General features: G+C 49.9%; 55 protein-coding genes and 1 tRNA gene (2 of these 56 cut by a window edge). 36 read left to right on the top strand and 20 right to left on the bottom strand.

The genetic code is table 11. The annotated features are described in order from the left end of the window. Window positions 1-82, top strand: partial view of an HAD family hydrolase gene (locus H6F93_RS12985; protein ID WP_190681291.1) — the final stretch only. 710 nt of this gene lie to the left of the window's left edge; 82 of the gene's 792 nt are visible here — the last part of the coding sequence; the start codon falls outside the window, past its left edge; it ends in the stop codon at window positions 80-82. A 362-nt stretch (window positions 83-444) separates the two neighbouring features. Continuing rightward, the gene (locus H6F93_RS12990) at window positions 445-834 is read left to right on the top strand and encodes a response regulator (RefSeq protein WP_347277287.1); all 390 of its coding nucleotides are present in this window, start codon (window positions 445-447) and stop codon (window positions 832-834) included. Here H6F93_RS12990 and H6F93_RS12995 read toward each other — a convergent pair. Next, window positions 791-1,228, bottom strand: a complete 438-nt coding sequence (locus H6F93_RS12995) for a Na-translocating system protein MpsC family protein (RefSeq protein ID WP_190644273.1) — start codon at window positions 1,226-1,228, stop codon at window positions 791-793. The genes H6F93_RS12990 and H6F93_RS12995 overlap by 44 nt on opposite strands. Window positions 1,229-1,693: 465 nt before the next feature. On the opposite strand from H6F93_RS12995, the gene H6F93_RS13000 reads away from it, so the two are divergent. Further along, on the top strand, window positions 1,694-2,545 hold the full coding sequence (locus H6F93_RS13000) for a hypothetical protein (protein WP_190681294.1): 852 nt from the start codon (window positions 1,694-1,696) through the stop codon (window positions 2,543-2,545). A gap of 655 nt (window positions 2,546-3,200) precedes the next feature. Continuing rightward, on the top strand, window positions 3,201-5,258 hold the full coding sequence (locus H6F93_RS13005) for a PAS domain S-box protein (protein ID WP_190681296.1): 2,058 nt from the start codon (window positions 3,201-3,203) through the stop codon (window positions 5,256-5,258). Window positions 5,259-5,297: 39 nt separating this feature from the next. On the opposite strand, the gene H6F93_RS13010 is transcribed toward H6F93_RS13005, so the two are convergent. From H6F93_RS13010 to H6F93_RS13020, 3 genes are all read right to left on the bottom strand, one after another. Next, complete coding sequence (locus H6F93_RS13010) at window positions 5,298-8,798, bottom strand: GAF domain-containing protein (protein WP_190681298.1); 3,501 nt, start codon at window positions 8,796-8,798, stop codon at window positions 5,298-5,300. A gap of 150 nt (window positions 8,799-8,948) precedes the next feature. Beyond that, window positions 8,949-9,317: a hypothetical protein gene (locus tag H6F93_RS13015; protein WP_190681300.1), complete on the bottom strand. Its 369-nt coding sequence runs from the start codon at window positions 9,315-9,317 to the stop codon at window positions 8,949-8,951. Between the two features lie 693 nt (window positions 9,318-10,010). Further along, window positions 10,011-10,166, bottom strand: a complete 156-nt coding sequence (locus tag H6F93_RS13020) for a hypothetical protein (RefSeq protein WP_190644268.1) — start codon at window positions 10,164-10,166, stop codon at window positions 10,011-10,013. On the opposite strand from H6F93_RS13020, the gene H6F93_RS13025 reads away from it, so the two are divergent. After that, window positions 10,165-12,252: a PAS domain S-box protein gene (locus H6F93_RS13025; RefSeq protein WP_190681303.1), complete on the top strand. Its 2,088-nt coding sequence runs from the start codon at window positions 10,165-10,167 to the stop codon at window positions 12,250-12,252. The genes H6F93_RS13020 and H6F93_RS13025 overlap by 2 nt on opposite strands. Window positions 12,253-12,272: 20 nt before the next feature. On the opposite strand, the gene H6F93_RS13030 is transcribed toward H6F93_RS13025, so the two are convergent. The 4 genes from H6F93_RS13030 to H6F93_RS13045 form a co-directional block, all read right to left on the bottom strand. After that, window positions 12,273-12,989, bottom strand: coding sequence for a pentapeptide repeat-containing protein (locus H6F93_RS13030; protein WP_190681305.1), 717 nt, complete (start codon window positions 12,987-12,989; stop codon window positions 12,273-12,275). 264 nt (window positions 12,990-13,253) lie between these two features. Then, window positions 13,254-14,258: a PRC-barrel domain-containing protein gene (locus tag H6F93_RS13035; protein WP_190681307.1), complete on the bottom strand. Its 1,005-nt coding sequence runs from the start codon at window positions 14,256-14,258 to the stop codon at window positions 13,254-13,256. 92 nt (window positions 14,259-14,350) lie between these two features. Continuing rightward, on the bottom strand, window positions 14,351-18,124 hold the full coding sequence (smc, locus tag H6F93_RS13040; RefSeq protein WP_190681309.1) for a chromosome segregation protein SMC: 3,774 nt from the start codon (window positions 18,122-18,124) through the stop codon (window positions 14,351-14,353). A 254-nt stretch (window positions 18,125-18,378) separates the two neighbouring features. After that, on the bottom strand, window positions 18,379-19,077 hold the full coding sequence (locus H6F93_RS13045) for a hypothetical protein (RefSeq protein ID WP_190644263.1): 699 nt from the start codon (window positions 19,075-19,077) through the stop codon (window positions 18,379-18,381). Window positions 19,078-19,253: 176 nt separating this feature from the next. Here H6F93_RS13045 and H6F93_RS13050 point away from each other — a divergent pair, with 176 nt between their 5' ends. The 4 genes from H6F93_RS13050 to H6F93_RS13060 all read left to right on the top strand — a co-directional run bounded on the left by H6F93_RS13050 (window position 19,254) and on the right by H6F93_RS13060 (window position 23,306). Further along, window positions 19,254-22,049, top strand: coding sequence for an NACHT domain-containing protein (locus H6F93_RS13050; protein WP_190681311.1), 2,796 nt, complete (start codon window positions 19,254-19,256; stop codon window positions 22,047-22,049). Window positions 22,050-22,185: 136 nt separating this feature from the next. Next, window positions 22,186-22,608 carry a hypothetical protein gene (locus H6F93_RS13055; RefSeq protein ID WP_190681313.1) on the top strand — a complete coding sequence of 141 codons (423 nt, stop codon included), beginning with the start codon at window positions 22,186-22,188 and terminating at the stop codon, window positions 22,606-22,608. A gap of 236 nt (window positions 22,609-22,844) precedes the next feature. Then, window positions 22,845-22,949: a DUF6883 domain-containing protein gene (locus tag H6F93_RS35785; RefSeq protein ID WP_524537942.1), complete on the top strand. Its 105-nt coding sequence runs from the start codon at window positions 22,845-22,847 to the stop codon at window positions 22,947-22,949. A 111-nt stretch (window positions 22,950-23,060) separates the two neighbouring features. After that, entirely contained in the window at window positions 23,061-23,306 is a 246-nt protein-coding gene (locus tag H6F93_RS13060; protein ID WP_190681315.1) for a DUF4926 domain-containing protein, read from the top strand. 45 nt (window positions 23,307-23,351) lie between these two features. On the opposite strand, the gene ispD is transcribed toward H6F93_RS13060, so the two are convergent. Further along, the gene (gene ispD, locus H6F93_RS13065; protein ID WP_190681317.1) at window positions 23,352-24,044 is read right to left on the bottom strand and encodes a 2-C-methyl-D-erythritol 4-phosphate cytidylyltransferase; all 693 of its coding nucleotides are present in this window, start codon (window positions 24,042-24,044) and stop codon (window positions 23,352-23,354) included. 115 nt (window positions 24,045-24,159) lie between these two features. Here ispD and H6F93_RS13070 point away from each other — a divergent pair, with 115 nt between their 5' ends. Further along, window positions 24,160-25,125, top strand: coding sequence for a glycosyltransferase family 9 protein (locus H6F93_RS13070; protein WP_190681319.1), 966 nt, complete (start codon window positions 24,160-24,162; stop codon window positions 25,123-25,125). 21 nt (window positions 25,126-25,146) lie between these two features. Further along, window positions 25,147-25,770, top strand: coding sequence for a D-glycero-alpha-D-manno-heptose-1,7-bisphosphate 7-phosphatase (locus tag H6F93_RS13075; RefSeq protein WP_190681320.1), 624 nt, complete (start codon window positions 25,147-25,149; stop codon window positions 25,768-25,770). Here H6F93_RS13075 and H6F93_RS13080 read toward each other — a convergent pair. Then, a complete protein-coding gene (locus H6F93_RS13080; protein WP_190644256.1) occupies window positions 25,756-26,232 on the bottom strand; it encodes a CRR6 family NdhI maturation factor in 477 nt (158 codons plus the stop codon). The genes H6F93_RS13075 and H6F93_RS13080 overlap by 15 nt on opposite strands. 331 nt (window positions 26,233-26,563) lie before the next feature. Between H6F93_RS13080 and H6F93_RS13085 the strand changes: the two genes are divergently transcribed. Then, window positions 26,564-27,043 (top strand): Fur family transcriptional regulator, encoded by a 480-nt coding sequence (locus H6F93_RS13085; protein WP_242042540.1) that lies wholly within the window; start codon window positions 26,564-26,566, stop codon window positions 27,041-27,043. 295 nt (window positions 27,044-27,338) lie between these two features. On the opposite strand, the gene H6F93_RS13090 is transcribed toward H6F93_RS13085, so the two are convergent. Continuing rightward, window positions 27,339-27,794: a protein tyrosine phosphatase family protein gene (locus H6F93_RS13090; protein WP_190681322.1), complete on the bottom strand. Its 456-nt coding sequence runs from the start codon at window positions 27,792-27,794 to the stop codon at window positions 27,339-27,341. Between the two features lie 497 nt (window positions 27,795-28,291). Between H6F93_RS13090 and H6F93_RS13095 the strand changes: the two genes are divergently transcribed. The 12 genes from H6F93_RS13095 (at window position 28,292) to H6F93_RS13150 (ending at window position 37,931) form a co-directional block, all read left to right on the top strand. Then, window positions 28,292-29,338 (top strand): sulfonate ABC transporter substrate-binding protein, encoded by a 1,047-nt coding sequence (locus H6F93_RS13095; protein WP_242043432.1) that lies wholly within the window; start codon window positions 28,292-28,294, stop codon window positions 29,336-29,338. A 75-nt stretch (window positions 29,339-29,413) separates the two neighbouring features. After that, window positions 29,414-30,463: a sulfonate ABC transporter substrate-binding protein gene (locus tag H6F93_RS13100; protein ID WP_199313685.1), complete on the top strand. Its 1,050-nt coding sequence runs from the start codon at window positions 29,414-29,416 to the stop codon at window positions 30,461-30,463. Between the two features lie 16 nt (window positions 30,464-30,479). Continuing rightward, on the top strand, window positions 30,480-31,619 hold the full coding sequence (gene ssuD, locus H6F93_RS13105) for an FMNH2-dependent alkanesulfonate monooxygenase (RefSeq protein WP_190681324.1): 1,140 nt from the start codon (window positions 30,480-30,482) through the stop codon (window positions 31,617-31,619). A gap of 27 nt (window positions 31,620-31,646) precedes the next feature. Then, entirely contained in the window at window positions 31,647-32,201 is a 555-nt protein-coding gene (ssuE, locus tag H6F93_RS13110) for an NADPH-dependent FMN reductase (protein WP_190644254.1), read from the top strand. Window positions 32,202-32,331: 130 nt separating this feature from the next. After that, window positions 32,332-33,135, top strand: a complete 804-nt coding sequence (gene ssuC, locus H6F93_RS13115) for an aliphatic sulfonate ABC transporter permease SsuC (protein ID WP_190644253.1) — start codon at window positions 32,332-32,334, stop codon at window positions 33,133-33,135. A gap of 34 nt (window positions 33,136-33,169) precedes the next feature. Then, window positions 33,170-33,952, top strand: a complete 783-nt coding sequence (locus tag H6F93_RS13120; RefSeq protein WP_190644252.1) for an ATP-binding cassette domain-containing protein — start codon at window positions 33,170-33,172, stop codon at window positions 33,950-33,952. A gap of 160 nt (window positions 33,953-34,112) precedes the next feature. Next, on the top strand, window positions 34,113-35,174 hold the full coding sequence (locus H6F93_RS13125) for a taurine ABC transporter substrate-binding protein (protein ID WP_190681326.1): 1,062 nt from the start codon (window positions 34,113-34,115) through the stop codon (window positions 35,172-35,174). 49 nt (window positions 35,175-35,223) lie between these two features. Further along, on the top strand, window positions 35,224-35,415 hold the full coding sequence (locus H6F93_RS13130) for a hypothetical protein (protein ID WP_190644250.1): 192 nt from the start codon (window positions 35,224-35,226) through the stop codon (window positions 35,413-35,415). Window positions 35,416-35,492: 77 nt separating this feature from the next. After that, window positions 35,493-36,122, top strand: coding sequence for a DUF1326 domain-containing protein (locus tag H6F93_RS13135; RefSeq protein WP_190644249.1), 630 nt, complete (start codon window positions 35,493-35,495; stop codon window positions 36,120-36,122). Between the two features lie 2 nt (window positions 36,123-36,124). After that, window positions 36,125-36,922 carry a DUF2182 domain-containing protein gene (locus H6F93_RS13140; protein WP_199313686.1) on the top strand — a complete coding sequence of 266 codons (798 nt, stop codon included), beginning with the start codon at window positions 36,125-36,127 and terminating at the stop codon, window positions 36,920-36,922. 19 nt (window positions 36,923-36,941) lie between these two features. Then, window positions 36,942-37,478 (top strand): YidH family protein, encoded by a 537-nt coding sequence (locus tag H6F93_RS13145; RefSeq protein ID WP_242043433.1) that lies wholly within the window; start codon window positions 36,942-36,944, stop codon window positions 37,476-37,478. 24 nt (window positions 37,479-37,502) lie between these two features. Then, window positions 37,503-37,931, top strand: coding sequence for an RrF2 family transcriptional regulator (locus H6F93_RS13150; RefSeq protein WP_190644248.1), 429 nt, complete (start codon window positions 37,503-37,505; stop codon window positions 37,929-37,931). 67 nt (window positions 37,932-37,998) lie between these two features. Here H6F93_RS13150 and H6F93_RS13155 read toward each other — a convergent pair whose 3' ends face one another. Then, entirely contained in the window at window positions 37,999-38,589 is a 591-nt protein-coding gene (locus tag H6F93_RS13155; protein ID WP_190644247.1) for a Crp/Fnr family transcriptional regulator, read from the bottom strand. A gap of 286 nt (window positions 38,590-38,875) precedes the next feature. After that, a tRNA-His gene (locus H6F93_RS13160) sits at window positions 38,876-38,948 on the bottom strand. A 148-nt stretch (window positions 38,949-39,096) separates the two neighbouring features. Here H6F93_RS13160 and H6F93_RS13165 point away from each other — a divergent pair. From H6F93_RS13165 to H6F93_RS13185, 6 genes are all read left to right on the top strand, one after another. After that, complete coding sequence (locus H6F93_RS13165; protein ID WP_190681328.1) at window positions 39,097-39,477, top strand: DUF4359 domain-containing protein; 381 nt, start codon at window positions 39,097-39,099, stop codon at window positions 39,475-39,477. A gap of 342 nt (window positions 39,478-39,819) precedes the next feature. Next, window positions 39,820-41,037, top strand: coding sequence for a peptidoglycan-binding domain-containing protein (locus H6F93_RS13170; protein WP_242043434.1), 1,218 nt, complete (start codon window positions 39,820-39,822; stop codon window positions 41,035-41,037). A gap of 49 nt (window positions 41,038-41,086) precedes the next feature. After that, a complete protein-coding gene (locus tag H6F93_RS34050) occupies window positions 41,087-41,239 on the top strand; it encodes a hypothetical protein (RefSeq protein ID WP_242043435.1) in 153 nt (50 codons plus the stop codon). After that, window positions 41,214-41,885 carry a class I SAM-dependent methyltransferase gene (locus H6F93_RS13175; RefSeq protein ID WP_524537943.1) on the top strand — a complete coding sequence of 224 codons (672 nt, stop codon included), beginning with the start codon at window positions 41,214-41,216 and terminating at the stop codon, window positions 41,883-41,885. The genes H6F93_RS34050 and H6F93_RS13175 overlap by 26 nt, the downstream gene beginning before the upstream one ends. A 156-nt stretch (window positions 41,886-42,041) precedes the next feature. After that, a complete protein-coding gene (locus tag H6F93_RS13180) occupies window positions 42,042-43,709 on the top strand; it encodes a serine hydrolase (protein ID WP_242043436.1) in 1,668 nt (555 codons plus the stop codon). 287 nt (window positions 43,710-43,996) lie between these two features. Further along, on the top strand, window positions 43,997-44,476 hold the full coding sequence (locus tag H6F93_RS13185; RefSeq protein WP_190681332.1) for a GNAT family N-acetyltransferase: 480 nt from the start codon (window positions 43,997-43,999) through the stop codon (window positions 44,474-44,476). A 101-nt stretch (window positions 44,477-44,577) separates the two neighbouring features. On the opposite strand, the gene folE is transcribed toward H6F93_RS13185, so the two are convergent. The 7 genes from folE to H6F93_RS13220 form a co-directional block, all read right to left on the bottom strand. Then, window positions 44,578-45,303: a GTP cyclohydrolase I FolE gene (gene folE / locus H6F93_RS13190; protein ID WP_190646323.1), complete on the bottom strand. Its 726-nt coding sequence runs from the start codon at window positions 45,301-45,303 to the stop codon at window positions 44,578-44,580. Between the two features lie 62 nt (window positions 45,304-45,365). Then, entirely contained in the window at window positions 45,366-46,091 is a 726-nt protein-coding gene (locus H6F93_RS13195) for an SDR family oxidoreductase (RefSeq protein WP_190681334.1), read from the bottom strand. 414 nt (window positions 46,092-46,505) lie between these two features. Beyond that, window positions 46,506-47,489, bottom strand: coding sequence for an acetyl-CoA carboxylase carboxyl transferase subunit alpha (gene accA, locus H6F93_RS13200; protein ID WP_190681336.1), 984 nt, complete (start codon window positions 47,487-47,489; stop codon window positions 46,506-46,508). 212 nt (window positions 47,490-47,701) lie between these two features. Further along, window positions 47,702-48,721: a long-chain acyl-[acyl-carrier-protein] reductase gene (locus H6F93_RS13205; RefSeq protein ID WP_190646320.1), complete on the bottom strand. Its 1,020-nt coding sequence runs from the start codon at window positions 48,719-48,721 to the stop codon at window positions 47,702-47,704. 202 nt (window positions 48,722-48,923) lie between these two features. Continuing rightward, window positions 48,924-50,657: a dipeptide ABC transporter ATP-binding protein gene (locus H6F93_RS13210; RefSeq protein ID WP_190681338.1), complete on the bottom strand. Its 1,734-nt coding sequence runs from the start codon at window positions 50,655-50,657 to the stop codon at window positions 48,924-48,926. A 101-nt stretch (window positions 50,658-50,758) separates the two neighbouring features. Next, a complete protein-coding gene (locus H6F93_RS13215) occupies window positions 50,759-51,958 on the bottom strand; it encodes a Coenzyme F420 hydrogenase/dehydrogenase, beta subunit C-terminal domain (RefSeq protein WP_190681339.1) in 1,200 nt (399 codons plus the stop codon). Between the two features lie 198 nt (window positions 51,959-52,156). Then, window positions 52,157-52,432 (bottom strand): Uma2 family endonuclease, encoded by a 276-nt coding sequence (locus tag H6F93_RS13220; protein WP_190681608.1) that lies wholly within the window; start codon window positions 52,430-52,432, stop codon window positions 52,157-52,159. A gap of 217 nt (window positions 52,433-52,649) precedes the next feature. On the opposite strand from H6F93_RS13220, the gene H6F93_RS13225 reads away from it, so the two are divergent. The 6 genes from H6F93_RS13225 to H6F93_RS13250 all read left to right on the top strand — a co-directional run. Beyond that, complete coding sequence (locus tag H6F93_RS13225) at window positions 52,650-53,030, top strand: hypothetical protein (protein ID WP_199313687.1); 381 nt, start codon at window positions 52,650-52,652, stop codon at window positions 53,028-53,030. 90 nt (window positions 53,031-53,120) lie between these two features. Beyond that, on the top strand, window positions 53,121-53,552 hold the full coding sequence (locus tag H6F93_RS13230) for a C6orf136 family protein (RefSeq protein ID WP_190681341.1): 432 nt from the start codon (window positions 53,121-53,123) through the stop codon (window positions 53,550-53,552). Window positions 53,553-53,787: 235 nt separating this feature from the next. Next, window positions 53,788-55,104 carry a cytosine permease gene (gene codB / locus H6F93_RS13235; protein ID WP_190681343.1) on the top strand — a complete coding sequence of 439 codons (1,317 nt, stop codon included), beginning with the start codon at window positions 53,788-53,790 and terminating at the stop codon, window positions 55,102-55,104. A gap of 68 nt (window positions 55,105-55,172) precedes the next feature. Continuing rightward, entirely contained in the window at window positions 55,173-55,820 is a 648-nt protein-coding gene (locus H6F93_RS13240; protein WP_190646314.1) for a DUF3386 domain-containing protein, read from the top strand. A gap of 60 nt (window positions 55,821-55,880) precedes the next feature. After that, complete coding sequence (locus tag H6F93_RS13245) at window positions 55,881-56,123, top strand: NifU family protein (RefSeq protein WP_190646313.1); 243 nt, start codon at window positions 55,881-55,883, stop codon at window positions 56,121-56,123. A gap of 155 nt (window positions 56,124-56,278) precedes the next feature. Then, window positions 56,279-57,671 carry the 5' portion of a glycoside hydrolase family 57 protein gene (locus H6F93_RS13250; protein WP_190681345.1) on the top strand. 842 nt of this gene lie beyond the right edge of the window, so the window shows 1,393 of its 2,235 coding nt (coding positions 1-1,393); it begins with the start codon at window positions 56,279-56,281; the stop codon falls past the right edge of the window.

Raw genomic sequence — 57,671 nt, forward strand, 5'->3', positions numbered from 1 at the left:
ACGGGCGATCGCCCATAAAGACACGCAAATCTCAGTTTTGTCCTTAAAAACGCTAGAAGAGGAATTTTTGGTCACTATGTAAGCAACTTTCGCGACTTACACATGCAGACGCTTTGCAGAGCTTTGCTTCTTGAGCTAGATTATCCCTCAAGCGAAGCAAGCCTCTCAACTCAGAATTTGATCAGAGTCTATGCATTTCTTGTTTTCCATCAAAAATCTTAAATTAGTATTAAAATGCTTCACATAGTGTTGTGTTTCTAGTGGTGAATTGATTTACAGTCTCAATCCATCTTCACAAACACACGAGCCATGTCTTCATGAAGGTGCCAGATAGCCGCCTACGTGAGTGCCTCGTCAGATCCTCTCTAGAGCATTCCCTGATCAGTCACTTTTCTGCTGAAGAGTATGGACTTAGAATTACCTTTTGCCTCCGGACCTAACTGTGTGGCTAACCGGCCGCTAATCTTGGCTGTTGATGACAATGAAGACAACTTGCTGATGCTGCTTCATGCTCTCGATCTGTTTGGGTTCTCTAGCATTAGTACGTTAAAGGGGCAAGCCGCTTTGCCGCTGGCTCAGGCTTATCAGCCAGACTTAATCCTGATGGATATTGTCTTGCCAGACCTCAGTGGGTTAGAGATTATTCGCCAGCTCAAACAGACCGTTGAGACAGCTCACATTCCGATAATTGCAGTTACGGCTCTCGCGAGAGCAGAGGATCGCGAGAGCATTCTACAAACAGGCTGTGAAGACTATATCTACAAGCCTTACAACCTTGACGAACTGGAGGTTATGCTTCAGCAACATCTAAGTCGTATGCGGTCTGTTTCTTAAGCTTCGTCTTAGCAGAAGGCTCTCGAACTTGAGGCTCTGCTTCTAGGATTGCGATCATCCCCGTTCGCCCGGTTTCCAACTTGGCATCACTTAGCAAATCAGCCACACTAACCCCTAGCACCTCTTCAATCAGCTCGGTTAGCTGTGGCTGAAGCGCCTTATCCAGATCAAAGTGAACCTGCTCGGCTAAAGCTTCTCGACCTGTACTAGACAAAAGTTGCTCAGCCTGAGTAATTGCCTCTTCCAGTACAATCATCAGCTTTTCACCCAAAATGTTGCAGGTGACTTTGTTGGGACGGTGCCCAAGTTGAGTTCGATACAGCGCTTGAATTCGCTGAGAAAGGGTTCTCTCAAGCTGACCACGAGTCGGATCAGGACTTTGCGAAGACTGCATAGACTAAAAATTTTAAGGAGGTGAAAGGATATGAGGGGGTGAAAATTATCTACCTGTAAGTTTAAGAATCTTCAACGTAGCTAATTTTTATTAATATACTGCAAAAGGTCATGACCTCAAACATAGACCTCTTAAAATCACTTTTGAGAGAAGTTTTGAGCGATTCACTGCTTCAGACAATGCTTTCGCAAACTCATGCTATTCACGAAGTCCTATTCACGAATTAGATCAGACTGTTATAGTAAGGCTGCTACCCTGAAATAGATTTCTAGCCGTTATCCTGATTCTTGACTCCTCTGGGTGTATTAGTAGTTGACTTCATAAAGAATTGATTTCCGGAATGAATTGATTTCTGGAGTGAATTGACTTCTGAAAGTTTAGACCGACAACAGTTTGTGATGTTTGCTCCATGCTGAATGTCTCTCTAGCATAAGAACGCCGCCTTTTATCTGTTGAATTCAGACTATGCGTGTTTCAACAACTGCGTTTTATACCCTGGCTGCCCTGATCGCTGGAGATTTGACTCAGCAAGCGATCGCTAAGCCCGTTTCTACTGCGACTCCAGAGCGTCCTGAGGCGAGCGACATTGAAAGTGCCGCAGAGCTGTCGTTGCCAAGCTCAATTAATGCAGTCACTCCACCCGAGCAGCTGCAAGCGATCGCCTTCGCCGAAGCTGTCCTCACCCAATATTCAGAGGAATACACCCGCGAACTAACGGGAGTCAGCATAGAAGATGCGGCTGTAGCAGTTTCAGCAGACAGTAGCCCTACAGAAGCTGAGTTTGCTGCAATTGAAGTGCTTGCAACAATGCCAGCTCCAGAAATTATGGGGGTTGAGCATAGTGCACATTACAGTGCATATTACCTGGACAACTCAGCAGAAAGTTTTGAGGTAGACCCACAAGCCGATTCTCTAGCAGATTTGCTGGTAGAAGATAAAGCATCTTCTACAGAAGAGTTAGCGTTTGATCTGGCTAGCTTCAGCACCTATCAAGAGGCAGCCGTTGCGCCACCTGAAGCAATCACCACGCCAGAGCGAATGGCAGAGTTCGTCCCGAAAGCGATCGAAGCGATCGCCACTCCGGAATTCTTCATGCCAGAACGCTCTGAACAGCCATTCAACGATATCGAGGCTCCGGTCAACGTCCTGCTTCCCAGCACACTCTCTTCTGAGAGTACTCAAACCTATGCTCTTAACGACTTAGAGGAAGATGAAGACCTCTGGATTCAAGCAATGATTGAGGCTGAGTTCGCTGAGCAAGCACCCTCTGTAGACTGGGTTGCGGTAGATCCAGCGTTCGAGGTCATGCAAGCGTAGCGATCGCAGACACTCCTACAGCCATTTACTTAGGGTTGGGCTAGTTCTTCAACCCCTTTGCTCCTTCCTAACCTTCGTTAAAAAGACGGCAGCCCGCCGTCTAGTTCCCCTTTTTAAGAGGGGATTTTTTATATCTACAAAAAACAAATGCATCAAAGAGTAAAATTAATTTTTAGTAGAAGCAAATTCGTATAGTCCACTTAAGTTGCGATTCTATATAGAACGACTTACATAAAGCTCAAAAAAGTTAGGGAATCGCGAAATTCTGCAAATAAGCCAGCTATTTTGCGATCTTAAGGATAAGCTTGTAAAAACATTCAGCTGATATTTCTCAAATGGCACAGCAGTTAGGGTTTCTTTAAGTAGTTTTCCAAAACCACATAATCCAATTCCGTAACAATACGGTTGAGCCAAATCCTTAAGCGCTGATAGAAATACGTAATATGCCGTTGCGCGGTTTCCTGCCACAGGCGCTAACATCATAGTTTCGCCATGTCGAGGTTGCTCCGCGTGACTAGGAGTGCATCGCAGGACAATCCCATTACCCAGTTTATTCAAGCTAGCTTTTAATAAAACAGCTTTGCAGAATAGGGCAATTTTTTGGGTACGAGCATCAGCATTTTCACGAGTCGTTGAGTAATCCTCGATACATTATATGGCTAGTAAAACGATCACCTTTCGGTTACCAGCAGAAGTAATCGAGGTTATTGAAAGTCAAGCTAGGGCAACCGGCAGAAACCGCACTGCCATTGTGATTGAAGCTCTAGCTCAAACTTACGGACTTCAACCTCCTTCCCCAGCACCCGTCACCACTGAGATTCTTCAGCAGCAATTAGATGACTTGCAAGAGCAGGTAACAACTCTGTCACATCAGCTGGCAGAAGCAAACCAAAAATCTCTTACAAATAGCAATACTGCTGACCTGGTACAAGTGCTTGAGCAGGCAATTCGCTCTTTCCAAACCTTTAGCATTCAACCTTCTGAGGAGTTAGCACCTGGAAGCTGGTCGTCTCAAACTGCAGTTGAAACGTTACCCGATGACCCAAGTTGGCAAAAGCAAATTGTTGATGAGCAGTTGCAGCTTATCGCTCAACTTAAGCAACAGGCAAAAGCGCTTGACCAAATTCTTGCCGCTTCTCCCGGTTTAACCTGCGTCCAAGACCGGATGGGGCGCTGCACCTATATCAATCCGGCGGGAGCCAGGATGCTTGGGTATGAGCAGAGCTATTTTCTGGGCAAAACGTTTCACGATCTAGGTTTGTCTGCTGAGATGATGGAGCTGCTGGTCAAGAAAGCCGAAGCAATCTTTACCGGGGGTCGTCCCTTAAGTGGTGAGTTTGCAACAGTTGTCCCATCGGGTTCTAAAAACTATGAATACGCGCTAAACCCAATTCATGGAGTAAACGGCACCATTGATGCGGTGATTTGTACCGCCTGGGAAATTACCGAGCGGAAGAAAGCCGAAATCGCCTTGCGGGAGTCTGAAGAGAAGTATCGCAACTTGTTTGAGTTGGCGAATGATTCTATCTTCATCATTGACGTGTCTACGGGTAGCATTCTCAATGCAAATCGCAATGCGGCTCGTCGGTTGGGCTACACTCGGCGGGAACTGTTGCAACTCACTCTGACAGAGATTGAAACACCAGAGGCGACTACGAGCCGGGAAGCTAAGATTGTGCCTGAGCTTCAGCGGACAGGCAACGTTATTTTTGAGCACATCCTGCGGCACAAGAACGGTTCAGAACTTCCGGTTGAGATTAGCTGCCGATTAATTGAGTATGGCGATCGCCTCGTTTTCCAGAGTTTTGCGAGAGACATTACCGAGCGCAAACAGCTAGAGACAGCCCTAGAAGAGCGCGTCAAGCAGCGCACTGCGGAGTTGTCTCAGGTTAACGAGCTATTACAGCAGGAAATTGAAGAACATAAACAGACTGCTGCCGCCCGCGACGAGGGTGAGCAGCAGTTTAGCAATCTGGTCGAAACCATGAGCGATGGGTTTCTGATTGCTGACCATCACAACATCTATACCTACGCCAACGATCGCATCTGCCAAATGTTGGGCTATGAGCGAGACGAAATTGTAGGTCACGAGAGCTTTAGCCTGATTTGCGAGGCAGACCATGAGATGTTGCGCGAGCAAATTGCTAGACGAATAAACGGCGAACGCAGCACGTATGAAATTGCTTTTCGCCATAAAGCAGGGCATTCCGTTCACACGATTTTTTCGGCAACACCGATGCTCAGTGCTCAGGGGCAACACCAGGGCAGTTTTGGCGTTGTCACGGATATTACAGAGCGAAAACAGGCAGAAGAGCAACTGCGAATCAGCGAAGAAGGGCTGCGGATGCTGATTCAAAATTTGCAGATTGGTGTGCTGATCCTCGGCAGCCAAACCGAAATCTTGTTCTGCAATCCGGCAGCCCTGCAACTTCTAGGACTCACCCAAGAGCAGCTTTTAGGTAAAACCTTTTTAGATCCTGATTGGCAAGTTGTCTCAGAAGATGGTTCACCCTTGCCGAAGGAGGCTTTGCCTGTATCGCAGGCGATCGCCACTCGCCAACCGGTCCATGATGTGATTGTTGGTGTCTACCGCCCTACCCACGATGACTGGATACAGCTCCTGGTAAATGCCGATCCACAGTTTGAAATAGACGGTTCGATCAGACAAGTCTTTTGCACCATTAGTGACGTTAATGATCGGGAGGAGGCTTAGAGATTGAAGGGCACAGCCTGCTGACTTCGATTTCCCCCATTACAGGGGCAACGTAATTTCCTCATCGACATCTTCTTTAGAGCTAACCTTGAACGTTTCTACAGAAATCTGCAACTCTTTGGCTATGCTTACAGTTCGTTGCAGTGCCTCGGAGACCTGACGGGAGCGATCGGAAGTTTGTTTTGACTCTTGCGCGACTTCCCGGATCAGTCCTGTGATTAGCAAAGAGGTTTGAGTTTGGGATACGGTTGCCTCTGAAATGGTTTTCACCAACTGGTTAATTTGATGAGAGACTTCTACGATCTCACTCAGGCTCACTCTGGCATCTTCGACTAAGCGAGTTCCTTCAACGACTTGCGAAGTGCTTTGTTCCATAGCTTCAACCACCTGATTGGTTTCTGCTTGGATTGCAGCGACGATTTCTTCAATGTCTCCCGTGGCCTTTGCTGATTGGGTCGCGAGTTCTCCCACCTCCTCTGCAACGATCGCAAATCCGCTTCCGTCTTCCCCGGCTCGTGCAGCCTCAATCCCGGCGTTGATCGCAAGTAGGTTAGTTTGCAGAGCGATTTTCTCAATCAAGGACACCACTTTAGAGATTTGTTGCGAGGCTTCACCTAAACGCTTGATTTTTTTGGCTGTTGAGCCAATTGTGTCTCTTAAGCTGAGAATATTTTGCACTGTCAAATCCATCGCAGTTCCTCCTGCCTCGGCAGTTGCAGAAGCTTTGTCAGACACCTCAGCAGCCTGACGGGCGCTTTCAGCCACCGCTCGAATGGAGTGGGTCATTTGCTCAACTGAGTTTAAGGTATAGGACATTTCTTCAGCCTGCTGAAGCGCTGAATCTGCAAGCTGGCGAATCGATCCTTCGCTTTCGGCGATCGCCTCACTTACTTGAACGGCAGACTGTTTTACCTGCGTCACGATTTGCCGCAAACTTTCCACAACTGAGTTAAAAAAGTCAGCGACAGTGCCAATTTCACCCGTGGTTACCTCTGCCCGAATCGTCAAATCGCCCCTTGCTGCTGCCTCCACCTGATCGAGGAGGTGAAGCAAGTTATCCTGAAGTTCTTCTCGCTGCTGACGCTGTTCTCTGGCCAGGTTCTCTGCCTGCTGACGTGCCAGATCCAATTCTTCTAAAAAATTGACGCGATCGAGCGCAAGTCCTACCTGAGTAGCGACCTGCTTAAAAAAGACAATGTCTGACTCTTGCCAAGTGCGGGGAGCAGAACACTGATGCGTCACCAGCAAACCGTGCAGCCGATTATAAGCCAGGATCGGCGCGACCAAATTAGCCTTGACTTCAAAAGGTTTTAACTGTCCCAAATAACAGTCGCTCAAGCCTGCTTCATAAATGTTGTTAGTAGCTTTGACACGACCCGCAAGATATTTGCCAATGTATTTGTCGGCAAAGCAAGGATCAGCGATGTTCGCGCCCAGTGCTTGGGGAAAGCCTCTGTTGACGGATTCTGCAACGACGTGTCCTTGCCAATCCTTGTCAAAGAGATAAACGATCGCCCGCTCAGTTTTCAGGCTCTCTCGCACCCCTGCAATAGCAGTGTTGTAAATCTCCTCAACATCAGCAGCCATGCCGATTGCAGAGGCAATTTCGCTGAGTTTTTGGGCGCGGTAGAGCGCCATATCTTTTTGAGCTAAATAGTTCATCCGATCGAGGGCAATCCCGATCTGACTTGCAACCTGCTTGAAGAAGGTAATTTCTGGCTCTTGCCACGCTCGCGCCGTAGAACATTGATGAGTGACGAGTAACCCGTGCAGCTTGTCATAGGCCAAGATTGGAGCAACCAGATTTGCTTTGACGGCAAAAGGCTCTAGCTGTCCTAAATAGCAGTCACTCAATCCGGCTTCGTAAATATTGTTGGTTGCCTGGACCTGCCCTGCCAGGTACTTATCAAGGTATTTCTCAGCAAAGCAAGGGTCGGCAATGTTAACACCCAAGGCTTTAGGAAAGCCTGCCCCGACGACTTCAGCAACGATGGTTCCTTGCCAATTTTCATCAAATAAGTAGACGACAGCCCGATCGGTTTTTAGGGCTTCCCGTATGCCAGCGATCGCACATTGATAGACTTCACCAATGCTCACAGCATTGGCGATCGCGCCTGTAATTTCGCTAAGCTGCTGGTTTCGCAAGATAGCGCCATCTTTTTGAATGAGCAGAAAAACTCGATCAATCGCCAGCCCAAGTTGGAGAGCTAGCTGTTGTAAAAAGTCAATTTCTGGCTGCTGCCAAATGTGAGGAGCGGCGCAGTGATGGGCGACCAGCAACCCGTAAAGTTCGCCGTCGCGAAGGATAGGCGTAACCAGGTTGGCTTTGACCTTAAGTTGCTCCATCAGCCTGAGATGATCGGGGTGAAAGCCTGCTTCATAAACATTGTTAGTCGCGACAACCCGTCCTTTTCGGTAAGCCTCGATTAGCTCCTGTCCAATGCAAGCATCTTCAATTTTGCCTCCCATAACGCGAGGATAATTTGCATCGACCGCCTCGGCTGAAATGTAGCCGCTCCAGTTGGGTAAAAAACGATAGATGACCACCCGATCCGCTTTTAGGATCTGTTGCGCCCCCTGTACGGCTGTCTTAAACAACGTCTCCAAGTCTTGCAGCGTGCGCGTTTCAGAGGCAGCAACAGTGCTAAAAAATTGGGCTTGTTGAATAAAAAACTGGGCTTGTTCAATTTCACTCGCCTGACGACGAATTTGCTCCGTCGTGGCAATTTCTGAAGTCGTTATCTGCTCTGCCAGTCGGTTGAAGGTGTGGGCAAGCTGTCCTACTTCGTCTTTTCCAGAGGCATCTGCCCGAATTGTGCGATCGCCCTCCAAAAATTGATGGGTGGATTGCTGTAGCTGCTTCAGGGATACCGCAGTCGTTTTTCTCCGTGCAACCACCAGCCCCAACCCAACCCCCAAGGCAGCAGTGGCGATCGCCAATAGCCCCAACCCCCACAACATCGTGGTATTGGAGGAGGTGCCCGGCGTTTCCCGAACAACTACAGCAGATGCTTCCGCTTCAGATCCCGGCAAAGCCTGAATGGCGATCGCCTGCAAATCTTGTCCAATTAGCGTAGAAAACTCTACCCCAAAATTTGAAACCTGCTCTTGTGAAACTTGATCAACCTGCTGCTGCATTTCAGGGTGAGACAATTGCCCCGTTTGTCGAGCTCTAGCCGCTGTGACTACACTCGTGTCTTCAGCCTGGTCCTGGACATAAGCTTTTAACAAATTTGTTTGGACGCTGTATTCAGTCTCCGTCACAACTAGTTCGGCCCTAGCCTGACCCGCCCCTGCCGAAACCAGCAAAGCTGTTCCTACCCCTGCCAAACCAACTGTGGAAATTTCAGTCATCAGCATCCCAATTAACTGTTTATGGCTAACCGAAAGATCCTGAAATTTCTTAGGCAAAGCTTCAGGTTTACGTTGCTCTGATGCTAAGTCAAACTGAACTATAGACTCCGAAGGCTTTAGTTGAAATTGTGACTGACGTTGCGCTTGTGAATTAGCGGCTGGATCAGAGTGAGATTGAGTGGCCATAGCTCGGTTCCCGGAGGGTAGTAAATGAGTGTGAAAAGCCCGTGCAAAATAAAATCGCAACGTGAAAAGAGCGCAAAAGCTTGCGTAGGGAGAAATGAAAACGTTTAAGGAATTGCAAGACGAGTTAACGGCGTAAATCTACGCAAACTCTTATGACATAGACTCTTTTGAGTCCTCCAACGCTGATACTGAGTCTTCTGAACTCGATAACACACAACTGCAAGCAAATCTTGCTGCCTCCGAACCCGCTCCACTTAAGACAGCTACGCTAGCAACTCCTCCTACCGCTTTGGCAGCTTTAGCCATTTCTACTGTCACCTGGGAGACACAGGCATCAACATCTTTTTCAAACTCCGGGTTGGGTTCAGGATGGTCAGACTTCCAACTTTCTGCCAGGAAAAGAGCCATCTTTCTCAAAGCCCGTCTGAGATTAGGGCTTGTTAAGCAGGTAGATTGACTGCTGGAATTAAGCAGTTTCAGTCCCATAGGGGCTTCTCCAAAATTGCGAAATGAACTCATAGGGTTGAGATCCAACAACTTCGTATTTGAAATAGCGCACAGAAATAGCTCCTAAAACCGCACTGCTCTCTAGCCACATCAAGCAATGCTTTAGCTATCTGTATTAGTAAGCTGTATTAACAAGTACCAAGAGAAGAAGACTTCTTTTGCCTATCAGAAATCAGTCCCTACTTAGGAGACAAATCAATCTGTCCAGGCTCAATGCCCATACACACGACTTAGATGAAGAGTCTGGCGGTGTACCCTGTCTACTTAGACACTGGTACAAAGATGCAGCCTACGGTTTGCCTCAAGCAACCGCTATATTTCTGTTGGTAATGCACCTAATTTTTGAAGCGCAATTCAAGCAGTTTGAGTTTTCATTAAAGATCAACAAAACCCCCACTCTATCTTTACAAAGCGGCTAATTAAGCATGTTAAATCAAGCCAAACTTGATTAAATAAACCCTATTTCCAGGTAGATGACCGTTAGCAAGATAAAGGGCAGGAACTTAAGCGATACTGAACGCACAACCAACTGCAATACAGGCTGTTAAAGTAATTGCAACCGCTTAATTAGCTGCTCTATAACTTTGCAATACGTGTGTTGCACTCTATTAATAATCTTTTACCTGTAAGGTTTTTGCAATAGCATTAGACAAGCTTTATAAACCTTTCATGAACTGCTCCATTTTACTTAAAATAAAAATTATTCTAGATTCTCCGAAAGGATTGCTCAACTTGGGTTGGAAGTGAGATAATTGTGTTGAGGAAAGGTGTATCAGTGTGTGGCGACACAAGCATAGCAACATAACGACCCATCAAGTGTCTGGCAATACAAAGTTCAGCCAGATAGCGCAGTGTTACCATGACCTACACCTCAATTACAATTCAACTTCCAGAAGCACTGAGTCAAGCGATCGCCGCCCGTGCAAACGCCGATCAAATCGGTGAAAATTCGTTAATTCTAAATGTTCTCGCTGATGCTTTTGGGATTTCTCCCTCAATTTCTCCTGCTATTTCTGAGGCTATCCAGCCACAACGGACTCAGCTAGAGGAGCGAATTGCAGAGCTGATCGGTCAATTGACTGAGATGCAGACGAGCGATCGCTTGAGTCTAACAAACCTACGCCAAATTGCGGATCTTAAGCAGGTCGTTGATTCACTGCTAGAAACAGAGCGTTCAGTTCTTGCACCCTCCCCAGAGTCTCCTGAAGACAGCTCACCTAGCCAACGATTACAGCAACAATCCGCTGACCTGGCAACACTCATCACAGAACACAACAGTCAGCAGGCGATCGTCTTAAACCAAATTCTCTCTGGCATACCCGACCTGATCTTTGTGCAAGATCGACTAGGTCGCTACACCTACGTTAACCCCGCTGGGGCACGCGCCTTTGAGTGCGAGCGCAACTACTTAATTGGTAAAACCTGCGAAGATTTGCATCTTTCGGCTGACCTTACCACTCTCCTCAACAACCAGCATCGTCAAGTTTTCATCAGCGGTCAGCCGCTCAGCGGCGAAATCACAATTCCGACAACCACTGCATCTCGGGACTACGAATACATATTCAATCCAATTCGGGGGATGCAAGGCGACATCAGCACAGCCGTTTTTGTAGCCAGAGACATCACCGAGCGTAAACAGACAGAAATTGCACTGCGAGAATCAGAAGAAAAATACCGCAACTTATTCGAATCTGCTACTGACTCAATTTTTATCGTTGACGCTGTAACCCATGAACTTCTAGAGGTAAACTGGGTCGCGTCGATTCTGCTAGGTTATACCCGGCGAGAGCTATTTTCGATTCCCTTCAGTGAAATTAGCTTGCCCCTAGATACTGCGCGTCGGGCATCTCTCCTGCGAGACCTGGAAAATTTTGGCAGCATCGTATTTGAGCATGTCTACCGCTGTAAAGACGGCAGGGAAATTCCTGTTGAAGTTAGCAGCCGCGTGATTGAGTACGAAAACCGGCTCGCCATTCTGAATTTCGTTCGCGATATTACTGCCCGTAAACGAGCTGAAACCTACCTGCGTGAGAGTGAAGAAAAACTGCGAATTGCCCTTGAGGCAGCCCAACTAGGAATCTGGGATACCGAATTGACCACCGGCCGCATCACCTGGTCGCCCAACCTGGAAACAATGTTTGGTTTTGTGCCTGGAGAGTTTGATGGCAGCTATGAAACTTTCTTGAGTCACCTACATCCTAACGATCGAGACTATGTTCAACAGGCAGTGAGCACTGCAATCAAGCGCCAGGAAGATTATGACATCGAGTTTCGAGTCGTCTGGTCTAATGGCACTGTCCGCTGGATTGCTAGTAAAGGAAAAGCTTTTTATAACGAAGCAGGCAAACCCATTCGGATGGCTGGCATCAACCTCGACATTACCAATCGCAAGAGGGCAGAGGAGTTAATTCACAAGTCCCATCAAGAATTTGCTCAACAGTCAACCGAGCTAGACAGGATCGATCGCGAGATCCTCAATTCTAGTCAAGCCTTATCGGACGAACCAGATGAAAACTCTCCATTGTCATCCCTGAAAGCGATCTGGAAATCAGTCGAGATTCAGCGACGGCGTTATCGCGATCTTTTTAATGCTGTATTCGACATTTACCTGGTGGTTAACTCATCTGGAGTCATTCAGGAAGCAAGTCAAGCAGCTACTGTTTTATTTGCCAGTAAATTAGATGGGTTAGTGGGCACAACTTGTTATCGATTAGTTTTCGAGCAAGATCGCCCAGCGCTAAAAGCCCAGTTTGACGAGCTTAGACAGGTGAAGCAACCTGGAGTTTTGGAGTTAAAGTTCCAACCCCTAAAAGGCAACTCTTTCTCAGCTCGGATTACTATCTCAGCCGCTTATAGCAGTACAGAAGAGGTCATCAGCTTTTGCCTGCTAATTCAAGGGGCATCGATTCGGGAATTGAACGGCACGGAAAACGCGTCTATCAATTAAACCTTTTATACATTCCGGTTTCAGTAAATAATGGTGCCTTCGTAGTTAAAGCCTTCTGGCAGCGTCGCAAACTCTAGTTGAGCATTGGTCAGGTCAGCACCCTCTAAGTTGGCGTTAGACAAGTCGGCATAGCGCAAATCAGACCCACTCAAGTTGGTACCTGATAGATCAGCATCCCGCAATACCGCTCCGTATAGGCTGGCTTCACTTAAATCGGCTTGGCTAATCTGAGTGGCGCTGAGGTCAGCATCTCGCAGCTCTGCCCCATGAAGATTTACGCCGTTCAGGTTTGCTCTAGACATGCTGACGTGCATCATCTGAGCTTCAGTTAAATTGGCTCCACTTAGGTCTGCTCCCTGGAGGTCAGCACCATCTAGAGTGGCTCGTTCGAGGTTAGCCTGGTTTAGCAGAGTACCGGTCAGGATCGCGTTGGTTAGTTTGGTTTGGCTCAGGTTTGCATTAGAAAGGTCTGCTTCAGTTAAATTTACGCGGCTTAGATCATTACCACTCAGGTTGGCTCCGCTCAAATTACAGCGAATGCAGTCGCCTGTTTGCAGCGTTTTTTCAACCTCGCTTGATCGAGGTTCTGAGGCGGGGGGAGAACTCACAGTTGAGGTTTCAACCCCTACAGGCTGACTAGTGTCAGGTGGGGCAGTAAGAATTCTGGCAAACCGGATAGTGACGGGAGAAACTGCTGCCAACAGGGCTACACAGCCTAAAACGAGCTTGACGTTCATAGTCTTGCAGAGGTTGAAAGAAAAACACGCTCACAGGCAGTATTCTCCTCATTTCTACCGAGTCCGGACTCACCCCTTAAAGCTTGCGTAAATTGAGAGTTACACCAATTCCAAAAATTAGGGCGACAGATGGAAGGGCACCCCACTCTGCGGGATGCCCTTCCATCTGTCGCCTCTTTTAAGAGAAACGTTATTAGAAAGAATTACAGGGACGAAATGCATCTCGTCCCTGTAAGAGAATTTAATGTTACCTGACAGACTAACTTAATAGTCTGCTTCTTCTTCGTACTCTACGACTTTCCGCTTTTCAGGAATATTAATTTGCGGTGGACGGTAGGGTTTGGGATTTTCATCGTCTGCCCACGCATCTTCTAGAACTTCGTCGTATTGCTGCTCTAGACGTTTAGGTTCGCGGTAGGTAGGCTGCTCGATGTAAACTGCCTCGGTGTACTCTTCTTCTGTCTGTCCACCCCAGTTATCCTCTTCTACATCGTCGTCGTAGTAAGCAGGTTCAGGCTGACGCTGACGCAGCGGTTCACGCAATTGACGGGCAGCGGGCTGAGCTTCGCTCCAGTTGTCATCGTCCCAGGTTTCACGGGCAATCGGAGCTTCTAGCCGGACTGAAGGGGCAGCAGAGGTACGTGCTCCTGTTCCTAGCTGGTTGGAGGCGGAGGTTGGCATGACGTAGTAGTCTTCATCCTCGTCTCGATCCCAGGGCGGTTTGCCAATACCCAGACGCTCTAGGACACCCACCGTGAGCTGGTTCATTTTTTCTTCAGCACCCTCAAACACGATGAGGCGATCGGGACCACTACTGACGACCTCGTCAATCGACAGCTCGTAGGTGCTGATCACCTGATCGGGAATCATGGGAAGACCGATAGACGCAATGATCAGAGAGACAACTCTGCCGTCATAGGTGTTGAACTTGAAACCTCGAACTTTGCCTAGAAGCTCGCCCGTTTCAGTGATAACTTCGCTGTTAATCAGAGCACTGTAGGCTTCTGCGTTGAATGCATCTTCTAGAACGGTTTCATCATCAACCAGAATGACATCGCCAATTTGACGAATGCTGTCAAGGAGCATCATTTGCTGCGTACTGGACAGCACCCCAGACAGCATACTTTCTCTTAAGCCGAGGGCGACGACCTCTCGGCGATCGATATCCACCCAAAGCTGACTGATTACCCCCAAGCGCTTACCCGTGCTGCGGGTAATGACTTGAGTGCCTAAAAGGTCGGAACGTTGACAGAGTTGTTCAGATGTCATTTTCGAGTCCTGATCTCGAACCTTGCTGAGATATCAACAATAGTACAGGTACAAATGAAATATCCGTATGGGGGAAATCCGTATTAGTGAAATCAAACGGGCGCACCTTGCAGGTTTATCCCTAGAACCTGAGTATAAGCTCCTCTTGCCTGAGTTACGCCAATTGTACGCTCGGCAGACTCGATCATAGGGCGACGGAGACTCACTACAATAAACTGCGCTTGCTGTGCCTGATGCTTAATCATTCTAGCTAATCGCTCCACATTTGCCCCATCCAAAAACATATCTACCTCATCAAAGGCGTAGAAGGGGGAGGGACGATAGCGCTGAAGGGCAAAGATGAAACTGAGAGCAGTGAGCGATTTTTCACCCCCGGACATGGAAGCTAAACGACGAACTGGCTTACCTTTAGGGTGGGCAACCAGGTTCAACCCGCTGGCAAATGGGTCTTGGGGATCATCAAGCTGGAGGTAGCCGTCGCCGTCAGAGAGTTCGGCAAAAATTGCCTGAAAGTTTTGGTTAACTGCATCGAAGGCTTCTTTGAAGGCACGTTGGCGCAGCGTGGTGAAGTTTTCGATTCGCAGCAGTAATTCGGTTCTTTCTTCTTCTAAGGTGGACAATTTTTGGCTGAGTTCGTCGAGACGGGCTTGGGTGCGCTCGTGTTCTTCGAGGGCTAGCATGTTGACGGGTTCCATTGCCTGGAGGCGTTTTTGCAGCGATCGCAACCCCTGCTGCAATTCTTCCAAGCCCAACTCTTCAGGCACTTCTGGTAGGGGATCGGGCAATTCTGCCTGCTGTGTTTCTAGCTGACCCTGGAGCGTGACCAATTCCTCGCGTCGGGCTTGCTGGGTTTCCTGGAGCTTTCGCAGTTCCCATTCTCGCTGCTGCTGAAGGGTTTGGCGATCGCGCAGTTGACGTTCGACGCGATCGCGCTCTTGCTTTTCGGCAGAAAGAGTTTGCTCCAAGGCAGCCAGAGCAGCTTGGGTTTGGGCGATTTGCTCCGTCAGGGCAGACGATTGGGTGCTAAGGGCAGACTGCTGGTTAAGCTGGGTCGTTTGCTGAGTGCGATATTCCTGCACCCGCTGCTGGTATTGGCTAATTTTTTCTTGGAGGCGCTGACTCTGGGTTTCCAAATCCTGCAAGCGCTGTTCTGCTGTTCTCAGGGCAAGCTGTTGTTCGCTCAAGTGAGCTTCTTGGGTGCGAATAGTAGTTTGAATTTGCTGCCATTCGCTGTGAGTTTGAGATTGCTCCAGGTCAGATAGCACCTGACGCTGCTGCTCCAGGTCCGCTTCCTGGACGGGTAAGTCTTGCTCTAGCGTTTGCAGGCGAGTTTGAGCGGTGGCAAGCTCCTGCGTGTTTTGGCAAAGCTGGGTACGAATCTGGGCTTCCTGGGCGACCAGGCTATTGATTTGCGTCCGAAGCTGCTCGGACTGAAGCTGGAGTTCTCGCTGCTGCTGGCGACCCTCTGTGAGTGCCTGCGATCGCTCTTTCACTGCGGTCACTGCTTGGGTGATCGCGTTCTGACAGCGCTTAAGAATTTGCTCGATCACCTGAAGTCGTTCGTGCAGGGCGATCGCCTCTGCGGATTCGCCGGACTGAACGGTGCCAAAACGGAGAGAACCTTGACGGGTCGAGACACTGCCACCCGTCATTGCGCCACTAGTTTCCAGCAGTTCTCCTTCCAGGGTGACGATGCGATATTGCCCTAGATGTCGCCGTGCCTGACTCATGGAGGAAAACACAACCGTATTGCCAAACACATAGGCGAAAATGTCTCGATAGCGATTGTCGCAGTCGATTAGGTTGGCAGCATAGTCAATGAAGCCCTCTGGGCGATTCCAGGTAGGGATTGCAGAATTTTGTGAGCCGCGAATCTTGTTGAGCGGCAGAAAGGTTGCCCGTCCACCTCGCCGTTGCTTTAACAGTTGAATTCCAGCGGCGGCTACGCCGTCATCTTCAACCACCAGACAGCCTAATCGCCCACCTGCCGCAATTTCTAGCGCAAGCTGGTACTGGGGATCGACCCGTCCTAACTGAGCAACCAGACCACAGACACCGGGCAATCCCGCTTGCATCAGAATCTGGGTGGCATTGGTGCCTTGTGCCTCTTGAAGTGCCTGGGTTTGCGCTTCTAACTTGTCAAGCTGCCGCTGCTTGTCGCGCTGCTCTTGCATCAGGCGGCTCTGGGTGTCCTGCTGGGTTTGTAATTCCTCTTCAGCAGCAGTCATCAGCCTTTGCAGAGTTTCCAGGTGAATTTTGGCCAGATTTTGGGATTCTTTTGCCTGGGCGTACTGCTCTTGCTTTGTGGCAATTTCCTGAGCGATCGCCTCCAACCCCTCGGTCTGTTCTTGAATTTTTTGGCGAAGCTGCGTTACCCGTTCTTGCAGCATTGCTTGTTCAGTGCGCTGCGGCTCAATAGTTTTGAGCAGCGTGTCGATCTGGTGGCGCAGGGTGGTTTGCTCTTGCACCCAGGCTTCAGAGGCAGTAGCGATCGCACTAGCAGCTTCACGGCTCTTGTCTAATGCCTGTTGTGCTTGATCCTGCCCCTGGATTAGAGCAGCGATCGATCGCGTCTCCACCTCATGCTTTTCCTGAGAAAGCTTGTCCAGGGTTTGGACATGTTCCTGAATTTCTCGCTGGGTTCGAGCCAAATTTGTTGACAGGTCACGGCTGGCATTGACCAATTCCTGCTCCTGACGCTGAAGCTGGCGCAGTTCCGCCTCACGGCTTGCTTGAGTGGACTGGAGCGCAAGCTGTTCATCTTCGCCGAGTGCTTTAACACGAGCGTTGAGGGAGTCTAACTCTGCGGTGGATTGCTGAATTTCGGTTGCTAGAGTTGCAAGCTGGGTAGTCAGGTCGCTGGAAGTGCGATCGCCTGCCTCAATTTGCTCGGTCAACTGCTGCACCTGCCGCTGCTGACCTCGCCATGCCAGCACCGCTTCCCACTGGGTTTTGGTTTGGAGTTCGGCTTTGAGTCGCTGATATTTTTCGGCTTTGATCCGGTCTTGGGAGAGGCGATCGCGCTGGGCAATCAGTTCTTTCTCGACAATCCGAAACTTTTCCTCACGCTCCTTGACAGCATTTAGCTTTTCCTTTGCCTGACCGATCTTGCGATCAAACGATGCCACACCTGCCAGTTCGTCGATGATCTCCCGCCGTTCACGCGGATTCATCGAAATAATACTGGTTACGTCTCCCTGAAGCACGACGTTATAGCCTTCCGGGTAGATATGAAATTTGTGAAGCTGCTCGTGCAGTTCTGTCAGGGTACAGGGTTGACTGTTGATGAAATAGTTAGACGTATAGGTTCCCTGCTGCGTTACCCGCAGTTTTCGCGTCACGTTCCATTCGCTAAACAACGCCAAACCGGAAACAAGCTGCAAGGTTTCTGCGCCGTCCGAATGCCCATTTGGGGTGCCGTTGCCGTTTGCTCCGTTTCCATTCCCGACGGCATCTGCACCGTCAGCGCCGTTCACCGAACCGTTTTTGCGGGCTGAACCATTTTTGGCAGTACCATTCTTGCTGTTGGAGGCGTTCGTGCCATTGACCTGAGCGACTAGCCCCTGGAGATCCTCTTCGTCTAGACCTTCCAGATCTTCTGGCTCAATTGCAAAAGTCACCGTGACGCTGGCTTCTACCGTTGCCCGTCCGCGGCTGACCTGATTTTGGTTGACGAGATCGGGCAATCGCTCTGCCCGCATTCCTTTTGAACTGGATAGACCCAGGCAAAACAGCAGCGCATCTAGAATGTTGGACTTGCCCGACCCATTGGGACCCGAAATCACGGTAAACCCCGGCAGCAAAGGAACCTGCGTCGTGCCGCCAAAGGACTTGAAGTGGGAAAGTTCGACGCGCTTAATAAACACTCGCAGGCAGGGTTAGGAAGTTAAGTACAAATATACTTATCAATTTGAATTATGACCAGCATTCCCAATAGGAAAACACTATAGCAGCCCAAAATCATTCAAAATCATTTACGAGTTTGAAGAATAGCGCACATCTTCTGTAGTGGCGTAGCATTCGGGCAAAAATTCTCAATTTAATTCCAGGTTTATCTGCCGAATGCTACGCCCCTAGACGCATTTGGGCAACAGATTAAACTTTTCAAATATCGTGCTACTTACTGACCTAAATTAGTGAATTCAAAGGTCGAAATGATTTCTTGAAATGCCTGTTCGTACCCTTCGCCGCCCTCAGCATAAGAGATAACGACAATATCTTCACCATTAGGGCTGGAGAATACGATATTTTTGCTGCGATACAGCCCGTCAGAGTCAAAGGCGATCGCCTCCTGCCCTGCTACCGTCACTGCACTGTATTCCCCAATCATCACGAACCGATTGTGACCCTCTACCCAAGCTTGCAGTGATTGTTCGGGATGGTTGTAAACCGTAATGCTGACGTTGGGGGGATATTCTGTGCCGCCCTCATAGGCTCCTGCTTGAACGTCTGCATAGTCTGCATCTGACCAAATCTCTACCTGCCCACGAAAGTCATATTCCCCTTCAATCTCAGCGCTTTCCAAGGAGTTATCTACTGTGAAACCATCAGGGACATCGAAGCTAAAGCCAAGGCGATCGCTTTCATAAACGGTGGAATTGTTGGATTCAGTTTCAGTAGGTGACTCGCTGGATTGGGCGATCGCATCTGCTGGAGTCAGATTGTTTGCAGCTTCAACAGTGGATGAAGGAGGAGCCTGACAGGCGATCGCCACCACAGCCATCAAACATGTCAGGGTGCGCGTCAAACCAATCTTCATTCCCCGATTAGCTGAATCACCTTGAACTACTGCCTGCTGTTCACCTAATCCCACACTCATCTCGGACTCCTCGTAACCTTGCTCTCGACTATCGCTTTAAGTAGATTCCGAAGCGATCGCAATATTTCCGCAAACTTTGCTTCCTCCCTTTTTTGCCTTTCCATCTGTAGCCCTAATTTTTGGAGTTGATATCAAAATTTGGGTTAGCTTGATGCGGCAGCGAGATAAAAATAGCGATGGCGACTCGGATCTGGAAGTTTTTAACCACCGACATTAAGGACTTGTTTTCAACAGATACCGTCACGAGCGGCGTTGACGCTGCTAATGCTGTATTCGGTCTGGCAGAAGCACTACAGGATGCAGAAATTGAAAAGCTCGCACCGCAGATTGCTAGGGTTTCCTCACTTTTGGATGTGTTGAATTTGCCGCTGGCAAAGCTAGCAGAATCAACGCTGCCTTTTGTTTCCATTGCCACTGGGCTGCTGAAGTTTTACTTAGAAACCACTCAGACAGAACCATCCTTGGCTCAATCAGTAGGGCTAGTGAGTCAAGCAGCCTACCTGGAAAGCTTTAGAGCAATTTTGGTGGGATTGAGAAATCGAGAACAACTACTGAAGAAAATTGGTCAGGAGCCTGCATCGGAAGGGGTGCAGCGGCAAATTCGGCAGTTGGGTGAGCTAGAAATTGATGATAAAGAGGCGCGACGGGCAATCGCCTTTTTCCACGAATCTAAACTCGCGAAAGCCTTTAACGAAGCCCTCACAGCCCGCTTAACAGAACTGGGCATTAAACCTGAAGCCGCCATCCAAATTGCTGAACGGGTTGCACGCAACACAGATGAGTATATGCTGCCTGCCCTAATCAACGCTGGCGAATCTGTTAAGCAGTTGGTGGACTGGTACCGCTTGGGCGGTCGGGAAGTGTTTGAGAAATACTTCAGCATCGATAGCTATCTCAGCGAGAGAATTCAGCGACGACCGCTGGAGCGGGTGTTCGATGAGCAATTTAGCTTTCGAGATATCTATGTGCCGCTGAAAGCGCAGCTGATTCAAAAAAATGGGGAGCCTGATTCAAATCAGTCACCTGTTCAGATAGAACAGTGGGCAAGGCAACTATTAAATGACGTGGAGAAGGGCGATCGCGTCCTATTTATTCAGGGCGGACCGGGTCGCGGTAAGAGCGTTTTCTGCCGGATGTTTGCCGACTGGGTGCGACAGCATGAGCATCCCCGCTGGACGCCGATTCTGATTCGTTTGCGCGATGTCCGCACGTTGGAAAAAGACTTTGAAGAAACCCTGCGAAAAGCCATAGACCGCGACTTCGCCGAAAACGATCCCGGATGGCTCACCGATCGCAACATTCGCTTCCTGTTTCTGCTCGACGGCTTTGACGAACTGCTCATGGAAGGCAGAACCAGCGGCGGACTGGAAGAATTTTTGCGCCAGGTCGGTAGGTTCCAGGAAAGCTGCGCCCACAACTCTGAAAAAGGACACCGCATTCTGGTCACGGGACGTTCTCTTTCTCTCCAAAGCATTGAACGACTGATGCCACCCAACCTGGAGCGAGTCGAACTGCTGCCAATGGATGACGAACTCCAAGGACAGTGGCTCGCCCAATGGGGAGAACTGGTTGATGCAGACCCAACTCATCTCAAGGAAATCTTGCACGATCCGCGCCTGCCCGATCGCGTCCAGGAACTTACACGAGAACCGCTGCTACTCTATCTCCTGGCAGCGATGCACCGGGATGGAGAGTTGCGCTTAGAAATGTTTGAAGCTGCCAGCGAAGCCAGCGCCAAAGTGCTGATCTACCAAAAAACACTGGATTGGGTGCTAACGAAACAACGCCCCGAACTGCTCAACCGCGACCTGACTGAACTCGAAACCGAAGGACTGCACCGCATCCTAGCAGAAGCTGGACTCTGTGTAGTGCAGTCAGGCGGTGAGTCGGCGGCGATCGCCATGATCGAAGAACGCCTCAAAAGCGACGACAATGCCAAAAGCTTGTTGGAAGCTGCTCAAAACCGTCTACAGGACAGCCCTTTGCGAAATGCCCTATCCGCCTTCTACATGGAATCAGGCAGAAAAGGCTCTGGCTTTGTTGAGTTTACCCACAAAAGCTTCAGCGAATTTCTCTGTGCAGAACGACTCAAAGAAGCGATCGAGGACTGGTCAAAGGGGGGCGATCGCCGTCGCGAATTCTACGTCCCTACCGAACAAATGGACTGGGAAATCTACGATCTCCTCGGCTACGGCGGGCTCACCCCGGAAATCGTAGAATACCTGATGGTATTGCTGATCAAGAATTCTGAATTTGATCCAATTTGCTTATTCAATCGCTTAGAAAACTTTTACCTTCGCTGGTATAACGGCGAGTTCATTGATGCGCCGCCAGAAAATTTGCCTCAAAGAAAAATGCGACTTATAAGACAGCTACTGAGATATCAAAGCCCTACTTTGGAAAATTTAGGGCAGCGACAAATAGATACCTACGTAGGACTAAATGTCATTATTTTACTTTCTGAGCTACATCGATACGCTCAAACTGATACTCAGTTAAAAGAGAAAATCAGTTTTTATCTTTGCGGACAAAGCGGCACTAATGATTCTGATCGCTTTCGTCTACTTCGAATCATAAGCTGGAGTTACTGCATTCACGTTTGGACGTTCAAGGAAATTGCTGGGAAATTCCTCAAAGGTATTGATTTAAGTCAAGTAGCGCTTAGGGGCGCATACTTAATCCATACAAACTTTGAGGAGGCAAACTTAGAAGAAATAGATTTAAGAGGTGCCGATTTAAGATATGCGAACTTTTACAAGGCAAATCTTAGAAGAGCTGATCTCAGTGGAACGAACCTCAGTCAAGCAATTCTAATTGATGCCGATTTAAGCGGAGCTTGTCTTGCAGGAGCAAATCTTAGTCAGGTCATAGTGACTAATAAGACTGTTCAAGAGAACTGGAAAAATGTTCGAGGTTTAGAAACAGTGATTAATCTACCAGAGAATTTAAAGCAGCAGTTGAGATCGGAATAGATTGAGATGGTTGATTCAGTAAAATGCTGGCCGCGAGGACACCCAAGAGCATAGTACTTTTGCTTACAAGCAAACTTTAGTGGTCGTACATACGGATTAAAGAAAAAGGTACGCATTATTACAGAGGATAGCAATTGTGGAGAGCATCGCTTTTTTGGGTATTACAGGCATCGCTATTCTGATAGTTTTGTTTACTTTGGTGGTCTTGACTTGGTTTGGACACCAGTTTGGTTATAAAGTTCTTGATCTATTTAGCCGAGTAAAGAATGAGCGTGGAATTCTCGCAGAGAAGGGATATATACCCTCCCGTACAAAGATTGTTAACAAAAGGGTTGTTCATAATCATGAGGGTTTCGGTTCAACTAGTTACGATATTCCAGATGAAATTCAACTGCCTGAAAAGTGCATTCTGCACATCAAGTTAAATGAGGAAATTATCGTTGCTCCAGTCAGCAAGAAGTTGTATCGCACTCTTGAGCAGGGCGATAGTGTTACTGTCTGGTACTCGCAAGGGCGATTTTCTAAAAAGATTTACTTTAAGAAAGTAAGGCGTTTGTAGGAAGTGGAGATCGGATGAGTTAATTGTGTTGAATAGAGGAGAAGTATTGCGATCGCTCACTTCTTCGGACTTCACAATTGTTTTGCAATTAATTTATCTAGGGGAGTAAAATGAAATTGAATATGCGGTTCCAACAGCGAAGATAGGAAGAAATGCGTGGCTTACTTGATTGACATTTGATACTTTTAGAAATTGTAAGTTTAAGCTTATACTTCTACTAATTAAAATTTGACACAGTGAGATTGCCAAATCTTGAACGTGCAGTCATTGAGCCAGAAAAATTGACTGGATATTTGCTAAATACTAACCATCGGCGGGGTAGTGCAAGGCTCGCCTTTTAATCCAGTTCGGCTACAGCATTGATAATTGGAAGCAGTTAGAAACAGACATACGAAACTATCATCTGAACTTTCCACGTTTGATCACACTAATTCCAGAATGAAGAAGGCGATATGGACTTTGAACTGTATACGGATGTAGTGCTTTTGCAGGATATCCCTGAAGAAAATTTGCGAGCAGGTGATATTGGCGTAGCTGTTGACCGCCATGATATTGAAGGGATTGAACCAGGTTATAGCCTTGAGTTCTTTGACATGCTAGGCGAAACTATAGCAGTTGTGACTTTAGCAGGAAGTTTGCTTCGCGTTCCGACTCATGCAGATCGACCGACTGTGCGTTCTGAAGCAATATCGGCATAGCTAATGGTAACGGTGAAAGAGCGATCGCCCCATTCCTAAGTAACCTTATCTCTGGCTGCTCAATCGCTGACGTAGGATGAATTCAGCGATCGCCAAATCCGCTGGGGTTGTAATTTTCAGATTGGTTTCTTCGCCCTCTACGATTTGAACAGACAAACCAAAATGCTCGAATAGAGCTGCATCGTCGGTTACCTCTATGCTCTGTCGTTGCCCTTCAGCGTGACAGTGGAGCAATTGTTCAACGCTAAAGCCTTGGGGCGTTTGGGCTGCCCAGAGTTTGCTGCGGTCTAGGGTGCCAGCGATCGCCTTGGTTTCATCGACAACCTTGATGGTGTCTTTCACGGGCACTGCCGCAACCAGTCCTGGATAGGTCAACACGGCTTCAGAGCAGCGATCTAGCAGTTCGGGAGTTGCTAGACAGCGTGCCCCATCATGAATCAGCACATGTTCTGCAACCGCAGGTAGTGCCCGTAAACCGCGATAAACGGACTCTTGTCGAGTTGCTCCGCCTTGAATAAAGCGGACTGACTTCGTCAAAGCTAAATCTGTCACAATTTCTTTGAAGTCCTGCCAGTCCTGGGGCTGTCCAACAATGCCGATCCAATGAATGCTGGGTGCGGCTTTGGCTGTCAGGAGCGTCCAGGCAAGCAGAGGTTTATCCAGGAGTGGCATGAGCAATTTGTTGCGGTTGCTCCCCATCCGCCGACCGACTCCTGCTGCTGGAATTAATAGATACACGATGTCCCTCTATCTAAATCACGAGACTAACTTTCTCACAGTGTGTTCTAATTAGGCATTTCACCGAGTCTATGTTCCCTTAAAATAGGGGTGCGAATATGCGTAACAAAATATTATGCGAATAGTGGCTCTTGTCCCTGGTGGGATTGGTGATCAAATTCTGTTCTTTCCAACGCTGGATGACCTGAAGCGAACCTATCCTGATGCTCAAATCGATGTGGTCGTAGAACCAAGGGCAAAAAGTGCCTACCGGGTGTGCAAGTCGGCGGATGAAATCATCCTATTCGACTTCAAAGACCGCAACAGTCCGGCGGATTGGGCAAACTTGCTGGGCGTAATTCGCGATCGCTACTACGACATTGCGCTCTCCTTGGGGCAGCGATGGGGCGTTGGTTTCCTCCTTTGGTTGACTGGCACCGCTATGCGAGTTGGCTACAAAGGCAATGCAGGGGGGCAAATTTTTCTCACAAATACGGTTCCCCTCAAGTCTGAGCAGTACGCTGCTCACATGTATCATGACCTGCTGCAAGGTCTGGGAATCAATACTCCTTGCCCTGAGGTGTCGATTAGCATTCCCAAGCGGGATCTAGGGTGGGCTGAAGCCGAGCAAAAGCGATTGGGAATTCCGGGTAGCGGCTACGTGCTGATTCATGGCGGTTCTAGTGAACTGGCACAGGCTAAAGGCATTGACAAAATTTATCCGGTCGAGAAATGGAAGCAAATTGTTCAGGATTTTCAGCAGCGACAGCCTGACCTACCGCTTGTAGTAGTGCAGGGACCAGAAGATCAGGAATTTGTTGCAGCATTAACCAAAGCCTGCCCCAATCTAAAAGTCACCACACCTGGAGATGTGGGCAAACTCGCTGCCATCATCGCTGGAGCAAATCTGCTGCTGTGTACAGACAGTGCCCCTATGCACCTGGCGGTGGCACTTAAGGTTTACACTCTGGCCCTATTTGGCCCAACTGATCCCGCTAAGTTACTGCCCGCAAGCGACAAGTTCGTGGGAATCAAGTCCCCAACGGGAAATATTGCTGATATTGATCCTCAAACTGTGCTGAAGCAGGTTTGGGGAGGGTAGCCGCAAATCAGGGAAAGGGGTATGGGTAGAACTGCCGTATTTCTCGACCGGGACGGGGTGCTGAATCTGGAAGCAGGCTACATCCGTCGCGTTGAGGATCTGCATCTAGTTCCCGGAGCGGCTCAGGCAGTGCGGCTGCTCAATGACCGAGGACTATTTTGCTGTCTGGTGTCTAACCAGTCTGGACCAGCACGAGGCTACTATCCTGATAGCCATGTCCAGGCGTTACACCAGCGGCTTTGCAATTTACTGAGAGTTGAAGCAGGCGCAAGACTGAATGCGCTTTACTATTGCCCCTACCTTAGCCCACCAGAAGGCGGAATCAATCCTGAATTTGCCCGCTGGTCAACCTGGCGCAAACCCAACACCGGTATGTTAGTTGCTGCCGCTTGGGAGCACGACCTAGATCTGAGTACCAGCTTTATGGTGGGGGACAAGGCAACTGATATAGATTTGGCGCACAATGCAGGCTGTACTGGAATCTTGGTGCAAACAGGGTATGGCGATCGCGTCCTCAACAACACCTATCAACACGCCACCAAACCCGACTACATCGCCCAAGACCTCCTCGTCGCCGTCACCTGGATTCTACAGTCCTCTTCTAACCCTCAGCCCCCAATCCCCTGCCCCTCAGAATCGGATTAAATCAAAAAGATCATCCTCCAACTCATACCCCAACATCTTGATCATGAACTTGATCTTGGTGCGGCTGTTGATTCCTTGCTCTTGCATCCAGTGGGTCAACACAAAAATCTTGTGCATGACAAAAATTTCTAGCGCTTCCGGGTTGTACTGAATTCCTTCTGTGGGGCTGAACTGATGTGGCACCAGCATTGCAGCATAAAGCGCTAATTCTTTTTCCCAATTCAACAAGAATGGTAGCCAGGGATATTGAGCATCTAGCCGCACAAACCAAAGGCGAATCTCCGGAATTTCAGAAAGCTCTCTTGGATCGGTTGGGTCACGGGGATAATCAATTTCAAACTGAAGCTGTTGTTCGTGGTTGGCGATCGCTCCTTCCTCTTGCCATGCCTGAATCACCATCTGAGCAGGCGACAGGTCAAGGCTGTGAATATGGTCAGAATTAAGATGAAGTGTAGTCGTCATGGCGTAGTTCAACAGAGGACATCCTCTGGATACTTTACCTAGAAAAGATTACAGTCGCTCAATTCCTTGACTTTCAATTCCTTGACTTTAGTAGGCATTTATAGCTTATCTAAGTTAAAGTGGTAGTGAGTTTGATTTGAGCTCTAATACATTTTTAGGATTTCTAGTCTTGCTTTAGGGCGATTTGCCTATTCTGCTTGAACTTTTTATTAGTAAACGAACAATAACCTTTGGTGCGTCTAGCTAAATAGAGGCTAAAGTTTCATCTTCACTTGAGATCGGGTGAAGTGGGAACTAATAAACTGGGTGACTAACCTGTTGGATGAGGTTGATGGTACGTGATATGCAAAATGAAGTCGCTACAAGAAAACCCATTAAATCTCTAGAAGATGCGATTGACCGCTGTCAGGCATTAGGAATGCGTCTGAGCAAACAACGTCGCTTTATTTTAGAGTTACTTTGGCAGGCAAAGGAACACCTGTCAGCCCGCGAAATTTACGATCGCCTCAATCAGCAGGGTAAAGCGATCGGTCATACGTCTGTTTATCAAAACCTGGAAGCTTTGTCTGGGCAAAATATTATCGAATGTATTGAGCGATCGGACGGACGCCTTTACGGCAATGTGAGCGATCCCCACAGCCACATCAACTGCCTTGATACCAATCAAATCATGGACGTTCATGTCCAGCTTCCCGAGGATTTGCTGCGCCAAATTGAGCAGGAAACGGGAGTCCGGATCACCGATTACTGCATTAACTTCTATGGCTACAAAGCGCCTGAAACCGTTTCAGAACCTAGTGTGGTTGGTTAAAGTTCTAAATTTTCTAGTTCCAAATGCTTGAAGGGGGAGTGTAGTCGTTGTCTCACTCCCCCTTCAAGTTTTTTAAATACCTCTGCCTCGTTCATTTGCCAAACCCCGTCTGAATTTGAATTGTATTTGAATTCAATTGAAATACAAAAGCGATTCGTTTCTGGTACGATATGCGAGACTTCCACTTGCTCCAGTGAGTGAAGTGCGATCGCCCATTCCCTTGAGACGATGCAGGTATCTCGGTTCAACTCTTACTCACAGCAGCCTCAAACCGTTGCTATTGTTGCCGCGAGACTCAGTGGCGCTCTGGTAGCAATTCTTTAGGGGGGTAATGGGTTTCGATAAATTGCTTCAGGTGTGGCTGGTCTGGCTCAAGACCAAGCTGTTCTGCTTGCTCGGTCAAATCTTCTGGCGATAGGTTTTCCTGAGTGGCTTTGGCAATTAGGGCGATCGCCCCTGCCCTTGCTCCCGCCCCACAGTGAATCAAAACGGGCTTTGGCAAACCTTCCAGTGCCTCTAACGCTTCTGAAACCTGACCGTTGCTGAGATTGGAATTGCTCAATGGAACGTTGCTGTACGCCAACCCTGCTGCCTCAGCCTGCTGCTGCTCGTCGCTCAAAACGCCTGCCTCATCAGGCGATCGCAAATTCAACACTGATTTGAACCCTTCTGCTGCTGCCTGCTGAAGCTGTTCAGGAGTCACCTGCCCCGCAATGCTCAACTCGTCACTTACTCGCTTTGGTTCGCCCATTGTTCCTCTACCGCTCTCTCAAAAAGTTTCCTGGTGCCATTCCCAACTCAAATCGAGAAATCAGTCAACGGATTGTGCAAACTCCTGCCAATCTACAAATCCCGGTAGGCTGTGTTGGATTTAGCAGAGGAGAATCACAATCCGTTCACTGAGAAGAGTTAGGAGCTGCACGGGCAAGGTATGAACCTGTACCTTTAATCAAAATTTACGATATACCGACGTATTTACCGTAGATTATTTGATTGATTAGAAGCTTCCCACAGGACTGCTCAAAAAGCAAGATCGGTCATGAAAATTTTGGTCTACTTCAAGTCGTAGGCTGGAACGCTTACTGAGGAAAGAATACGAAAGAAACTTGCTTTCTCAAGTTAACTGTGCAATATTCCTCCTTAATCTGATTAAATACAGTAATGCCATCGACTTACCGTATTTTGCATGAGGATGAATGGTCTTCCAGCCAGTCGCTTTAGGGCGATCGCACTTGTAGAAAGAGGGTTATGAGCAATTCAGGAATTTCGGTTTTCACAGGACTAAGGCGCTTTCGGCAAGTTTGGCGGCACCGAATGGTGTCACTGCTGTTTGTGCTGGGGCTGGGTTTGAGCCTGGTGGTTGCGTCCTGTAGCCCAGCAACCGTTTCTGGTGACTCAGCAGCTTCTCCATCTGCACCTGCCGAGAGCCGAGTGGTGAGAATTGGGCACCAAAAGTTTGACCCCTTCACGCTGGTCAAAGCCAGGGGTGGATTAGAGAAACGCTTGCAGGAATTGAACGCAACCGTTGAGTGGACAGAGTTTCAGGCTGGGCCGCCGATGCTAGAAGCGCTCAACGTCGGCAGCATTGATGTGGCTCGGACGGGTGATGCGCCGCCCGTATTTGCTCAAGCGGCAGATGCTCCTCTGGTTTACGTGGGCGGCAGTACCCCCAAAGATCGCAGCTCTGCCCTGTTAGTGCCTGCGGATTCGCCGGTGCAGTCTGTCGAAGATTTACGCGGCAAAAGGATTGCCTACACCCGCGGATCGAGCGCGAATTACTTGCTAGCGGTCATTTTGGAGGAAAGGGGGCTGCAATGGAGCGATGTGGAGGCGATTAACCTGGCTCCGGCAGATGCGCGGGCTGCGTTTGAGCAAAAGAGCATTGACGGCTGGGTGATTTGGGACCCTTTCTATGCAGCGGCTCAAGAGCAGGTTGACGCACGGGTGATTCGGGATAGTGAGGGGCTAGCAGCAAATCGAGATTTCTACTTAGCCACAAATTCCTTCGCGGCTGAGAATGCTGACGTGATTGAGGCGATCGCCGCTGAAACGCAATCCGTAGCAGAGTGGGCAGAGGCAAACCCAGATGAAGTGGTCGGCATTTTGTCCCCCATTCTGGGCATCGAAGCGCCCATTTTGGATGTGGTCAACGCCAGACGCAACTACAGCTTTGAGCCAATTAACGGCGACATGGTCGCAGAACAGCAGAAAATTGCCGACACCTTTTTTGAACTGGGGCTGATTCCCAAGCAGGTAAAGGTGCAGGACGTGATTTGGCAAAAACCTCCTGCTTGAATTGTTGCGTGCCTGAGCCGCGCAACAATTCAAGCTCCTAAACAGCGCAAGGGATAAAGCACGAGGAATAAGGAAATGACAGGGTTAGGGCGTTCGATGGGTGGATTTCGTTGGATTGAGTCGATTTTGAGTTTTTGGGGAAGGCGATCGCAGCGCCTTTTCTCCATCTTGTTTGCTTTGGGATTAGGGCTGAGCCTGAGTTTGGCAGCTTGCAGCCCTAGCGAAGCTCCTAGCAGCGAGGGGACTAGCCCTGGCACATCCTCAACAGCGACTCAAACGATCAACATTGGCTACCAGAAATTTGGCACACTCAACATTCTCAAAGCCAGAGGTGGGTTAGAAGAACGGCTGCAACCGCTTGGCTTTGCGGTGCAGTGGACTGAGTTTCCGGCAGGTCCACAGCTTTTGGAAGCGCTGAATGTCGGCAGCATTGTGTTTGGTCACACCGGGGAAGCTCCGCCGATTTTTGCTCAGGCTGCGGGTGCGCCCCTGGTCTACATCGGCAATGAACCTGCTAGCCCCGCTAGTGAAGCGATTTTGATTCCAAAGGACTCCCAGATTCAGTCGGTGGCTGATCTGCGCGGTAAGCGGGTGGTGCTGAATAAGGGATCTAACGTCCACTACCTGCTGGTTAAGGCGATCGAGGATGCAGGCTTGCAGTTGAGCGACATTGAGGTGGTGTTTTTACCGCCTGCTGATGCCAGAGCCGCATTCGAGCAGGGCAGCGTGGATGCCTGGGTAATTTGGGACCCTTTCTTTGCAGCCGCTGAAGATGCGATCGGGGCAAAGGTGCTGCGCGATGGTGAAGGGTTAGTTGCCAATCGAGAGTTTTACCTGGGATCGCGTGACTTTGCTTCCCAAAATCCAGAGGTGGTCGAGGCGTTACTGGCTGAAATTCAAGCAGTCGATCAGTGGTCAGTTGAAAATCCAACCGAATTGGCAGAACTGCTTTCGCCTGAATTAGGCATTGAAGTGCCAACGCTCGAAAAAGTGGTACAGCGGCGCAAATACGGTGCAGAACCGATCACGGATGAGGTGATCGCCGACCAGCAGGAGATTGCCGACACCTTCCACGAACTGGGCTTGATCCCCGAAAAGATCAACGTTCAAGACGCGAAGTTATAGAAGGAGCATGGACGCAATGGATGTACTTTGGTTTATTCCCACTCATGGTGAAGGGCGCTATCTGGGCACCTCAGTCGGCGGTAGAGCGATCACGCCGGAATACTTGCAGCAGCTTGCCGGGGCGATCGACCAATTAGGGTTTGTCGGGGCGCTGTTGCCGACGGGGCGTTCCTGTGAAGATGCTTGGATTACGGCGGCATCGCTAATTCCGATGACAAAGCGGATGAAGTTCTTAGTCGCAATTCGTCCTGGGCTTTCTTCTCCTGGAATGTCAGCGCGAATGGCAGCTACCTTTGACCGGATGTCAGGCGGGCGGCTAATGGTGAATGTGGTGACGGGCGGCGACCCGGTAGAGTTGGCGGGGGATGGACTGCACCTGAGCCATAGCGATCGCTATCAGCTAACCGACGAATTTCTCTCCATCTGGCGCGAGGTCATGGGCGGTGAAGCAGTGGACTTCAAAGGACAGTACCTCGATATCAAAGGCGGCAAGCTGATGTTTCCGCCGGTGCAGTCTCCTTATCCGCCGCTCTACTTTGGCGGATCATCGCCTGCGGCAAAGCAAGTCGCGGCTAAGCACGTCGATTTGTATCTAACCTGGGGTGAACCTCCGGCTCAAGTGGCAGAAAAAATTGCCGAAGTCCGACAGCTTGCCGCAGAGCAAGGTAGAACGATTCGGTTTGGCATTCGCCTGCATGTGATTGTGCGCGAAACCACCTCCGAAGCCTGGGACGCTGCGAATGATTTGATCAAGCATTTGGATGACAGCACGATCGCCGCTGCTCAAGCTGCGTTAGATCGGTCCGACTCAGAAGGACAGCGGCGCATGATGCAGCTTCATAACGGTAGCCGTGATGCGCTGGAGATTAGTCCCAACCTTTGGGCCGGAGTTGGTCTGGTGCGCGGTGGAGCCGGAACTGCACTGGTAGGCGATGCCGACACGGTTGCAGCCCGGATGCAGGAATATACCGACCTGGGCATCGACACGTTTATCTTCTCTGGTTATCCCCATTTGGAAGAAGCTTACCGGGTCGCAGAACTGCTGTTCCCGAAATTGCCGATCGCCCAAACACCACCGTCGCTCGCTCCCAGCCGCTATCTCAGCCCGATCGGAGAAATCATGGCAAACGACCGACTTCCCACTGCCGCCAGTTAGTTAACGCACTTCGTTGGAGTATTACAAATGTCTGTTTTAGCGATCGCCGGAAGCCCTTCTCACCCCTCTCGCACCTATTCCGTGCTGGAGTACGCCAAGCAACACTTGGAAGCAGAAAGGGTATCCACCACTTTATTTTCGGTGCGGGATTTACCCGCCGAAGCGCTGCTGTTTGCCCAGTTCGACAACCCTGCTGTGAAGGAGGCGATCGCCCTGGTTGAGCAAGCTAGCGCCATCATTATTTCCACTCCCGTTTATAAAGCTGCATACACGGGCGTTTTAAAAGCATTCCTGGATCTGCTGCCGCAAAATGCACTGGTGGGTAAGCCGATTTTGCCGATCGCCACAGGCGGCACGATCGCCCATTTACTGTCGATTGACTACGCCCTTAAACCCGTCCTCTCTACCCTGGGGGCACGACACATTTTTGCGGGCGTTTACATCGTCGATAGCCAAATCCAGCGACTGCCCGACGGTGGATTTCAGTTTGCTGAAGAGGTTGAACAGCGACTCCAGATTTCTCTGAATGAACTGATTGCAAGCTTGCAACCTACTCAAGCGCTCGTAAGCAGCGCCAGCTAATTCAGGGAAATCTGGTTTTCTTATAAATCCGTAGGTTGGGTGGAGCAGAGCGAAACCCAACGCAATCTCCGCTCCTGTTGGGTTCCGCTTTGCTTCACCCAACCTACCAAGATAAGAAGGCGAGTTAGATATGCAGTTAACACATCAAAAATCATGGTCATCCTGGACACGGTGGCTGTCCTGGGAACAGATTGCTCCCTGGCTGGTGCCCTTCGGACTGATCGTAGTCTGGCAAATTTTGGCACAAGCAGGCATAATTACCACCCGCATTCTGCCTGCCCCCACTCAGATCGTAGAAGCGGCCATTCGCCTGCTGCAAAGCGGTGAACTCGTTCGCAATGTGGGTATTAGCCTGTGGCGAGCCATGATCGGCTTCATCATCGGTGGCGGAATTGGCTTGGCCTTAGGCGTGCTGAATGGTATCAATGTCACCGCTGAACGGTTGCTTGATAGCTCGCTTCAGATGATCCGCAACATTCCCCACCTGGCGATGATTCCGCTGGTGATTCTGTGGTTTGGCATTGGCGATCAGGCGCGAATTTTTTTGGTTGTCTTGGGTGTGTTCTTCCCGATTTATATCAACACTTTCCACGGCATTCGCTCCATCGACCCCAACCTGATTGAAATGGGGAGAGTTTATGGACTGAGCCGCCGCAAACTGTTTTGGCAAATCATTCTGCCCGGAGCTTTGCCCAACGTACTGGTCGGATTGCGCTATGCACTGGGTCTGATGTGGCTAACGCTGATCGTGGCAGAAACGATCGCCGCTAATTCTGGCATCGGCTACATGGCAATGAACGCGAGAGAGTTCATGCAAACCGATGTCGTGGTGCTGAGCATTTTACTGTATGCACTGTTGGGCAAATTGGCAGACGTTGCCGTACGGATTTTGGAGCGCTGGTGGCTGCCCTGGCACCCCAGTCAGCACGGATAAACCAATCAAAAAAGCTATTAAATCAGAGGAATTTATGAGCAGGAAGACAACTACAGTGGCTCATGCCGCTGGCACTCAATTAAGCATTCGGAATCTGAGCAAGTCTTTTGGCACGGCTCAGGTGTTGCGCGATATTGACCTGGAAGTTGCGCCAGGGGAATTTGTGGCAATTGTTGGGCGGAGTGGCTGCGGCAAAAGCACTTTGTTGAGGCTGCTGGCAGGACTGGAAACGCCAACCCAGGGAGAAGTTCTGCTGGATGGACACCCGCTTAGAGGCTTTAACTCCGATGCCAGAGTTATGTTTCAAGATTCACGGCTGCTTCCCTGGCGGCGTGTGTTAGACAACGTGGCACTGGGGCTAAAGCGCAACGGCAAAGAACATGGACTGTGGGCACTTCAACAGGTAGGGCTGGCATCGCGATCGCAAGATTGGACAACGGCTCTATCCGGCGGACAGCGGCAACGAGTCGCGCTGGCCCGAGCGCTGGTGACTCAACCCCGGTTATTGCTGCTCGACGAACCGATGAGCGCTCTGGATGCCCTGACTCGAATTGAGATGCAACAGTTGATCGAAAGGCTGTGGCAGGAGCAAAATTTCACTGCCGTTCTAGTCACACACGATGTTGAAGAAGCAGTGTATTTGGCAGATCGAGTGATTGTGATTGAGAACGGTTCGATACTGGTAAACCAGGAAATTTCCCTACCTCGCCCACGCAATGCTGGAAGCGCTGCCTTTGCTGAACTAAAGACAAAGGTGCTGGAGCGGATTTTGGGCGATCGCCTCCGAACGGGCAGAGAAGCGGCGATCGCCTCCTAAAAAATGAACCTAGCAAAATGCAGTACCCGGTAGGGGTTTAGCAATGCCAAACCCCTACAACCCACCTGGCGAAGAGAGGCGGTGGATTCAGCGATCGCAGTTGTCCTGGATTGGTCACGATTCCTAACTCACTTCAACTGAATAACTTGAAACTAAAACTATGCGATTAAAAAGACGGAATGTATTGCTTGGACTGGTCGGTCTAAGTTTGCCCCTGATTGCGTCTAGCTGCTCCGGAAATTCTCCTGAACCTACCTCAGAAGCCAGTTCCACAGAATCGGCTGCGCCCGAAACTACAGCCCAAGCGCCTGAAACGATTCGTATTGGCTACCAGGTGATCCCCAATGCGGAGCTGTTAGCAAAAGCGTTGGGTTTGACCGAAAAAGCTTTTCCAAACTCGCAGGTGGAATACATCAGCTTTGATTCAGGTCGAGATGTTAACACCGCTGTAGCCGCAGACGGAATTGACTTTGGCTTAATCGGTTCCGTTGGAGTTGGCGTGGGAATTGCTCAGGGGCTTCCCTACGAGGTTTATTTTATCCACGATGTAATCGGGGAAGCAGAAGCGCTGGTAGTCCGGCAAGACATTACATCCGTCGCAGATCTGGCAGGCAAAAGGGTCGGCGTTCCCTTTGGCTCCACCACCCACTTTTCACTACTGTCGCTATTAGAACTGGAGCAAATTAGCCCTGACTCTCTCACGATTTTGGACTTGCAGCCGCAGGATCTAGTTGCTGCATGGCAACGTCAGGACGTTAATGCAGGTTATGTTTGGCAACCCCATCTATCTCGACTGGTTGAAGATGGCGGCACAGTTTTAACCACATCTGCGGATCTAGCTGAACGGGGTGTGTTGACGGCAGATGTGGGAATTGTGCGGCAAGCGTTTGTTGATGAATATCCCGATGTGGTGAAGCAATACGTCGCCGTGCTGGATGAAGCGGTGAAGCTTTACCGAGATGACCCCGAAGCGGTAGCAGAGGCGATCGCCCCCGAACTGGGACTCACCCCCGAAGAGAGCCTGACGGTCATGGAACAACTGATCTGGCTAGATTCTTCAGAACAAGCCAAGGCGGAGTATCTGGGCAGTGCTGACCAACCCGGAGCTTTTGCTGAAGTACTGAAGAGTTCGGCTGATTTTATGGTGACACAGGGGGCGATCGCTACAGCGCCCGACCTAGACACCTACAAGCAACGCCTTCGGGGTGACGTTCTGCAATAGCCAACAGCATTCATCAAACAGCAAGCTCTTAAACAACGGAGGAAGTTTTATGAGAAATCACAACCTACTCATTCTTACCCTCTTTTGCATCATCAGTTTTTCTGTGGTGTTAGCGCTTTCCTTTGTGCCACGTCCCTCTAGAGCAGCCTCTTTTGAAGCGCTCCGATCGCGCAGTGAGACGCAATTGACCATTCTCATAAGCAACGGCAGCCCATCGCAATCCCTCTTGATTTATCAGTAGCAGAGACCGGGTATATCGCTTTGCTACTTTTCTCTTTTGCTCAATGTTCAAAGCTGAGTGTCTGTAGGAATTGAACCATGACGACCACGATCGCAACTGAAAAAATCTACGAGCTAGAAGGGCAAATTCTAGAAGCCTGTTCCTGCAAAGCGCCCTGTCCTTGCTGGATTGGGGATGACCCGGATGGTGGATACTGCGACAGCTTTGTTGCCTATCACATCGATCGGGGCAAGATTCAGGGCGTGGATGTGTCAGGACTGACGCTAGTGAAAATTGTCTACATTCCCGGCAATGTGCTGGCTGGTGGCTGGAAAGCAGTCGTTTACATCGATAGCAACAGTACAGAGGAACAGCAGCAGCTTTTAGAAAAAGTGTTTAACGGGGAATTGGGTGGGGCGATCGCCGATGTAGCTAGCCTGGTTGCCGACGTGCTGGATGTCCGCGTTGCCCCAGTCGAATACAACATTGAAAACGGACGCGGCACGATCAAAATCGGTGATGTCTTGGTGAGCGAAATGGAGCCATATCGCGGGCCAGACGGTAGCCCCACCAAAATGATTGACAGCATTTTTAGCACCATCCCCGGTTCACCAGCTTACATCGCAAAAGCTTCCATTCATCGGGTCGATTTGCCGGAGTTTAACCTGATCTGGGACTACACCGGACGCAACGCCATTCAAGGTCTGTTTCGCTTTGAGCATAGCTAACTGTGAGCAACTCAACCGCACAATCCCGCTCTTCGCTTCAGTCTGTGCTGACGCTTAACCCCGGACTCACCTTGGTTTGGGCAATGGTGCTGGCGTCCTGGAGCCTGATTGTCCTGGCATCGCTGACGGGAAATGAGCATTTGTTTCATCCAGCGATCGCAACCACACAGCCCACGGTGCAAAAGCTGCTGGTGTTTTTGCTGGCGTGGCTGGTGATGACGATCGCCATGATGCTACCCACCAGTTTGCCTTTAATCACGCTGTTCATTCAGGTGAGCCAAAAGCAAGACCAGCCGCGATCGCTCCTCACGGTATTTCTATCTGCCTATGCCGCCATCTGGCTTGGTTTTGCCATCCTTCTTTTAGTTGGCGACTGGGCAATTCACCACTGGCTTGATCGTTGGCACTGGCTACATCAGCATCCTGGGGCGGTCGCTGGAAGTACTCTACTGATCGCAGGCGCATTTCAGTTCAGCAGTCTTAAAGAACAGTGCATGAGCGTTTGTCGCCATCCTATGAGTTTCCTCACTCATCACTATCAGCGCGGACTCAAAGCTGCCTGGAATTTAGGTTTGCGTCACGGGCTGTACTGTCTTGGCTGCTGTTGGGCACTCATGTTGGTGATGTTTGGTGTCGGTGTCGCTCATCTCACCTGGATGGTAGCGCTCACCGGCATCATGCTGTTTGAGAAAACAACCCGCTGGGGAAAGGCGATCGCCCCCTTTGTTGGTATTGCGCTGCTGGCATCCGCTTTGCTGGCGCTAGTGCTGCCCTCCGGCTTATCTATTCCCTTGCACTAATCGCATCCAAACCCTCCCAATGTCAGAAGCCAATTCCCAACCCGCTAAAGCTCAATCGGAAGATACTTCAACAGATGTTGACCGACTGATTCAGCTTTATCAAGAGATGCCGCCAGAACTCCAGCGAACATTTCTTGATTTACATCAAAATCTTGCTGCCTCACCTCCAAAAGAATCTCCAGCACCGATCTCAGACCAGCGAGTGCGAGACCACTTAGCCAACGAGCGCACCTATCTTGCCTGGATGCGAACGGCGATCGCCCTGATGGGCTTTGGGGTCGTCATCGCCCGCCTGCGAAATCTGCTAACACCCGATATTCAAGGTACAGGTCAGGGCTGGAAGCTGGGCTTAGTCTTTGCCATCGTCGGACTGCTCACCGTCCTGCTTTCGACCCGCCACTACTTCGCCGTTCTGGATGCCATCAACCACAGCACCTATCGCCCCTTTAGCCGCTGGGTCATCATCTTTAGCTTGGTTGTGATCACGCTGGGTGCCGGAGTCCTCTACGTTCTGTTTACGATTCCCGTTGGTGGAAGCACATCTCTAATCGACTAACCCAATTCTAGAACTATAAAATTTATGGAACTGTCCGCCAAAGTTGAGTACGCTCTAATCGCACTTCTAGAGATGGCTAGCCATCCAGAACCAGGAGAACCGCTGCAAATTAAGCACATTGCTGCCAAACAATCGATTCCCGATCGCTATTTAGAACAGGTATTTGCCGCACTCCGTCATGCTGGAATCGTTCGCAGTCAGCGAGGCAATAAAGGGGGCTATCTGCTGGCGCGTGAACCGTGGCAAATTACGCTGCTAGAAATCTTTAACTGCCTAGAAGATAACAGCCGCTCTGCTCAGGGGAAAACGGTTAATTGCGATCGCGTGATTGTTCGCAATGTGTGGAAAGAAGCTGAACAAAGCGCTAGAGCCGTTCTACAACGCCATACGCTGCGAGATCTGTGCCAACAGCGAGAAATTCGCCAGCGGCTCAGCGGCATGTATTACATCTAAACCGAATGTCTGAGAAACCAAACGTCTAAGCGGACAGGCAAACTTGCTCCGAACACGTAAACTCGGTCTAAATCTCGTAATGCCAGAAGGGTTCACCCTCTTGAGTAATCGTAATTCGGCGTTGCTGCCGTTGAATTAGCCCTCGCCGTTCAAAGCTGCTGAGCAAACGAGTCACCGTTACGCGAGTTGAGCCAATCAGTTCGGCAAGCTCCTGGTGGGTCAGGCGTAACTCAATCCGCCGACCAAATTTGCTTTCCTGCCCAAACCGCTGCGCTAGCCAATTCAACACGCGCAGCAAAGAAGCCTCAACCTGTGGGCAATGCAAAATTTCGAGCAACTCTTCAGAATGACGGATATGTCGGATCAGAGCATCTGTGACCCGGTGCCATTCCTCACGAGGCAACAGCGTTGCCGTCACTTCAGTAAGGCACTCTGCCTGATGCGGATTGGCGTTCGACAGCGGCCGACCTAATACATCCCCTGCACTCCAAAGCCCCAGCGTCACCATAGAACCATCTTCCATCCAGGTCGTCGTTCGCACGACCCCACTCTGAATTTGCCAAAGCTGGTCAGAAGGTAATGGCAGTTGGGCACGACGACCAAAAACAGAATAAGTCGGCTCAATAGACAAGCTAGGACTAAGCATGGTGAGAGTCATGGGCAAAACTTCCAGGATGAGGCGGCTGATAAATCGGTGTTGGTCGCTTGATGACTGATGATAAACCAGATTCAAATAAAAGTACAGTTCATCGACTGACTAACCGTAGATTCATCTTGCCATAACAACAATTCAGTAAGCCCTGCCGCCTAAAGTTGCAGCGATACAAAAAGCCTACCGACTCAAGCCAGAAAACTTTGAGTAGGCGAAGTCTGCACAGACGAACTTTGCCGCTGGAGCCGGGGTTTTAGCCGCCAAACTCCTTATGAACTTCTAATCTTAAAAGGGCGAACGACGGGACTCGAACCCGCGAGTGGTGGAACCACAATCCACTGCCTTAACCACTTGGCTACGCTCGCCACACTGCGTATTGCATTGCCTATTGTAGCACTGCGATCGCCCCTGATTCAAACACTTAGATACTTAACCGGAACACAATCCCTATATTTACTTGTCATTTAATCTAGAGAACGCTTAGGCTTAGCGAGAGAATCAGAGTTTGATCCCATGAAAGGTATAACAATCGGGGCTTCTATAGTTGGGTTAGCGCTAGTCGGAGTAGGAGTCGCGATGGCAGTGACCAATCCTGGGCAAGCTGCCTATGATGATTACGCAACGGCTCAGTTGACTGAATATCTAGAAGAGAACGCCTGCAGCAAAGCACCCAGCTTCCTGGAAAACCTGCTTCAAGCTCAGTGCGCTGAACTACTAGAAGACAATCGGGACGAAATTAAGCAACTCATTTCTGAGAGTACAGAGCGTCAAAACTTCTTAATTCTGAGTATCTATAAGACTAATTTGTCTGTAAGTAGCCTGCTTCCTACCTATGAATTTGAGACCGTTGGCGTATTTCGAGACTTTTACACCTATAAAGCGAGACAGCAATAGGAAAAGGATGAGAGCGATGTAGTAGCACGTCAAATCCAGCGAAGATTGAGCAGACAACCAGGATATTGGTAAATGCAGAAGAAATTTGGGATGCAAAACTGAAGTTTTGCATCCCAAATTTCTTCTGCATTTATGAGCAAAAATACCCCAAACAGGTGAGCCACTCATTACCTATTTGAGATTGTTATAGAACCCTGCAAAGTAACGATTCAGCAAGGCTTTAAAGATGAAGATTTTGTTGCGAATCGAGCGCTCTACAGACTCTTCTGTATATTGTTTCAGACAGACATTCTCGTGTCTTGCACCCATTTTTTTGCTACTTTGTTTGCCTGGGAATCTGTTATGAGCAACTATATCTTAAAAGTTACAGCCGCAACTCCACTCAAGCTCAAAGCTGAACCTGCTATCAACTTGCCTGACACTTTCAAATATCAGCTTGAAGCGGGGACTCAGTTGCCTGTTGCAAGCTGCGGCAAATATCAAGAAATTCATTATCGAGTTGCTTTTGGTCAAGATGAGCAAGGCAACCAAGTTGCTTTTCCGGGACCAGAAGGTACCCTGCGTAACACCTGGCTAATTTTTGTGGGGCACTGTCAGTTACTTAATGCAGACGGCACCCCTGTTCGCTTTCCTCAAGATCAAGGCGTTTTGAAGTTAGAGACCTTTGTGGGAAAGAGTGACAAGCTGTTAATAAATGCGATTACGGCCGAGAAGCTGTTATCCGCTCAAATTCAAGAACGGCTGATTTCTCTTGCGCTACTTGATCCGCCAGCCGATGGCAAGTTTGGGCCCATATCCATTGCCGCTCTCAAAAACTTTCAGGCACGGGTAGGGCTTGAGCAACAAGATTTTTTAGATGGGCCAACCGCAGAAAAGCTGCTCAGAGCCAAACCAGTCAGCAACTCTCAGGTCAACAACTTTCAGATTAGCAATAGTTTGGCCAGTCGAGTTATTCAGTATATGCAAAGGAAGAATTACAAAATCTTTCATGGCAACCAGCGTTACAACATTGTCTACATTGAGGGAATGGATTTGGACGGCACCCTCAACAATGACAAACCCAATGCCTTTAATGATTTACGGCTGGTCATCGAAATTGTAAATGGAGTTCCAAAACTGGTCGGTAAATGGGAGGCAACGACAGAACCCGGCAAGAAATATACGCTTAAACCGATGAGCGTCAGAGGTGCAGCCCGAATCAAGTTTGGGCAGTACAAAGCCTGGCAGATGGGGTTCCACAGAAGAGACAAGCGACATCCTGCTCTAGTTCAAGCGGGAAAAATTCCAGTTCACCGAGATTTGAACAAGGATTATTCAAGGGCGGGAGACTTAGTTGAGATTGGTCTGTTTGGCGTTAATCAGCATCATGGCTACAGTGCATCTCGCAATGATGTAGGGGGACATAGTGCGGGTTGCCTCGTGGGACGCTCTATAGAAGAACACAATCAGTTCATAAAACTGATCAAGCGAGACCAACGCTATTTGGCAAATCGAGCCTATATGTTTGAGACAACCATCATTCCCGGAGATGAACTGGTTAAGCATTTTCCCCCAGGCTGAGTCCTATTAGGACAAGATGATTTTTTGAATGGATCTGTAAAAGCTCTAAGTGCTGCAAGAATATTCTCAGCAAGATGGGGCGATCGCCAGTGATTTCAAAGCCATATCCAAAAATTCTGCTTCGGAGTGTCATTCTCCTAGTCTGCTGTCTGGGGCTACTGTTGAGCAGTTGTGCCGTGCCTGCTGGCGCAACCACCAGTGATGGCGTGTATCACTATCGCACGGTTCACAATGGTGACGGCATTGGCAAATTTTACATGGGCAGACACATTGCTCAAGTGATGGGGCATCGGGGCGCAGCCTGGCTAGAGCGTCCTAGCCGCGAATGGGAAGAGCGTCCGGCTCAGCTAGTGGATCAGCTTGACTTGCAGCCAACCGATGTCGTTGCTGATATTGGAGCGGGAACGGGGTTTTTTAGCTTTCGGCTTAGCCCACTGGTGCCACAGGGAAAGGTGCTAGCAGTAGACATTCAGCCCGAAATGCTGGATATTATTGCTTTCCTCAAACAAGAAGATCAGATTGACAACGTGGAGCCTGTTTTAGGCAGTGCAACAGACCCAAACTTACCTGCTGAGGGGGTAGATCTGGTGATGATGGTTGATGCCTACCATGAATTTGAGTATCCTCGCGAAATGATGGAGGCGATTGTGCGATCGCTAAAACCTGATGGACGAGTAGTTTTAGCAGAATATCGGGGTGAAAATCCATTGATTCCGATCAAGGGGCTGCACAAAATGACTCAACGGCAGGTACGCAAGGAAATGCAGGCAGTAGGGCTGGTCTGGCAACAAACAAAAGATGTTTTACCTCAGCAACATTTGATGTTTTTTGGAAAGTCCCAAAGCTAAAGGATGAGAGATATGTATCAGTTCTGAAGTTGCCAGGGATGGACTGCATTACAATGCCAGAGTAAAGCCGAAGGAACTCAACCAAGCTCCCTGCTCAGAAGCCGTTTAATTGTTTAGAAGCTAAGCGTTTCGCCAATTCTGTTAAAGGTGTCGTGTATGTTGGAATCTGATGGTCAATCCGAGCGATCGCGCCGTCGGCGCTTACCCCCTCAACAGATGACTCAGCCGTCTCAGCTGATTCCTCTGCGTCGCTCAGAGCAGGGGCAAGGGAATTCAGGAGATGCTGCCAAGGGTGGCTCGCGTCCTGTGCGCCCTGTACTCGCACGACCAGAGCGTCTGACCCGAACTCAGCGTTCAGCGCGTCATGCTTTCAATCCCAACACTTCACCGCCAACAGATACTCGATTTAATGTTCGCCATTTGCTGTTTGGCAATACGTCTCGTTTGCCTGCGGCTAATGCCAGAAAAGAGCTACCACCTCGGCTCCAGTCACGTATCACTGATGGACGTTTGACCGATCAACCCATCAGAACCTCGCTAGCTTTTCAACCCACACCGCGAGTATCCCGTGCGGCTGTGCGGCTAGAACCGGTGCGGCGTACCCCTCCAACAATTGGACGGCATCGAGCACTGGTTCGTCCGGTGCGTCCAGACAGCCGTCTTGCTCGTAGGGAAGCAACTCCTCTGAAGGTAGGGCGGGTGCGATCGCGCCGACAGCGTAACCTTTCCCTCTCTGCTCAAACTGAGCGTCGGATTGAGCGTCGTCCTGCCCGTCCTACATCGCCGCTGGTGTATATCGTGCGGCTGCTGATTGTGGGAGTTGGGTTTGGGGCGATCGCTGGGACGTTTCTGGCAATTTGGAATCCTACAGCTCAACAGACAGCTAGCAATCCTCAAACTACAGCTGGGCTAGGGCTACCCTCTCAAATGGAGCAAACGGCTGCAACTTCCCTCAGCCGAGATGCCACACCCACCAGCCTGGAAGCTTCCCCAACAGCCCTCACCCCTGCTCAGGAAATGACCGCCTTGGGCAACACGTTAAAAACGCTTGCTGCCCGTCAACCAGAGTTGAATCCGGGGGTATTTCTGTTTGACCTGGATACGCGTGCCTATCTTGACCTGAATGGCACAACGACAATGCCCTCTGCCAGCATTATCAAAGTGCCCGTTTTGGTGGCATTACTTCAAGAGGTAGATGCTGGAAATATTCGACTGGATGAGATGCTTACGCTGGAAGCCTCTGACATTGCGGAAGGCTCAGGCGACATGCAGTATCAGCCACCTGGCACTCAATATAGTGTGCTGGAAACGGCCACCAAGATGATTATCATCAGCGATAACTCAGCCACCAACATGCTGATCAATCGGCTGGGAGGAATTTCTTCGCTGAATCAGCGATTTCAGGGATGGGGGCTAACTGCAACTGCTATTCGCAACCCTCTACCCGATTTGGATGGAGAGAACACAACCAGTCCTGAAGATATGGCGAAGCTGCTAGCTGCCGTCACTCAGGGAGATTTGCTGTCGCTGCGATCGCGCGATCGCCTGCTCGAAATCATGCGTCGCACTGAAACCAACACGCTGCTACCTCAAGGATTAGGTGCAGGAGCGATCATTGCCCACAAGACGGGTGATATTGGATCGCTGGTCGGTGATGTTGGTGTCATCGACATGCCTAACGGCAGACGCTACATCGCCGCGGTCATGGTGCGCCGTCCCACCAATGACGAACGAGCCCAAGAGCTTATTCGGGAAGTCTCGCGCGCCACTTACGAATATCTGAATCAAGCATCTGCCAGTGCAAATGAGGCAAGAAGGCAGTAGGCTTACACAGTTTTGTCAGCAGTTGCACCGTAATCCATCTATAGAGTAGCGGTAGCGGTAGGGGCGAAGCATTCGGTCACAAACTCTGCAACTTAATCACAATCCTCCTGCCGAATGCTTCGCCCGTACACCAAATGGTGCTTCTTTACAAAACCGATTCTGTGTTAGCTCAAGCAAGCTATGCCAGCAAACTCACCATCTGCGTGATGACAGAGCTAAACTACCAAAGTTTGTAGTATGCTGTAGTTTGATGTAGCTCACGCCGTTAATTGGGGGTTCATAGGAGAATGCAAATTGAACCATATGCCCCTAATCAACTTGATGCAGTTATTCAGCTTTCGCTTCGAGCATGGGAGCCAGTCTTTGATTCGATTCAAAACGCTTTGGATGCTGAGGTGTACCAAGCGTTTTATCCCGTTGGGTGGGGTGTAAGTCAGCAAAAGGCTGTCGAGGATGTTTGCGCTGCCGAAGACACAAACGTGTGGGTTGCGGTCGATGCCGATTCCACTGTAGGTTTCGTAGCTGTGAAACTACACTCAGAGAACAACATGGGTGAAATCTACATGATTGCTGTCGATCCAGACTTTCAAAGTCAAGGCATTGGCACTGCTCTCATAGACTTTGCTCTTGCCTGGATGAAAGACGCTGGAATGGCGATCGCCATGGTCGAAACGGGAGGCGATCCAGGTCATGCTCCAGCCCGTTACACTTACGAGAAAGTCGGCTTTAGGCAGTTACCGATCGCCAGATACTTCAAGAAGCTTTAGCCGGTAGATTAGGTGAAGCTTTCTACATGAGGCTAGATGTTTTGAAAGGTGCCCCGTGTTCGCGGGGCACCTTTCAAAACATCTAGCCTTAAAGATTGGTATTAGAAGAAAGCAGGCTGATGGCGGATCAGGCTGAGGAACTCTTCACGGGTTTTGTGATCATCCTGGAATACGCCAACCATTGCGCTGGTGACTGTCCAGGAACCTGGTTTTTGCACGCCGCGCATCACCATGCACATGTGGCTAGCTTCCATTACAACCGCTACGCCGCGTGGCTCCAGAATGATTTGAATGGCTTCAGCAATCTGCCGAGTCAAACGCTCCTGTACCTGCAAGCGGCGAGCATACATTTCGACAATTCGGGCAAGTTTACTCAAGCCCACAACCTTTTCGTTGGGAATGTAGGCGACATGAGCTTTCCCCATAAAAGGCAGCATGTGGTGTTCGCACAGGCTAAACACGTTGATGTCTCGCACCAACACCATTTCATTGTGCCCTTCATCAAAAATGGCACCATTAACCAATTCTTCTAAAGATTGATGGTAGCCACCAGTGAGAAACTGCATCGCTTCTGCAACCCGTTTGGGCGTTTTCAGCAGCCCTTCCCGCTCTGGATCTTCGCCTACACCTATCAACAAGTCTCGCACCGCTGACATCATTTGCTCTTGGGTGTCTGGCGTTGGCTGTTGGGGCTTGACTGTCTGCCCCCTGGCAGTGTTGCGGTCAGGACGAATTGGCAGCCGAGAGGCTGTATCTGCCTCAATTGAGGAATCGGGCTCGATCGGAGCGTCGTTACTGGTGTAACCGTTAGAAGAAACGATAGTCATAGTGGTTTGAGATGATCTTGGATGAACTGTAAATCAAGCAGTAGAGTCACTGTAGAAGGGGACTACAGCGCTCCAGCACTGGGCATCAGTGTCAGCTCTTCGATGACTGCCTGGGTGGGTAGCAAAACTGTATGCAAAATAGACTCGGCAACCGTTTCAGGGGTGAGCATTTTGGAACGATCGAAATCAGCATGAACGAAGTCGGTATCCCACAAGGCGGTGTTGACCGCACCGGGGGAAACGGTGACTACTCGAATGCCATTCGATCGCTCTTCAGCCGCCAAGGTTTTAGAGAGGGCAAGCAATCCTGCCTTGCTGACGTTGTACGCGCCCCAGTTGGGAAAAGCCTGGTAGGCAGCAATTGAGGCAACGTTAACGATCGTTCCTGAGTGGCGATCGCGCATCCCTGGCAGAACCGCCTGAATGCACTGCAAAACACTGGTTAAATTCAGCGTTAAGACCTGCTGCCAGTCTTCCAGGGAAGTTTCTAGAATGCCGCCGGTATAGCCTACTCCGGCGCTGTTGATCAAAATGTTGATTGGGCCATGGCGCTCTGCAATGCGGCTAATTTCGGCTTTGACCTGGGCGATCGCTGCCAAGTCCACAGGACAAACCTGTACCTCTACACCTATCTGCATCGCTTCTGCGGCGACCGCGTCTAGCCTGGACTGATTGCGGCTGACCAAAACTAGATCGATTCCAGCTTTTGCAAAGGACAAGGCAGTGGCTTTGCCAATTCCACTGCTTGCCCCAGTAATCAGGGCACGGTGTTTTAGATCAAGAGTCATGAAATTTCCAAAATTCTCAGCCGATTGAGCTAGTACGCCGACCTACGGAGCTGATGGGGCTGTTTGATGTCCCAAAGCAGTAAGGTGAAGGATTGGCGATCGCGTTAAAACCAACGCTACAAAGTTGAAACTAAGACTAAAAACAAAAGGTCAAAGACAACAAGGCTGACCAAATTGCATCAACTCTCTCCAAATCGTGGCCGAATCGGCACGTTTGAAGCGGCTACCTGCGGTTTCAACAGGGGAGCATACGGAGAAGAGCATAAGGTTAGAAAACCAATAACAACCAGTTCAAGCCCCAAGCAATCTAACGCTCTAAGCAGCGCAGCGATCGCCTGACGCAGAAAGTGTGAACAAATGTTTCTTAAAGGATTATAGCACTAGCGATCCCAGCAGGAGCGATCGCCTTCACCTCTAGGCAGGAATCTCGGTAAACATACCGATACTACGGAACTTTTGATAGCGTAAATCTCGCCGCTGCTGTGGCGTCATCTGGCTTAGCTCCGCCAAATGACTGAGCAATGCTTGCTTGAGCGTTTCGGTAGTCTTCAAGGGGTCGGCATGAGCTCCGCCAATAGGTTCTGGTAACAGCTCATCTAGAATGCCCAGATTCTTTAAGTCCAGTGCAGTGATTCGCAGTGCTTCAGCCGCTTGAGGAGCTTTTGCAGCGTCTTTCCACAAAATTGCAGCGCACGCTTCAGGACTGGCAACGGTGTAAACAGAATGCTCAAACATCAGCAGGCGATCGCCCACACCCACACCCAATGCACCACCAGAACCACCTTCGCCAATCACCGTACAGAGAATCGGCACATCCAAACGGAACATTTCCCGTAAGTTGTAGGCGATCGCTTCTCCCTGCCCCAGCCTTTCTCCCTCGGGTCCAGGAAATGCTCCGGGGGTGTCAATAAAGGTAATGATCGGCATGCCAAAGCGGTTTGCGTGATTCATCAGCCGCATAGCCTTGCGGTAGCCACCCGGAGAAGCCATGCCAAAGTTTCGCATGACGTTGTCTTTGGTGTCTCTGCCCTTCTGGTGCCCTAACATCACCACCGGACGGCCATCTAGCCGAGCAACGCCACCTACCAGAGCCGGATCATCTGTGCCTGTCAGGCGATCACCATGTAGCTCCAGCCAGTCATCGCTCATCGCCTGAATGTAGTCCAGCGTACTGGGACGGCGAGGATGGCGAGCGACCTGGAGCCGCTGGGCTGGAGACAAACTATTAAAAATTTCTTGACGAAGCTGCACGGCACGAGACTCAAGCAGACGAATTTGATCAGAAAGATCGACGTTATTTTCCTCTGCTAGTTCACGCACTCGGATAATATCTGCCTCTAACTTCACCAGAGGCTTCTCAAAATCAAGCAGGACAGGTCTACGTTCAGGAGTTGCCATAAGGGGGTTAGGAGTAGGAACTGGGGATTGGGGGTGGAAGGGGCTGGGGGCTAGGGGCTAGGGGCTAGGGTTTGCTCGTTCCCAGCTTCTAGTTTGCTCGTTTTGTTCATTCCCAAGCTAGAGCTAGGGAAATAAGAGTGGAATTCATAGGAGTAAAAGCCACTTTCCTACTCACCCTCTTCCCCTTGTCCCTAGTCCCAACCCCTAGCCCCTCAAACTAGCAGAGGACGAAATCCGTGCTTGACCGATACCTGACCGATCAAGTCCATCTTTTCTAGCGTAATCTGATTGCGTCCCCAGGAGAAATTGGTATAGAGCTTTTCAAATTCCAGCAGCATAGATTCAGCAAAGCAGGCAAAGAGTTGGCGAGCCGGCACGTCCATGTTGACGATGCTCATGATTCGCCAGTCGATGTCCAGGGAGTGTTCGACGATGCCGCCATTCAAGACGTGTACGCCGGGATGCTGGAGCAAGTTTGCCAGGTTTTTGGGATAACCGCCGTCAATCAGCAAGCAAGGCTGCTTTAGCGTGGTGGGATCAATCTCCACGCCTTTGGGCATGCTGGCAACCCAAACGACAATGTCCGCCTGGGGCAACGCTTCATCCAGACTCATGATCTTGCCGCGCCCCAACTCTTCTTGAAGAACCTGTAATCGTTCCTGGTTGCGGGCGACTAACAGCAGCTCGGCTACGTCAGTACGGGCATCGAGCCAGCGGCAGATGGCGCTGCCGATGTCTCCTGTTGCCCCGCAAACCGCAACCGTTGCTTTGGAAAGTTCAATTCCTAGCTTTTGGGAAGCTTGCTCGACCTGACGGCAAATGATGTAGGCCGTGTGAGTGTTTCCGGTAGTAAAACGTTCAAACTCTAGCTTGACATTTCGCACCTGGCGAATCTGCTGGAGGTTGAAATTCTCGAAGATGATTGAGGAAAAGCCGCCCAGAGCCGTGATATTGATGCCGTGCTTTTGGGCATGAGCCATCGCGTTGACGATTTTGCGAGTGGCGGCTTTGATGCGTCGAGTCGCTAGCATTTCTGGTAAAAAGCAGGATTCGACGTATCGACCTTCAATTTGTTGACCTGTGACGCTAGTGACTTTGATGGTGTCAACGATTTGAGGTGGGGCGCTGCACCAAAAATCTAATCCCTGGTCGGCATATTCGGGATATCCAAGTTCTCTAGCGACGGATTGGGCGTGTTCTAGGCTGGTGAGGTGACCGATTAAACCAAACATGAATGGCTCTACGCTATGCCTGCTATTTAGGCGAAATGGGGGATATGAAGGCGAAAACAGAAGTAAACACTCTTAAAAATACTACATGAAGCCATGAACCAGAAGAAAAACTTGCTGGCGATCGCCAATAGAACTTGAGCGAGTGTTACCCAGTATTGCAATCCTATCGGAATCGTCTGTGGATTGCCATCAGACTGCCGAACTATCGAGACAATAAGGGCGCAGCCGCGAGGAGGGTTTTGGTGTAGGGGTGTTGAGGGTTAGAAAAGATTTTTGCAGTGGCTCCCAGTTCTACAATTTGCCCAGAGTTCATCACGGCGATGCGATCGCACAAAAACCTTGCCACCCAAAGGTCATGGGTAATGAACAGGTAGGTCAGGTCAAATTCGCGCTTGAGTTCTAGCATCAGTTCCAGCACCTGCGCCTGCACGCTGGCATCGAGCATACTCACCGGTTCGTCGCAAATCAGCAGTTTGGGCTGGGTGATTAGGGCACGGGCGATCGCGACCCGCTGCTGCTGTCCGCCCGAAAGATCCCCCGGATAGCGATTGTAGAATTCTGTCGCTGGCGTTAACCCCACCCGCTCCAGCATTTGCAAAACTTTTTCCCTTGCAGCGGCGGTATCTGCCAAGCGGTGAATTAGGAGCGGATCAGCAATGCTCTGCCCCACAGTCATCGAAGGATTTAGGCAGGCGTGAGGATCTTGAAAGATCATTTGAATCTGTCGTCGCTGCTGTCGCATAGAAGCACCAGAAAAAGCAGTCAAATCCTTTCCCAGAAACTCTACCCGCCCGTCGGTCGGGCGAATCAGTTGCAGAATAGTGCGAGACAGCGTGCTTTTGCCGCAGCCCGACTCCCCAACCAGTCCCAAGATTTCACCAGGATAAAGCTCCAGGTTGACCCCATCAACCGCTTTAATCGTGCGGTCTTCAGCCGGAAAGAACAGCTTGGCAACAAAATTTTGCTCCAGCGTGTAGTACTGCTTCAAATCCTGCAACCGCAGTAGCGGCTCACCTGACTTTGTTGCATTAGAGTGCTCCTTCTCACTCCCCAATTCCGCTATCCCCCCACTCCCCTCCGTCGGAACTGCCTGAACATGCAGCGCTGCCTTCAGCAACATCTGCGTGTACTCATGCTGAGGATTTTGCAAAACCGCTCGAGCGGCTCCGGTTTCGACAACCTTGCCTCGATACATCACGGCGATGCGATCGCAATACTCGCCAATCATCGCCAGGTCATGGGAAATCAGCAGCAGCCCCATCTGCCGTTCCTGGCAAAGCCGGGTGAGTTCGCGCAAAATCTGGGCAGAAACGGTGACATCCAGGCTCGTGGTCGGTTCGTCCGCGACAATCAGCTTGGGGTTGAGCAACAGCGCCAGGGCGATCGCCACCCGTTGTCTCATGCCGCCGCTAAACTCGTGTGGATACTGATTCCAGCGGCTTGCGGGAATTTTGACCGCTTCCAGAGTGGCGATCGCCTCTGTCTTTGCTGCCTGTTGGGAAAGCTGGGGACGGTGGGCGCGGAGTGTTTCAATGCAGTGATCGCCAATCGTCATTAGCGGATCAAGGCGAGTCATTGGATCTTGGAAAATTAGCGCGACTGCTTCGCCGCGAAACCGCCGCAGCTCTTCCGGGGAAAAGTTGAAGAGCGATCGCCCCTCAAACGTAACTTTGCCCTCTATGCGAGTCGAAGCGGACAGCAGCCGCATCGCCGCTCGTCCCAAGGTTGACTTGCCACAGCCCGATTCACCCACCAAGCCTAACCGCTCTCCCGGTTGAATCGTTAGCGATACGTCATCAACCGCCCAAGGGGTCGAGGAATAGTCTGGGGTACACTCCGAAGTGGAATCTTGATCCGTCGCTGCTGCACCGTTTCCACTGCGATGACTGGGATAGGCAACTCGCAGATTTTCAATGCGGAATAGGGCTTCGGTCATGTTTAAAGGGCAGCGTCGCGGCTCTGACGTTTGATCGCTATTATCCTACAGCCGTTCTTGGTTAGCTGAGAGAATGTTTGAGGCTAACCCAGCTTACGAATTTACGAATCGGGTAAGTCATATTGCCCCACAATTTGCTTGGCATAATCTGGAACGTGTGCCTCTAATTTCTCCGGGTGATTGCGCTTGACATACAGGTAATTGCGAGTGAAGTGAGAGTCGATTGAGAAGCGGGCGTATTCCAATCCTTTTGGCCCAACCTTCTCGATTACGACACCCATCAGTTTGGCAGCCCACATTGGCAGGGTGACTCCCTTATCGTAAGCAGGAATGCTTTGCTGAACAGCATTGTGGCGATCGCCCTGACTCATCACAGGCTGCGTCTCAATTTGATCCCAAACCAGATCGAGCATGGTTTGACCGCGATCGTTTCGCACAACAATCCACTGCCAACCAAAGGGTGCGCCCATGTAGCCAACCACCAAATCCGCCAACGAATTGACGTAATCAAAACAGCTCATACAGGACGGCGCAAACACATCCTTAAGCTGATTGGTTTTCAGCCCAAAAAAGGGCACCGTTTCCACTGAGCCATCTTCGTGCTTGAAATGCACCCGAAAGTCCTGCATGAATTCGTAATGCACAACAGTTTCGGGCGATCGGCTGGTCGTTTCCAGGAATTTCTGCAACCCAGCACGATTGACGTTATCGACGCAGGGTGTACCCAACACATAGAGCTTTTCTAAGCCCAGTTCTTGCTCAACCGCCCGGAGTGCTTGAATTTGACAGCCTACTCCAATTACCAGCAGTCGCTTCATCCCAGACTGCTCAATTTGCTCCAGTACTGATAGATTGGGCGATAGTGTGGGCTTATTTACCCGTGCCGCCAAAATTTCTTCTGGCGTTCGGGCAATTACGGGCATCGGCTGAAAGCGGTCTTCTTTCGTGTTTTGCACACAAACTACGCCTTCGACCATGCCCCGATTCAGCATTTGAATCGCGATCGAACTCACAATTCCCGTCCACTGTGCGCCTTCGATTGGCTCAGTTTTTCGCGCTGCCATCATGCCCTGGCTGACGCCAAAGTACCAGTCATCAGGATTGTCGAGATCGCGCGATCGCCCGTGGGTCTGTTCTTCCAACTCGCCAATCTGCTGATTGAGAAAAGCGCAGGCTTCTTTTACATGCTGAATGTAGTAGGTATCACATAGCCCACACTCGCTACAAAGTTCTTTGGCAGGACGGATGCTACTCGGCTTGAGGGCTTTGGCTTTGCGCTTTTGGGAATCTGTCAGCGTCATCGTAAATGCGGTTCATCAAACACAGCTTTTCTTAAAATACCGTCATGGCAGCGGATGTGGATGCGATCGCCCTACTCATGACACATTAATTATGGTTTTGCTTTCCTGCTGGGGCGATTGCCCAACTGATTCCCCAATTCATTCAACGCGCCGAAACAGTTGGAGTTACGCAAGCGCTAGAAGAATTTGAAAAATTAATCAGGGCATGATGTCATTCAGGCTGAGATTTATCTCAGGCAAGAGGGGTGAGGCGATCGCTTGCCCTAACCGATATTGCTGTTGTTGGTACTCACCACTCACCAATTGGCAGACTGTAAAAGTAGGCTGTTTTGGCTTTCCAATAAACGCAAGTCCACCCAAGCCCCGAAAATCCGCAATCCAATATTCTGGGATTCCTAGCAGCGCATATTCCTCTACCTTCCGGGCATAGTCATCCTGCCAGTTCGTACTCACCACCTCTGCCACCAGTCGGATCGCCTTACCACTCGTTAAAACGGGCTGTTTCTAGGGCTACTAATTTGGGAACCTTGCTAATTGATATATTTTGCAAGCCAGTATTATGCAGTCACTTCATTCCTTAATTGATGGAAACTTTTCGCACCCTAAATAATATGGACGCTTGTTGCATCGTTGTGACTCTCAAAATCCCAGTATTTTGCACTATTCTGTTCAACTTAATGATTCAGAATCTTTGGCATGGGAGCCTATCTATTGCAATCGCCAAAAGGACATAGGAAGAGTAGCGATTTGGCAAGTTGATTGGAGCCGTTTTCAACCTGCAAAATGGGTGAAGCACCTAGAGAAAGAGCAGATTAAAAAGGCGTTACACATTTCTGTCAACCAACTTCACGAACACTGGCAATACGAACTGTTCCGGTTCAACTGCGAACACTGGGCACGTTTAGTAACAACTGGAGACTGTCGCTGCTTCCAAATTCAAGAGTTTAAGAAATTGCAGCATATTCCAGCTATGGGCATCGTCGTTGTAGGCATTGCTGGATTGATTACAGGTGCATGGGAACATAATGGTTATGCTCAAGAGCTGATTGAGGAAGGAATGGGTGCAGGCTAAGACGATCCTCAAGGGAGAGGATTCAATTACCTTTAAGCATTTCACACTTATAATGCTTGTAATTAAGGTTAGCCACAGTAGGTTAATGCTTTGAAAACGGAAACTGATCAGGCTCAGATCGAACACATCATTCAAACGCTCAAGCAAGATTTGCCGACGTTGTTTGAGCGAGATATTACTTACGATATTTATTCTCAAGATATTCTTTTCAAAGATCCGATTAGTCGATTTAAGGGAAAGTTTAACTATCGAATTATCTTTTGGACGCTGCGATTTCACGGTCAGCTATTTTTTACAGAACTGTATTTTGATTTGCATGATGTGTATCAGTCTGAAGAAAACATCATCTTGGCAGATTGGACAGTACGCGGAACTTTGAGGCTGCCCTGGAAAGCAAAGATATTTTTTAACGGTCAGTCTTGCTATCGGCTGACTGACGAGAAGCTAATTTACGAACACATTGATACCTGGGACCGCAAACCAAGCGAAATTCTGCGCCAGTTTTTTCGCAAGGGCATGTAGGGGGATTCAGCAAAGGTACGATCTAAGCAGTTCCGGCAGGTGGTTTTATGGCGATCGCCCTTCCCCATTTCCCCGATCAGCAACTCAGTCTGACCAAAATTTTTCCGGGACAAACTAATATCCAAGGAGCTTCATAGTGTCTGGTGGTCTATGATACCGTTCACGTTGCTCAAGAAGCCTGAGAATATGCCCCATCTAAAAAACTATGAGATTCTCATAAAGGGGCTTGCCAGCTATGAGTGTGACGAACTCGCAGGATTCGCAAACGGTTGACCAATCGCAGGCAGAAGAAGATTATCCCTTAACTGCAGTGCCCCTATATGCGCGAAAGTCCTTCCTCTCAATGGCTTTCATGCTGCTGGGGTTTACCCTCTATTCAGGCACCTTCTTTGCTGGAGGGTTAGTGGGTCCAGCCTTTCGATTTTTCCCAGATTTGGTTGGTCTGCTGGTTGTTGGCAACCTGATCTTGGGCGGATATGCTGCAGCCCTGGCCTACATTGCTTCTAAGACGGGGCTTTCGACAGTACTAATGGCGAGATTTAGCTTTGGCAGCGTTGGTTCTCGCTGGGTTGACTTCCTTCTAGGGTTCACACAGGTGGGTTGGTATGCCTGGGGTTCAGGGCTCATTGCCGATTTGCTCAATCAGCTGGCAGGTGTACCAGAATCGTGGAACTGGCTAATCATTTTATTTTTCACCTATTTCTTTTGCATTACTGCTTACATTGGCTATCGAGCAATGGACTGGTATAGCCGCATTGCCGTCCCCGCCATCATCATTTTGATGCTGTGGAGTTTGACCATTTCAGCAAACCAGATCGGCGGCTTTGAGGGCTTGCAGGCGGTTCAGCCTTCAGGCGAGTTGGGTATTGGGGCAGCACTGACGATTATCGTCGGTACGTTTATCTCAGGCGGCACTCAAGCAACCAACTGGAGCCGATTTTCTGACTCTCCTCGCACAGCAACGCTCTCCACGCTGGCGGCTTTCTTTATTGCCAATGGCTTTGTGGTTTTTGGTGGTGCTTTTTCAGCGCTGGTTTACCAGAACTCTGACATGGTTATGGTGATGGCACGTCAGGGGCTGCTGGTGGCCGGCTTCATTCTGCTATTTCTCAACATGTGGAGTACACAGGACAACACTATCTATGCGTTTTCGATCGCCTTCTCTCACATGTTTCGCACCAAAAAACGCACTTTCTTTGTGTTGATCGGAGCCACGATCGCCCTTGCCCTCGCCTGGGGCGGCATTTACGAAAGTTCTCAATTCATCAACTTCTTAATTCTGCTAGGTACATTTATTCCACCTGTGGGCGGTGTGGTGATGGCGGACTATTGGCTCTATCGTCGTGGTCAGTTTCCTTCACTGGATGAACCGCAGCCTGCGTTTAACTGGGCGGGAATTGCAGCTTATGTCATAGCAGCGGCGATCGCCTACTTCACCGGCGAGGCAGGCATTGGCATTGCTCCAGTCAACGGCATCATCATTGCGGCAGTGCTGTACCCGATTCTGACCAAAGTGATTCCTCAGCCAACCGGCACGACAGCCCTCAAGTAGGGATACCCGCTTTCCACAGTCAAGAATGGCTATCCTAGACTAGAGACTAATGCTAGGAGAGTTTTTAGATGACCGAACAAACAGCGCGTGAATTGTTTCAGGCTGCCTACGAAAATCGCTACACCTGGGATAAAAATTTCCCTGGTTTTACAGCCGACATCGAGCTAAAGCAAGGGGACCAAGTCTACAGAGGTAAAGCCCAGGTTAATCGCAATCTCAGCGTTGAGATAATCGATGTGGCAGATGAGCAGGCAAAGCAGGCGATCGAAGGGCAACTGCGTGAGGTGGCGATTCACCGGATTCGTAGAAGCTTTGATGAAACGCACGGCAAAAATACCTTCGCGTTTGGTGAAACAGATGACACGGGCGCGGTCGAAATTCTGGTGAGCGGCAAGTCAGAGGGCGATCGCTACAAAGTTCGCAATAACGAAGTTTGTCTGGTTCATCGTCACATTCACGGCATTGTCGTCACCATCAACACTGCTAGCAGCCATCAGACCGAGTCTGGCTATCTCTCCCACCGTTATGACTCGGTTTACAACGACCCTAAAACGGGCGAGCAAAAAGGCAGCGCTGAGCATGAAGATGAGTACGAAAAAGTTGGGGATTACTACATCCTGACTCGTCGCTTGCTCAAATCAGAGGATCAAGGCAAGCAGACCGTTGATGAGTTTAATTTCTCCAACGTCAAGCTGCTTCAGCCTGTTGCAGTTTGATTAGGCTGAATTTTGCAGTCTGATAGAATAGAACTAGTGCGAATCTCCGTAAGGTGAACTATGCCTCAAACAATGGAACTCACGCCCGAGAATGTGGAAAAGGTGCTGGATGAATTGCGCCCTTACCTCATCTCTGATGGCGGCAACGTAGAACTGGTCGAGTTAGATGGCCCAATCGTGCGGCTGCGGCTCCAGGGAGCCTGCGGTTCCTGCCCTAGCTCCACGATGACCCTGAAAATGGGCATCGAGCGCAGACTCCGCGAATATATTCCTGAGATTGCTGAGGTTGAGCAAGCTTTTTAAGTCAGGCTCATCCGGTTGTTTCTCGCGATCGCACCTTTCAAGTTGATATGTGAAATTGCGATCGCCAAAATTACAGTTACCGATTACTTTTAGAGCAGGGAAAATTTACGAACTTTCCCTGCTTATTTTTATTTCTGTGGGTCGCCTCCTGGTTTATGCCTTATCCTCTCTACGTCGCCTTCATTTGGCATCAGCATCAGCCGCTATACAAAAGCCGCACCGTAGGTCACTATCAGTTGCCCTGGGTGAGACTGCACGGCACAAAAGATTATTTAGATTTGATCCTGCTGTTAGAGCGCTATCCCAGGCTGCACCAAACCGTGAATTTGGTGCCTTCGCTGATTCTGCAAATCGAAGATTATGTAGCAGGAACAGCGTTTGATCCGTACCTGTCTCTGGCGCTGAAGCCCGTAGAGCAGCTTGAGGTAGACCAGCAGCAATTTATTATTGAGCATTTCTTTGACGCAAACCATCACACGCTAGTTGACCCACATCCTCGCTATGCTGAGCTGTTTTATCAGCGGCAGGACAAGGGACGTGCTTGGTGTCTAGACAACTGGACCGCGCAAGACTACAGCGACCTGCTGGCATGGCATAACCTGGCGTGGATCGATCCGCTGTTTTGGGATGACCCGGAAATCGCTCAGTGGCTGGAGCAGGGACGCAACTTTAGCTTGAGCGATCGCCAGCGAATCTATTCCAAACAGCGGCAAATCCTCAGCCGCATCATTCCCCATCATCGGCAGATGCAGGAAAGCGGGCAGCTAGAAGTCATGACTACGCCCTATACGCACCCAATTTTGCCGCTGTTAGCGGATACCGATGCCGGACGAGTCGCCGTTCCAAACATGGCGCTGCCGCAACATCGGTTTCAGTGGGCAGAAGACATTCCGCGCCATCTGCGAAAAGCCAAGCAAATGTATAAAGAGCGCTTTGGTCGCGATCCGCGTGGACTATGGCCTTCAGAGCAATCTGTTAGCCCCGCAATCTTGCCCGATGTGGCGGCTCACGGGTTTGAATGGCTCTGCTCCGATGAGGCAGTGTTGGGCTGGACGCTAGGTCACTTCTTCCATCGCGATGGTTCAGGGACTCTATTTGAGCCGGAAGTTCTCTATCGCCCCTATCGCCTGGAAACTCCTCAGGGCGATTTATCGATCGTGTTTCGCGATCACCGTTTGTCTGACTTGATTGGCTTTACTTACGGGTCAATGGAGCCACGTCAGGCGGCTTCTGATCTAGCGGGACAGTTAGAGGCGATCGCCCGCTCCCTCAAAGCCCGTCAATCCGACGGTAGCACCACCCTAGAAAATCCCTGGCTGGTCACGATCGCCCTTGACGGCGAAAACTGCTGGGAATATTACCAGCAAGATGGCAAACCTTTCCTGGAAGCGCTCTACCAAACCCTGAGTGACGACCCCAATCTGCAACTCGTCACCGTCGCCGAATTCCTCGACAAATTCCCCGCTACCGAAACTATTCCTGCCAACAAACTGCACAGCGGCTCCTGGGTAGACGGCAGCTTCACCACCTGGATCGGCGACCCCGCCA

Source organism: Leptolyngbya sp. FACHB-671, assembly GCF_014695745.1.
Lineage (GTDB): Bacteria > Cyanobacteriota > Cyanobacteriia > Elainellales > Elainellaceae > JAAUTN01.

Bases quoted from the DNA above. Each gene is read 5' to 3' on its own strand.
- codB (WP_190681343.1), top strand. From the start codon at position 53,788: ATGAGTGTGACGAACTCGCAGGATTCGCAAACGGTTGACCAATCGCAG.
- H6F93_RS13015 (WP_190681300.1), bottom strand. From the start codon at position 9,317: ATGAGTTCATTTCGCAATTTTGGAGAAGCCCCTATGGGACTGAAACTG.
- H6F93_RS13095 (WP_242043432.1), top strand. From the start codon at position 28,292: ATGAGCAATTCAGGAATTTCGGTTTTCACAGGACTAAGGCGCTTTCGG.
- H6F93_RS13005 (WP_190681296.1), top strand. From the start codon at position 3,201: ATGGCTAGTAAAACGATCACCTTTCGGTTACCAGCAGAAGTAATCGAG.
- H6F93_RS13180 (WP_242043436.1), top strand. From the start codon at position 42,042: ATGTTGGAATCTGATGGTCAATCCGAGCGATCGCGCCGTCGGCGCTTA.
- H6F93_RS13080 (WP_190644256.1), bottom strand. From the start codon at position 26,232: ATGACGACTACACTTCATCTTAATTCTGACCATATTCACAGCCTTGAC.
- H6F93_RS13060 (WP_190681315.1), top strand. From the start codon at position 23,061: ATGGACTTTGAACTGTATACGGATGTAGTGCTTTTGCAGGATATCCCT.
- H6F93_RS13155 (WP_190644247.1), bottom strand. From the start codon at position 38,589: ATGACTCTCACCATGCTTAGTCCTAGCTTGTCTATTGAGCCGACTTAT.
- H6F93_RS13090 (WP_190681322.1), bottom strand. From the start codon at position 27,794: ATGGGCGAACCAAAGCGAGTAAGTGACGAGTTGAGCATTGCGGGGCAG.
- H6F93_RS13010 (WP_190681298.1), bottom strand. From the start codon at position 8,798: ATGGCCACTCAATCTCACTCTGATCCAGCCGCTAATTCACAAGCGCAA.
- H6F93_RS13245 (WP_190646313.1), top strand. From the start codon at position 55,881: ATGCCTCAAACAATGGAACTCACGCCCGAGAATGTGGAAAAGGTGCTG.
- ssuE (WP_190644254.1), top strand. From the start codon at position 31,647: ATGTCTGTTTTAGCGATCGCCGGAAGCCCTTCTCACCCCTCTCGCACC.
- H6F93_RS13195 (WP_190681334.1), bottom strand. From the start codon at position 46,091: ATGACTCTTGATCTAAAACACCGTGCCCTGATTACTGGGGCAAGCAGT.
- H6F93_RS13125 (WP_190681326.1), top strand. From the start codon at position 34,113: ATGCGATTAAAAAGACGGAATGTATTGCTTGGACTGGTCGGTCTAAGT.
- H6F93_RS13020 (WP_190644268.1), bottom strand. From the start codon at position 10,166: ATGGTAACACTGCGCTATCTGGCTGAACTTTGTATTGCCAGACACTTG.
- H6F93_RS13085 (WP_242042540.1), top strand. From the start codon at position 26,564: ATGGTACGTGATATGCAAAATGAAGTCGCTACAAGAAAACCCATTAAA.
- H6F93_RS13205 (WP_190646320.1), bottom strand. From the start codon at position 48,721: ATGTTTGGTTTAATCGGTCACCTCACCAGCCTAGAACACGCCCAATCC.
- H6F93_RS13035 (WP_190681307.1), bottom strand. From the start codon at position 14,258: ATGACATCTGAACAACTCTGTCAACGTTCCGACCTTTTAGGCACTCAA.
- H6F93_RS13185 (WP_190681332.1), top strand. From the start codon at position 43,997: ATGCAAATTGAACCATATGCCCCTAATCAACTTGATGCAGTTATTCAG.
- H6F93_RS13130 (WP_190644250.1), top strand. From the start codon at position 35,224: ATGAGAAATCACAACCTACTCATTCTTACCCTCTTTTGCATCATCAGT.
- H6F93_RS13170 (WP_242043434.1), top strand. From the start codon at position 39,820: ATGAGCAACTATATCTTAAAAGTTACAGCCGCAACTCCACTCAAGCTC.
- H6F93_RS13075 (WP_190681320.1), top strand. From the start codon at position 25,147: ATGGGTAGAACTGCCGTATTTCTCGACCGGGACGGGGTGCTGAATCTG.
- H6F93_RS13210 (WP_190681338.1), bottom strand. From the start codon at position 50,657: ATGACCGAAGCCCTATTCCGCATTGAAAATCTGCGAGTTGCCTATCCC.
- H6F93_RS13050 (WP_190681311.1), top strand. From the start codon at position 19,254: ATGGCGACTCGGATCTGGAAGTTTTTAACCACCGACATTAAGGACTTG.
- H6F93_RS13120 (WP_190644252.1), top strand. From the start codon at position 33,170: ATGAGCAGGAAGACAACTACAGTGGCTCATGCCGCTGGCACTCAATTA.
- H6F93_RS13000 (WP_190681294.1), top strand. From the start codon at position 1,694: ATGCGTGTTTCAACAACTGCGTTTTATACCCTGGCTGCCCTGATCGCT.
- H6F93_RS13165 (WP_190681328.1), top strand. From the start codon at position 39,097: ATGAAAGGTATAACAATCGGGGCTTCTATAGTTGGGTTAGCGCTAGTC.
- ssuD (WP_190681324.1), top strand. From the start codon at position 30,480: ATGGATGTACTTTGGTTTATTCCCACTCATGGTGAAGGGCGCTATCTG.
- H6F93_RS12995 (WP_190644273.1), bottom strand. From the start codon at position 1,228: ATGCAGTCTTCGCAAAGTCCTGATCCGACTCGTGGTCAGCTTGAGAGA.
- folE (WP_190646323.1), bottom strand. From the start codon at position 45,303: ATGACTATCGTTTCTTCTAACGGTTACACCAGTAACGACGCTCCGATC.
- H6F93_RS13100 (WP_199313685.1), top strand. From the start codon at position 29,414: ATGACAGGGTTAGGGCGTTCGATGGGTGGATTTCGTTGGATTGAGTCG.
- H6F93_RS13070 (WP_190681319.1), top strand. From the start codon at position 24,160: ATGCGAATAGTGGCTCTTGTCCCTGGTGGGATTGGTGATCAAATTCTG.
- ssuC (WP_190644253.1), top strand. From the start codon at position 32,332: ATGCAGTTAACACATCAAAAATCATGGTCATCCTGGACACGGTGGCTG.
- H6F93_RS13150 (WP_190644248.1), top strand. From the start codon at position 37,503: ATGGAACTGTCCGCCAAAGTTGAGTACGCTCTAATCGCACTTCTAGAG.
- H6F93_RS13145 (WP_242043433.1), top strand. From the start codon at position 36,942: ATGTCAGAAGCCAATTCCCAACCCGCTAAAGCTCAATCGGAAGATACT.
- H6F93_RS13025 (WP_190681303.1), top strand. From the start codon at position 10,165: ATGACCTACACCTCAATTACAATTCAACTTCCAGAAGCACTGAGTCAA.
- H6F93_RS13215 (WP_190681339.1), bottom strand. From the start codon at position 51,958: ATGACGCTGACAGATTCCCAAAAGCGCAAAGCCAAAGCCCTCAAGCCG.
- H6F93_RS13240 (WP_190646314.1), top strand. From the start codon at position 55,173: ATGACCGAACAAACAGCGCGTGAATTGTTTCAGGCTGCCTACGAAAAT.
- accA (WP_190681336.1), bottom strand. From the start codon at position 47,489: ATGGCAACTCCTGAACGTAGACCTGTCCTGCTTGATTTTGAGAAGCCT.
- H6F93_RS13135 (WP_190644249.1), top strand. From the start codon at position 35,493: ATGACGACCACGATCGCAACTGAAAAAATCTACGAGCTAGAAGGGCAA.
- H6F93_RS13030 (WP_190681305.1), bottom strand. From the start codon at position 12,989: ATGAACGTCAAGCTCGTTTTAGGCTGTGTAGCCCTGTTGGCAGCAGTT.
- H6F93_RS13045 (WP_190644263.1), bottom strand. From the start codon at position 19,077: ATGAGTGTGGGATTAGGTGAACAGCAGGCAGTAGTTCAAGGTGATTCA.